The 56717-nt window shown below is 60.4% G+C and carries 52 protein-coding genes and 1 pseudogene (1 of these 53 running past the window's edge); 31 read left to right on the top strand and 22 right to left on the bottom strand.

All coding sequences use genetic code 11. The annotated features are described in order from the left end of the window. Positions 1-1566: the 3' portion of a Fic family protein gene (locus AB3347_RS24265; RefSeq protein ID WP_084416597.1), read on the top strand. The gene continues 12 nt to the left of window position 1, outside the view; 1566 of the gene's 1578 nt are visible here — the last part of the coding sequence; the start codon falls outside the window, past its left edge; its stop codon occupies positions 1564-1566. A 108-nt stretch (positions 1567-1674) separates the two neighbouring features. Continuing rightward, on the top strand, positions 1675-2109 hold the full coding sequence (locus AB3347_RS24260; protein WP_036216002.1) for a hypothetical protein: 435 nt from the start codon (positions 1675-1677) through the stop codon (positions 2107-2109). A 93-nt stretch (positions 2110-2202) separates the two neighbouring features. Here AB3347_RS24260 and AB3347_RS24255 read toward each other — a convergent pair whose 3' ends face one another. Then, positions 2203-3150, bottom strand: coding sequence for a tetratricopeptide repeat protein (locus tag AB3347_RS24255; RefSeq protein ID WP_027867838.1), 948 nt, complete (start codon positions 3148-3150; stop codon positions 2203-2205). Positions 3151-3224: 74 nt separating this feature from the next. Then, entirely contained in the window at positions 3225-4052 is an 828-nt protein-coding gene (locus tag AB3347_RS24250; protein WP_036216005.1) for a hypothetical protein, read from the bottom strand. A gap of 540 nt (positions 4053-4592) precedes the next feature. Here AB3347_RS24250 and AB3347_RS24245 point away from each other — a divergent pair. Next, positions 4593-5012: a hypothetical protein gene (locus AB3347_RS24245; RefSeq protein WP_027867841.1), complete on the top strand. Its 420-nt coding sequence runs from the start codon at positions 4593-4595 to the stop codon at positions 5010-5012. 9 nt (positions 5013-5021) lie between these two features. Here the strand turns inward: AB3347_RS24245 and AB3347_RS24240 are convergent, their stop codons facing one another. Further along, the gene (locus tag AB3347_RS24240; RefSeq protein WP_027867842.1) at positions 5022-5759 is read right to left on the bottom strand and encodes a hypothetical protein; all 738 of its coding nucleotides are present in this window, start codon (positions 5757-5759) and stop codon (positions 5022-5024) included. A 735-nt stretch (positions 5760-6494) separates the two neighbouring features. On the opposite strand from AB3347_RS24240, the gene AB3347_RS24235 reads away from it, so the two are divergent. Beyond that, on the top strand, positions 6495-7502 hold the full coding sequence (locus AB3347_RS24235; RefSeq protein ID WP_369094277.1) for a DUF6685 family protein: 1008 nt from the start codon (positions 6495-6497) through the stop codon (positions 7500-7502). Here AB3347_RS24235 and AB3347_RS24230 read toward each other — a convergent pair. Next, a complete protein-coding gene (locus AB3347_RS24230) occupies positions 7436-8287 on the bottom strand; it encodes a hypothetical protein (protein WP_369094276.1) in 852 nt (283 codons plus the stop codon). The genes AB3347_RS24235 and AB3347_RS24230 overlap by 67 nt on opposite strands. A 153-nt stretch (positions 8288-8440) precedes the next feature. On the opposite strand from AB3347_RS24230, the gene AB3347_RS24225 reads away from it, so the two are divergent. The 3 genes from AB3347_RS24225 to AB3347_RS24215 all read left to right on the top strand — a co-directional run bounded on the left by AB3347_RS24225 (position 8441) and on the right by AB3347_RS24215 (position 10111). Then, on the top strand, positions 8441-8866 hold the full coding sequence (locus AB3347_RS24225; RefSeq protein ID WP_369094275.1) for a hypothetical protein: 426 nt from the start codon (positions 8441-8443) through the stop codon (positions 8864-8866). Positions 8867-8913: 47 nt separating this feature from the next. Then, on the top strand, positions 8914-9321 hold the full coding sequence (locus AB3347_RS24220; RefSeq protein WP_369094274.1) for a hypothetical protein: 408 nt from the start codon (positions 8914-8916) through the stop codon (positions 9319-9321). A gap of 211 nt (positions 9322-9532) precedes the next feature. Beyond that, entirely contained in the window at positions 9533-10111 is a 579-nt protein-coding gene (locus tag AB3347_RS24215) for a hypothetical protein (RefSeq protein ID WP_369094273.1), read from the top strand. Between the two features lie 121 nt (positions 10112-10232). Here AB3347_RS24215 and AB3347_RS24210 read toward each other — a convergent pair whose 3' ends face one another. The 4 genes from AB3347_RS24210 to AB3347_RS24195 all read right to left on the bottom strand — a co-directional run bounded on the left by AB3347_RS24210 (position 10233) and on the right by AB3347_RS24195 (position 14276). Continuing rightward, complete coding sequence (locus AB3347_RS24210; protein WP_369094271.1) at positions 10233-10742, bottom strand: hypothetical protein; 510 nt, start codon at positions 10740-10742, stop codon at positions 10233-10235. Further along, the gene (locus AB3347_RS24205; protein ID WP_369094270.1) at positions 10739-11452 is read right to left on the bottom strand and encodes a hypothetical protein; all 714 of its coding nucleotides are present in this window, start codon (positions 11450-11452) and stop codon (positions 10739-10741) included. Before AB3347_RS24205 ends, AB3347_RS24210 begins: the two co-directional genes overlap by 4 nt. A 46-nt stretch (positions 11453-11498) precedes the next feature. Next, positions 11499-11627, bottom strand: a complete 129-nt coding sequence (locus tag AB3347_RS24200; protein ID WP_369094269.1) for a hypothetical protein — start codon at positions 11625-11627, stop codon at positions 11499-11501. Between the two features lie 114 nt (positions 11628-11741). Then, complete coding sequence (locus tag AB3347_RS24195; RefSeq protein ID WP_369094268.1) at positions 11742-14276, bottom strand: hypothetical protein; 2535 nt, start codon at positions 14274-14276, stop codon at positions 11742-11744. Between the two features lie 132 nt (positions 14277-14408). Here AB3347_RS24195 and AB3347_RS24190 point away from each other — a divergent pair, with 132 nt between their 5' ends. After that, the gene (locus AB3347_RS24190) at positions 14409-14819 is read left to right on the top strand and encodes a hypothetical protein (protein WP_369094267.1); all 411 of its coding nucleotides are present in this window, start codon (positions 14409-14411) and stop codon (positions 14817-14819) included. A 31-nt stretch (positions 14820-14850) separates the two neighbouring features. Here the strand turns inward: AB3347_RS24190 and AB3347_RS24185 are convergent, their stop codons facing one another. Continuing rightward, positions 14851-16089 (bottom strand): DNA methyltransferase, encoded by a 1239-nt coding sequence (locus tag AB3347_RS24185; RefSeq protein ID WP_369094266.1) that lies wholly within the window; start codon positions 16087-16089, stop codon positions 14851-14853. A gap of 128 nt (positions 16090-16217) precedes the next feature. Between AB3347_RS24185 and AB3347_RS24180 the strand changes: the two genes are divergently transcribed. Genes AB3347_RS24180 through AB3347_RS24165 form a run of 4 tightly spaced genes read left to right on the top strand, consistent with a single transcriptional unit; the run spans position 16218 to position 19223 of the window. Next, positions 16218-16502: a hypothetical protein gene (locus AB3347_RS24180; RefSeq protein ID WP_369094265.1), complete on the top strand. Its 285-nt coding sequence runs from the start codon at positions 16218-16220 to the stop codon at positions 16500-16502. Beyond that, positions 16499-17854, top strand: a complete 1356-nt coding sequence (locus AB3347_RS24175; protein WP_369094264.1) for a hypothetical protein — start codon at positions 16499-16501, stop codon at positions 17852-17854. Before AB3347_RS24180 ends, AB3347_RS24175 begins: the two co-directional genes overlap by 4 nt. A gap of 41 nt (positions 17855-17895) precedes the next feature. Then, positions 17896-18480, top strand: coding sequence for a hypothetical protein (locus AB3347_RS24170; RefSeq protein ID WP_369094263.1), 585 nt, complete (start codon positions 17896-17898; stop codon positions 18478-18480). Positions 18481-18500: 20 nt separating this feature from the next. Then, positions 18501-19223 (top strand): hypothetical protein, encoded by a 723-nt coding sequence (locus AB3347_RS24165; RefSeq protein ID WP_369094262.1) that lies wholly within the window; start codon positions 18501-18503, stop codon positions 19221-19223. Positions 19224-19259: 36 nt separating this feature from the next. On the opposite strand, the gene AB3347_RS24160 is transcribed toward AB3347_RS24165, so the two are convergent. Then, positions 19260-19985 (bottom strand): hypothetical protein, encoded by a 726-nt coding sequence (locus tag AB3347_RS24160; RefSeq protein ID WP_369094261.1) that lies wholly within the window; start codon positions 19983-19985, stop codon positions 19260-19262. A 156-nt stretch (positions 19986-20141) separates the two neighbouring features. Between AB3347_RS24160 and AB3347_RS24155 the strand changes: the two genes are divergently transcribed. After that, positions 20142-20618 (top strand): hypothetical protein, encoded by a 477-nt coding sequence (locus AB3347_RS24155; protein ID WP_369094260.1) that lies wholly within the window; start codon positions 20142-20144, stop codon positions 20616-20618. A 21-nt stretch (positions 20619-20639) separates the two neighbouring features. Here AB3347_RS24155 and AB3347_RS24150 read toward each other — a convergent pair whose 3' ends face one another. From AB3347_RS24150 to AB3347_RS24140, 3 genes are read right to left on the bottom strand one after another with little or no spacing between them, the layout of a single operon-like run. Beyond that, on the bottom strand, positions 20640-21482 hold the full coding sequence (locus AB3347_RS24150; protein ID WP_369094259.1) for a nucleotidyl transferase AbiEii/AbiGii toxin family protein: 843 nt from the start codon (positions 21480-21482) through the stop codon (positions 20640-20642). Next, on the bottom strand, positions 21475-21693 hold the full coding sequence (locus tag AB3347_RS24145) for a hypothetical protein (protein WP_027867855.1): 219 nt from the start codon (positions 21691-21693) through the stop codon (positions 21475-21477). Before AB3347_RS24145 ends, AB3347_RS24150 begins: the two co-directional genes overlap by 8 nt. A 53-nt stretch (positions 21694-21746) precedes the next feature. Further along, a complete protein-coding gene (locus AB3347_RS24140) occupies positions 21747-22175 on the bottom strand; it encodes a hypothetical protein (protein WP_369094258.1) in 429 nt (142 codons plus the stop codon). A 49-nt stretch (positions 22176-22224) separates the two neighbouring features. On the opposite strand from AB3347_RS24140, the gene AB3347_RS24135 reads away from it, so the two are divergent. From AB3347_RS24135 to AB3347_RS24115, 5 genes are all read left to right on the top strand, one after another. Then, entirely contained in the window at positions 22225-22563 is a 339-nt protein-coding gene (locus tag AB3347_RS24135; RefSeq protein WP_369094257.1) for a hypothetical protein, read from the top strand. 54 nt (positions 22564-22617) lie between these two features. Further along, on the top strand, positions 22618-22941 hold the full coding sequence (locus AB3347_RS24130) for a hypothetical protein (RefSeq protein WP_369094256.1): 324 nt from the start codon (positions 22618-22620) through the stop codon (positions 22939-22941). 846 nt (positions 22942-23787) lie between these two features. Beyond that, the gene (locus AB3347_RS24125; RefSeq protein WP_036217193.1) at positions 23788-24552 is read left to right on the top strand and encodes a glycosyltransferase family 2 protein; all 765 of its coding nucleotides are present in this window, start codon (positions 23788-23790) and stop codon (positions 24550-24552) included. Continuing rightward, positions 24549-25253 (top strand): TVP38/TMEM64 family protein, encoded by a 705-nt coding sequence (locus AB3347_RS24120; RefSeq protein WP_036217195.1) that lies wholly within the window; start codon positions 24549-24551, stop codon positions 25251-25253. The genes AB3347_RS24125 and AB3347_RS24120 overlap by 4 nt, the downstream gene beginning before the upstream one ends. After that, positions 25225-26958: a glycosyltransferase family 39 protein gene (locus AB3347_RS24115; protein WP_051997066.1), complete on the top strand. Its 1734-nt coding sequence runs from the start codon at positions 25225-25227 to the stop codon at positions 26956-26958. Before AB3347_RS24120 ends, AB3347_RS24115 begins: the two co-directional genes overlap by 29 nt. A gap of 353 nt (positions 26959-27311) precedes the next feature. On the opposite strand, the gene AB3347_RS24110 is transcribed toward AB3347_RS24115, so the two are convergent. Both AB3347_RS24110 and AB3347_RS24105 read right to left on the bottom strand, forming a co-directional pair. Further along, positions 27312-27635 (bottom strand): hypothetical protein, encoded by a 324-nt coding sequence (locus AB3347_RS24110; protein WP_369094255.1) that lies wholly within the window; start codon positions 27633-27635, stop codon positions 27312-27314. 115 nt (positions 27636-27750) lie between these two features. After that, the gene (locus AB3347_RS24105) at positions 27751-29424 is read right to left on the bottom strand and encodes a DNA cytosine methyltransferase (RefSeq protein ID WP_369094254.1); all 1674 of its coding nucleotides are present in this window, start codon (positions 29422-29424) and stop codon (positions 27751-27753) included. A 415-nt stretch (positions 29425-29839) separates the two neighbouring features. Here AB3347_RS24105 and AB3347_RS24100 point away from each other — a divergent pair, with 415 nt between their 5' ends. Continuing rightward, the gene (locus AB3347_RS24100) at positions 29840-30652 is read left to right on the top strand and encodes a hypothetical protein (protein ID WP_369094253.1); all 813 of its coding nucleotides are present in this window, start codon (positions 29840-29842) and stop codon (positions 30650-30652) included. Between the two features lie 207 nt (positions 30653-30859). On the opposite strand, the gene AB3347_RS24095 is transcribed toward AB3347_RS24100, so the two are convergent. The 3 genes from AB3347_RS24095 to AB3347_RS24085 form a co-directional block, all read right to left on the bottom strand. After that, positions 30860-31603: an SHOCT domain-containing protein gene (locus tag AB3347_RS24095; RefSeq protein WP_369094252.1), complete on the bottom strand. Its 744-nt coding sequence runs from the start codon at positions 31601-31603 to the stop codon at positions 30860-30862. Positions 31604-31730: 127 nt separating this feature from the next. After that, positions 31731-32903: a C2H2-type zinc finger protein gene (locus AB3347_RS24090; RefSeq protein ID WP_369094251.1), complete on the bottom strand. Its 1173-nt coding sequence runs from the start codon at positions 32901-32903 to the stop codon at positions 31731-31733. A 973-nt stretch (positions 32904-33876) separates the two neighbouring features. Then, entirely contained in the window at positions 33877-36870 is a 2994-nt protein-coding gene (locus tag AB3347_RS24085; protein ID WP_369094250.1) for a Tn3 family transposase, read from the bottom strand. Between the two features lie 180 nt (positions 36871-37050). On the opposite strand from AB3347_RS24085, the gene AB3347_RS24080 reads away from it, so the two are divergent. The 9 genes from AB3347_RS24080 (at position 37051) to AB3347_RS24040 (ending at position 46429) form a co-directional block, all read left to right on the top strand. After that, positions 37051-37437 (top strand): DUF2946 domain-containing protein, encoded by a 387-nt coding sequence (locus AB3347_RS24080; RefSeq protein ID WP_369094249.1) that lies wholly within the window; start codon positions 37051-37053, stop codon positions 37435-37437. A 332-nt stretch (positions 37438-37769) separates the two neighbouring features. After that, positions 37770-39878, top strand: coding sequence for a TonB-dependent receptor (locus tag AB3347_RS24075; RefSeq protein ID WP_369094248.1), 2109 nt, complete (start codon positions 37770-37772; stop codon positions 39876-39878). A gap of 219 nt (positions 39879-40097) precedes the next feature. After that, the gene (locus AB3347_RS24070) at positions 40098-40706 is read left to right on the top strand and encodes a TetR/AcrR family transcriptional regulator (RefSeq protein WP_369094247.1); all 609 of its coding nucleotides are present in this window, start codon (positions 40098-40100) and stop codon (positions 40704-40706) included. Next, a complete protein-coding gene (locus tag AB3347_RS24065) occupies positions 40703-41854 on the top strand; it encodes an efflux RND transporter periplasmic adaptor subunit (RefSeq protein ID WP_369094246.1) in 1152 nt (383 codons plus the stop codon). Before AB3347_RS24070 ends, AB3347_RS24065 begins: the two co-directional genes overlap by 4 nt. Continuing rightward, positions 41851-43056: an ABC transporter permease gene (locus AB3347_RS24060; protein ID WP_369094245.1), complete on the top strand. Its 1206-nt coding sequence runs from the start codon at positions 41851-41853 to the stop codon at positions 43054-43056. Before AB3347_RS24065 ends, AB3347_RS24060 begins: the two co-directional genes overlap by 4 nt. A 1-nt stretch (position 43057) precedes the next feature. Beyond that, entirely contained in the window at positions 43058-43768 is a 711-nt protein-coding gene (locus AB3347_RS24055) for an ABC transporter ATP-binding protein (RefSeq protein WP_369094244.1), read from the top strand. Positions 43769-43797: 29 nt separating this feature from the next. Then, the gene (locus AB3347_RS24050; protein ID WP_369094243.1) at positions 43798-44256 is read left to right on the top strand and encodes a cytochrome c; all 459 of its coding nucleotides are present in this window, start codon (positions 43798-43800) and stop codon (positions 44254-44256) included. Next, complete coding sequence (locus AB3347_RS24045; RefSeq protein ID WP_369094242.1) at positions 44243-45730, top strand: efflux transporter outer membrane subunit; 1488 nt, start codon at positions 44243-44245, stop codon at positions 45728-45730. Before AB3347_RS24050 ends, AB3347_RS24045 begins: the two co-directional genes overlap by 14 nt. Positions 45731-45862: 132 nt before the next feature. Then, entirely contained in the window at positions 45863-46429 is a 567-nt protein-coding gene (locus AB3347_RS24040; RefSeq protein WP_369094241.1) for a recombinase family protein, read from the top strand. Between the two features lie 431 nt (positions 46430-46860). Here AB3347_RS24040 and AB3347_RS24035 read toward each other — a convergent pair whose 3' ends face one another. From AB3347_RS24035 to AB3347_RS24020, 4 genes are all read right to left on the bottom strand, one after another. Next, positions 46861-48459, bottom strand: a complete 1599-nt coding sequence (locus AB3347_RS24035; RefSeq protein ID WP_369094240.1) for a diguanylate cyclase — start codon at positions 48457-48459, stop codon at positions 46861-46863. Between the two features lie 380 nt (positions 48460-48839). Continuing rightward, on the bottom strand, positions 48840-49865 hold the full coding sequence (locus AB3347_RS24030; RefSeq protein WP_369094239.1) for a chemotaxis protein CheB: 1026 nt from the start codon (positions 49863-49865) through the stop codon (positions 48840-48842). Positions 49866-50188: 323 nt separating this feature from the next. Further along, the gene (locus tag AB3347_RS24025; RefSeq protein ID WP_369094238.1) at positions 50189-52723 is read right to left on the bottom strand and encodes a S8 family peptidase; all 2535 of its coding nucleotides are present in this window, start codon (positions 52721-52723) and stop codon (positions 50189-50191) included. 53 nt (positions 52724-52776) lie between these two features. After that, the gene (locus AB3347_RS24020) at positions 52777-53754 is read right to left on the bottom strand and encodes an AAA family ATPase (RefSeq protein WP_369094237.1); all 978 of its coding nucleotides are present in this window, start codon (positions 53752-53754) and stop codon (positions 52777-52779) included. Positions 53755-54421: 667 nt separating this feature from the next. On the opposite strand from AB3347_RS24020, the gene AB3347_RS24015 reads away from it, so the two are divergent. The 3 genes and pseudogenes from AB3347_RS24015 to AB3347_RS24005 all read left to right on the top strand — a co-directional run. After that, complete coding sequence (locus AB3347_RS24015) at positions 54422-54718, top strand: hypothetical protein (protein ID WP_369094236.1); 297 nt, start codon at positions 54422-54424, stop codon at positions 54716-54718. A 1146-nt stretch (positions 54719-55864) separates the two neighbouring features. Then, complete coding sequence (locus AB3347_RS24010; protein ID WP_369094235.1) at positions 55865-56101, top strand: helix-turn-helix domain-containing protein; 237 nt, start codon at positions 55865-55867, stop codon at positions 56099-56101. Between the two features lie 31 nt (positions 56102-56132). Then, positions 56133-56638 (top strand): annotated as a pseudogene (locus tag AB3347_RS24005) (transposase); the annotation flags it as partial. Positions 56639-56717 lie beyond the last annotated feature (79 nt).

The following is a 56717-nucleotide window of genomic DNA, read 5'->3' as shown; positions in this document are numbered from 1 at the left end:
ATCGGATTTAAGTGGGTGGCGGAGCACCTCAACATCAAGCCCGTACAGCCATTTGCGGTAGAGAGCAAAGTAGGCACGTCGCGCCGTACGGTGGTCAATCCTACCAGAGAGGAGACCTATAGCGCCTCAGCTCGGCCGGACCCAACGATCGCTGATCACCTCACATTTGGCCTGAAGCACGAACTGGTCAATCTCGAGTTCCTGGCAAGGCTTTTTGCCGTGCTGGACCCGATGGTGCTCGAAGCCTGGATCCGCAGCGAGCCCACGGGCGCATATGCGAGGCGGGCTGGCTTCTTGTTTGAGTGGCTCACAGGCCAAACCCTCAACGTGCCCGATACGCCGTCCGGGAATTATGTCGACGCCCTGGACGCAGACGAATTCCTTGTCGCCGCCCGACCGAGAAACGTGCAGCGCTGGCGCGTCAGAGATAACCTGCCCGGCACCCGCGATTTCTGCCCGACCATCCGCCGGACTGACGCGGTGCGCGAGCTCGAGCACTACGACTGCGCGGCCGCGCTGGATTCTCTGGAGGTACAGTTCGGCGCCGACATTCTCATGCGCAGCGCAGCCTGGCTGTCGATCAAGGAGAGCCGTGCATCGTTCGCCATCGAGAACGAGGAAAAGCAGGTCGATCGAGTAAAGCGTTTCGCCGCGGTCATGGAGCGCCGCTGCGGCCAGAGCGGTCACCCGCTCGCGCTGGATGTGCTGACCGAGCTTCAAACCGAAATCTTGGGCACGGCCACGCGCTACGGCGTGCGCCAGTCGCCGGTTATCGTCGGGCACACGCACGGCTTCGACAACATCGTGGACTACATCGGGCCACCGTGGGAGCGCACGGCCGAGTTCCTGGAGGGGCTCCGGCAAAGTATGGCTCGGACCGTCGGCGCTTCGCCGGTGCTGCGCGCGTCGATTGCGTCGTTCGGCTTCGTCTATATTCACCCGATGAGCGATGGCAACGGCCGCATCTCCCGCTTCTTGGTCAACGACGTCCTGCGCCGAGACGGCGCTGTTCCGCCACCGTTCATCCTTCCGATCTCTGCGACCATCACCAACAAGACGCAGCATCGCGCTGGATACGACCGGGCGCTGGAGACGCTCTCACGGCCGTTGATGGCCAAGTACCAGGATCATTACCACTTCGGGGCCGCGTACACATGCCCCGATGGCGTCCAGACCAACTTCTACTTCGACGCTTACGAGGACGCATTACCGGCCTGGCGCTACCCAGACCTTACTCACCAGAGCGAATACATCGGCGACGTGATCCGGTTGACGATCGAGGTCGAGATGAGCAAGGAGGCAAGCTACCTGCGTGATATTGAGCACGCACGTGACAGCGTCAAGAACCACCTGGAGGGGCCGAACTCGGATATCGACCAGATCATTCGATCGGTTCGAGAGAATGGCTGGAAGGTGTCGAACAAGCTGGCCAAGGTGTTCCCTGCGCTCGCCGAACCAGAACTAGCCGCGGCAGTCGTGTCCGCGGTGCGCAACGTGTTCGAGCCGGTGTCTGATCCGGACGAAGAGGGCGGCGAAGACAACGTGGGCGAAGCGCCAGGGATGTGAGTTGGCCGCTGACTTCGGCCTGCCGCCTATGCAATTTTCACTCCGCACTTCGCCGTCGACGAAGCCGACGCAGTAAAATTGCCTTTTTGCACATTCACCGATCCAATCATGAATAGCAATCCATCGCGCCACCCGCCACTGCTGGCTCACCTGAACGGCTGGCGCCGCATCGGTGTGGTGCTCGTTGGCGTCTGGCTGATCGTGGCCGGCACGATCCTGTGGCGGGCGCCTGAGATTGTTACCGACCTCTGGCCAGGCTTGGCCGAGCCGGTGCACGGAACGCGTGCAGTGCATGCGCCTGAGCTTCAGGAGGAACTAGAGGCGGCAAAGGCCAAGAAGCTCGGCCGCGCGCTTGAGCCCTGGGAGAAGGTTTGGTATCCGACACGAGCGATCCCAGCCATCTTGCCGGCCGAGCTGCCGGTGCTCACGCGCTGGTTCCTGCTTCTATCGGTGCCGGTGCTGACCTGGCACATCGTCGAACTACTGGTCCGCTTGGTGTTGTGGATTCGAGCTGGCTTCACTGGAAGTCCAAGGCGTAAGTAGCGTCGGGGCCTCGCACTGCGCCCACCTGAAGGCAACTAAGCAGCTCTTCTATTTCAATCGACAAGGCCAGTAAATGTTGGCTTGGTGCTCAGATCATGGTTGATGCCCGACTCCCCAGCCGGCAAAAAATAGTGAGAACTCACGTTCTCCCACGGTATTCTTGACCTTCTCGTAGGCCGACTTCGCGTCCTTGTGACCCAGTTGTAAGGCAATGTGGAAGTAGCGTGCGGCTCGCTTGTAGTCGGGATCGACGACAGTGCAGAGCGCCATACCGTGCTCATACGCGGCTGTGCTGTCCATGTCGCCTACCTTTGCGCCTACGTCAATTATGGACTTGCCCGGTACTGGAAGTGGTTCTTTCGGTGCTGGTTTCGGTACCGGGGGCGGGGGTGGCGGCAGCTTCTTGAGGGCGGACTTCGCGGTCGACGAACCGTTCTCGGCGGCCCGTTTGAGCCAGTAGCGAGCAGACTCCATATCCTGTGAAATGTCGGCTGTGCCGTGGAGGTACAGCATGCCGAGCTCTTCCATAGCTTCAGTTTGAGCGCGCTCTTCGTAATCAAACACGGTGTCCAAGATAGTGCCATCACGGCCACTAGCATGACGGTCGAGATATGGGATTCTTTCAGACGCGGCACGCTCAAGCAGCTTGAGCCCCACATCTGGATCGCAGGTGATGCCGTCACCCTGGAGATACATTCTGCCGAGGGCGAGCATGGCCCTCAGCGAGCCCATGTCCGCCGCTTTTTGGTAGCGGCGTGCCGCAGTTTTACGGTACTTCCCGGTCCCATATCCCTCTGCATAGCAACGACCGGCAAGATACTCCGCATATCCAATTTCCTCACCGGCCTTGATCAGATCGCCCAGGAACACCTTCGGATCCGAGAATTTTCCTTCGTACTTGTGACGGATGAACGCCGCGACAAGCAAAGCATGCGCGTGGTCGGATGCCTCCAGTTCGCGCACTACCTTGATGGGTGGCCTGGTGTCGTTGCGCAGATGCCGCCTATATGCGTCGTATGCCAGATAGTAGCCATCGCTCATGGTCAAAGTTCTCCTTCCGATAATAGAGGCCGCGCCGGCGGACGATAGCCTGGCGGGGTGGGGCGTATAGTTGACTAGAATTGGTCGGGCTGGTGACAGAGATCCGTGTCTTCCTGCTCGATCTGCCCAGCGCCATTGGCCGCAGCCATTCCGACAGCATCAGCGGCCGCGAATGCGAACAGGTTCACATCAAGTTGCCCGATAGGCAGCGACTCGTCGCACCCCATGCTGAGATAGATGGCTGCAGTCGGACCGAGGGTATCGCGCAGGCGCGTGACCAGCGCCATCGCGTCCGTGACAGCCAGATCGGGCGCCCCGGTTATCAGGGCAAGACAAACGGCTTTGGCATCCTGCAGGCGCCCTTGCTGCCTCTCGATTTGCTCGATCGCGGTGACGTAGGCCGCCTCGGGTGCCTGGGTGGCCCTGAGGTGGCGGTTGGCCGAGCCGAGGCCGTAGATCGCGCGCCTGTTCTTGCTTTCTTTGACCACGCTGCGCAGTCCACCCCATTCGCAAGCGATCCAGTGGGTCGCGTGGGCCGGTATCAGAAGTGAGCGGGACAGCTGACGCGCGGCCGCGGCTGCGTCGGCAGAGCTCGCAGTAAAGACAGCGTCAAACGCTTCCAGCAGGGGCGCGTCCAGACTATCGTCCGGCTCGCGTTCGCAGAATGCGACGCAGAGACCCGCGTCAGCATGACGCGAAGAGAGCTCGACTGCTCGGGTTAGCGCAGCAGCATTGTCCAGCGCGCCCGACACGATCAACAGCTCGATCGCATCGGCCGGCTCGCCTTGCGCGAGCGCCTTCTTAATCGATTCGACTGCTGGTGGGCTGTGACGTCCGTCGGCTGCCAGCACATATTGCAGCACGGCCGGACATGATTTCGCTTCTCGCTCGGGGGGCAACATAGATGTGCCCGCTTAGCGCATTGGCGAGAAGTCGAAGTCCTTTACGAACGCGACGACAGCGTGTCCGCGCACCAGAAGGATGCTTTCGGATTTCAATTGTATGGACAGGGCCTCGACGAAGCTCTCTTTGATGCGGTCGCGCTCACAGAATTCGTAAAAGCTTGGCCAGCGCATAGTCATGACGTCGAGGGACGCCCGTCGCATGTGGTTTGAAATCCTGTCCGATATCGTCTTAACTGGAACTGTCATGGTGGCGTCTAAAACCTGCTGTATGAATTGTCTAAGAGGGAGAATAGCACGTTTTAAGGTTTTCTTATCACTTCCGTAAGGCTTGTGAATGGGCGGTCTAAGGTTCCCGAAGCGATCGCTCGAGGCAAGCGAAATGACGATACTGGATGCACAGAGTTGGGCCAGGCCAGGTCCCTGTAGCGCCTCACCTTGGCGGGGGGCGCACCGGCGCCGAACTGCAACCACGCCATCCAGATCCCGTCACCATGGTGCTCCCGCAGGCCTGGGCCTGCCGAACGAACGGAGCACCGCATGCACGAGCAGCACTTCACCCACGAACACGGCGCGCAGCTCGCGGCCGAGTCCCTGATCGCCACCCGCGTCGGCGGCACCGATGTGGTGCTGACCTACGACGAGCCGGCGGCGCCCGGCTACCGGGCCTATGTATCCGATCCTGATCACCGCGCCGTGCCGGCGAACCTCGAGACCGACGAAATGCGCATCGCCGTGTTCCCGGCTGGCGCCAGCGAGCCGACGGTGTACCTGGCCGTGCGCGGGCGGGAAGGGCTGCTGGCCTGGCACAAGGAGAATGTGGGATTCGACCTGGCGCGCCCGGAGCCGATGCCGATCGCCAAGCTGCTCGGACTGGTCACGTCCAATGCGGTTCTGCAGGCGCTGCAGGCCGACGTCGCGCAGGAGCAGGAGAGCATCATGGCGCCGCGCGCCGCCTGACTGGTTGGGTTACGCCGGCACCGGAGCCTTGGATTTTGCAGCGTACTGCTCGCGGTGCTTGCGATTGATGGCTTCCTTGTGATTCCAGTAATACTCGGAAGCCTTGATGTTGAGCTCGTCGCGGTGCCGGCTGTTATAGGTGCGGGAGTGCTCGAGCACCTTGTCCGGGTTGGCCTGCTTGTAGCGCAGAGCGTTGCTGATGATCCGCTCGCTGTTGGCGAGGTAGTACTGCTGCTTGCGCCGGCGATCTTTTTCCCGCTTCCACTCCTCGGCGGTGAGCAGCTGCATCGGCTCGGCCGCGGGCTTGCTGACCAGGGCGCGCTCGCGGCCCTGTGGCATCGGCGTCTTGAGCCGGGCCAGGGCCGCGACGTAGAAGATCAGCTCGTTCTGCGCTGTCGCCGGGGCGAACTCGCCACTGGCTTTCATCATCTGCACCATGAGGGCGACCAGGTCCCCGACGGACGTCAAGGCTGAGGCCCGGCCCGCCGGCGGGATGGGGAGGCAGACCCGGAGCGTGTGATTGAAGACCAGGGTGACGCTGGCGGCCGTGACGGTGGTGTCGGCGGCGACCTGGTGGAAGAACTGGTTCCAGTCCAGCTGCGCATCGTTCATTGCGGTGCCCCGCTGGCGAGGGACGTGCCAGCACGAGAACTCGGTCGTTGGCGCCGGCGCCGCGCGGGCGACCTCGAAGGCCACGCCGATGATCAGGGGAGCGGTTACCGGAGGGATGAAGGCGTTGCGAGGCATCGGGAGGGGCGAGGAAAGTTGCCCAAGTTTATCACGCGACCCCGTGCAGTGACCGCGCCAGGAATCGAAAAATGCAATTAACGGTCAGTCCAGGCAGCACCGCCGGCCACGCTGCCCTGATCTTGCCGAACCACCTGCCGGCTCTGCCCGGCCGCTCGCCTTGGTACCGGCGCCGCCGCTACAAAAATGCAATTAACGGTCGGTCCACTGACGCTGAGTAGTGGCCGCCTCACCGGCCGCTGTCGTGCTGGCCGCCCCTCGCCGGGGACCTGGTCTCCTGCCGAACCTTGTCCCGTCCGAACGGGGATTGGGGGAACGATGGATTGGGGGAGACATGGTTTTGGGGAGAACCATTTTTTTTACAAGCCATGATCCGGGCGAGCCCTGGCCTCGGCGCGCGGGGGCTTTTTGGATTGTCAGGAACAAGGGGTTGTACAGCGCCAGGGCCGGGCCGATACATGGCTTGGCAGGAACCCGAGGCCTCGGCAAGTCGATACTGCCTGTTGGTCAGAATTATCTGACCGTTAATTGCATTTTCACGATGCTGGGGCTGGCTGGAGTTAGCTAGAAGAGGGGACATGCTGCGCACGTCCAGGAAGAGAAGGCGCGCAGCCAGCGGTGCTATACGCAATGGTACGAAGCGCATGCCAGCGTGGTTGCAAATATTTCTTGCGAACATGTGACGTAACATGGCTATACTCTAAAACAACCCGCCACCCACCTACCCTACTACCTATGAGTCTCATTCAAACTATCACCGACCACGTTCGTGAAAGCCTCGGCCATCAAGTGCGCCTGCGGCGAGTTCTGGGCGAGCGCCCAGAACTGAAGGCCAGCGTGCTGGCGCCGGAGAACAACATCGACATGGACCGCGTTCCGCGCTGGCACCAGATGGGCACGAGCCCAGGCCTGCTGAGCCTGGCCGGCGGCCGCACCAGTGGCGCCGAGCTGCGCGGCTGGCGCCGCGAAGGCACCCAGTACCGCAGCTTTACCGAGAGCTGCCCGGCCCTGGCCGAGCTCACCACCAAGTCGACCCTGAACACCTGGTTCTGCGACCTGCAGGACCTGCACGGCTTCGGCAATTCGAAGTCCGACCTCAAGTCCCTGAGCTCGACCGATGAGATGGTCGAGAAGAACTCCCGCGAGATGATTGAAGACGTCTCCCTGGCCGGCCTGCACGCGAACCTGGCGCACCGCGACATCCGCGTCACCGGCGAGCGCGCCGGCACCGATTACTTCGTCATGCACCAGTGGGACGGCCGCATGTATCTGGCCAACGACGGCGGCTCGCACCACCTGGCCGCGGCCAAGTACATCGCGGCCCGAATCGACGCTAAGGTGCCCCTGTACGCCCGACTGCACTACTACGCGGTCGACCGGCACGCCGTGGGACTGCTGCGCAGCACCTATGACACCTACCTGGTCAAGATGGACCCGAACAACGCAGCGCCGTCCAACGAACTGTTCGAGGCCCTGCAGTCCGGCGGCGTGACCTGGCTCTCGCACGAGCTGCCGGCGCCATACGAAGGTACCCGCGCAGTCTTCCTGCCGCGCGACAACGAAGTCTCGATGCGGGCGTCCCAGCTGTTCCGCGAGGCTGGCTTCGTCGACTTGGGCCAGCACCTGCAGGAAGTCGCAAACCGTCCAATGCCGCCGCTGCTGCTGCGCCAGCTGGGCTACCAGAACGACATGGCCCCTGACGAAGAGGAAGGCGAGGGCGAAAGCTCCGCTCCGCGCGCGTAAAGGGCGGCCACGGCGCGCAGGCGGGTGCCTACGGGTACTCGCGGCGCCGGAGGTGGTACAGGAGCACCTGGTCGTCCGAGAACTGCGCCAGTGTGGTCCCGGTGAGGATGAAAACGCGCCGGAAGACGGCACGGCGCGATCCTGGCCAGCCGCCGCTGCAGGTCCGCCAGCGCTCGCTGGCGCTTTAAGCCTGGCGCTGGCCAGCTGTCGTAGATGGTCAGCCATAGTTCATCGTGGTCAGCGTAGTCCGGTTTGAGCGCGCTGGCCACCTTCTTTTCCACGGAAAGCGCCATCGCGTCGGTCCAGTGGCGCTCCACCGAATCCCCCTCCATCGGCGGCGGCATGCGATCCTCGTCGATCTCCCGCTGAATCTGCTTCCGGTCCTTCCTGGGCTCGCCAATAGTAGCGGTCCGGACGAAATGTACGGCAAGAGGCGGCGGCGTTTCGGTACCAGGGTGGCCAGCACGCTCGGCTATTCGCAGATCCTCCTCGCGCGCCAGCATCCTCGCGCGGGCGCGCCGCTCCTGCATCAGGTTCTGGGGCACCGCCTCGGTGTGCTCGACGCCGATCGACCGGGTCCCGAGCTGCAGCGCGAAGTCCGGGCGCTCGCTCTTCGCCAGCTGCAGGGGGAAGTCCGCCAGGCTGAGGGGCAGGGCGCCGAGCAGCCGCACAATCGAGTAGATCTCGCCGGCCGCGCCGCGGCGTGCTGGATCGGCGGGTTCGTCGACGACCAACTGCGGTAAGCGCTGGTGCAGTTCCTGAAAGGTGCGGGCCGTGAGCAGCATGAGGAAACTCCGTATTGGATGGGCACATGATAGAGCAGCTGCGTCGCCGGCCGCGAAATTTGCCTGCCTAGATCCAGCACACAGCGCCGTTTCCTTGTGAGACCGCACATGTGCTCTCTAGAATGGAGATAGGACGAAACAAGAAAGTAGAAAATGACCGAAACCCCGAATCCGCTCGCCATCACCGACACTGCTAGCGCCCGCGAATACCTGGTGCGCTGGATGACGGCGAACTTCCCGACCGATACCACCTTTTCGGCGTACATCAACACCGAGCTGGCCGGGGATTTTGCATGGCAGCTGGCCAGGGCACTCGCCAGCAAGGAGCAAGCCGCGATCGTCGAAGCGCAGCGCCATCCGGAAGCGGCGGCCAAGGCGCGTGAGGCCCTGGTGGAAGCTGTGGAAGCCGACGAGCTCATGAGCAAGATGCCGCACTGGGGTGGGGTCCACATGGATATGGAAACCGAGATGCGCCGCATTCGCGGATCGCTCGATGTCTTCGCGGAGCTCTTCCCGATGCTCTTGTCGGCAGCACCAGCACAAGCCGCTGACCAGCCGTCGCTGGCCGGCGCCAACTAACTTACGGCCGCGAGACCGCGCGCCACCTCAACCTTTAGGGGACAACAATGAACGCACGCTATATTGACGCTGAACGTAAGCTGGCCGTGGCGCTGAACTGGACCGAAACGGCCTATAACGGCCCGGCTGGCGACGCACACTGGCCTGCGGTGGGCATCGCACCGGGCGAGGCTTCGCGCCGCAGCATACCCGCCTGGACGCGCTCCAACGACGAGTGCGTGAACCTGATGCTCGAGCACAACTGCTTCGTGGCGAAGGAAGTGAGCGCCTCGGGTGCCATGGTGATGGTGGCGCGCTGGGCAGGTGCGCAAGGCCTGCCAGAGAGCCTTTCCGTGCCCGTCGCGCAGCACGGGTCCGAGGCTGAGGCATTCCGCTACGCGGTAGTGCTGGCCGTGACCGCGAAGGTCGAGGCGGAAGCGCCGGCGCGCGAGCTCGACGCCATGATCGCTGCCTGAGCCGACCACATACCGCCAGGTCCAATACTCTCCGGTTAGTGGGCTCTGAGCAGCTTCCAGCGTGGACCGATAGCGCCCAGGCACTGCGTTAAGAAGATTGGGGTGTGGCGGTGTGGCAACGTAACAACTTCAGCCACACCGGCCGCAGGTAAGACTGGACCGGCACCTGCAAGAAGGAGTTGACCAAAGAACATGTTGGCGAGAAAATGTCTTGTCATTCACTCATCCTTCCAGCATGGCGCTCGGCGACAACAGTTTTGTCTACAACTTCGAGATCGTCCATGACGGCAAGGTCATCGGCGCAGTCACTGCGAAGGGCCGCGAGCTCAACGTATGGATCTTCGGCGGCGCGCGTACCGCGTACCGGCTGGCCGATATCGCGTCGGTGGCGCTGATCCACGCCGAGGGCGCGAATCTGGCGCGCGGTGGTTCCGGCGCAGTCGTCGGCGCATTGGTCGCCGGTCCGCTCGGCGCGGTCGCCGGGGCAGCGCTTGGGCGCCTGCTGCGCGAGTGCCATTTCACGCTCGTGTTGAACAATGGCCGCAGTTTCCTGTGCAAAGGCCTAGTCAAGATCTACGAGGATTTCGAAGCGCACCGGGCGATTGTTGCGCTGCCCGTCCCCTCGGCGGCGAAGATCGACACAATCGCTGCCAGCAGCGCGCCGGCGCACCCGGCCGTTGCCCCAATGTCCACTGCCGACTCCAAACCGACCGCCATCACGGTGCCTGTTCGCATGGCGCAGCCAATGGGCGTGCTGGTCGTCCAGGCGTCACGCGCTACCAAACCTTGAAAGCAGTGACATAACGCGTTCCAACTTGCTACGCCTGACATGCGCCGCGCTATTGCGCGGCTTCGCTCTCTTGCTGCCCCCTTGCCTCTGCCCGCGCGGCGTGGCGCGAGCCGGGCAGCTATCAGGTCGACAAGGAGAAAGTGCCGCGCAGGGCACCGAGCTCGCGCTGCAGGCAGTTCGCTTCTTCGACAAGCCGCTCAAGCTCGGGGAGCGGGAATTCGACGGCTTCCAGCGTCACAGAGGTGGCGCGGCTCAGCACGGCGCTCAGCGTGCCGCGGCTGACATTGACGGCGAGCCGACCGTGGGCCAGCACATTACGACGTTCGCGCACCAGGTGCGCACGTGCGAGCCATGCTGCATACGCCGCGCGCGTATCAGCGCGAGCCTGACTGGCCGCATGCGACGCCAATAGCCCGAGCTTGGCCGCAAAGTTCATCCGCTCGATTCTACGGGTCCAGGCGTCGAGATCCCTGCCGTTGTCCACCCACACCAGACAAAGGTCGGTCGCCGATTCAAGATTTGAGTAGGAGAACAGCAGGCGGCCCAGAAGCAGCGCAGCATCGTGCTCGAGTTGGGTCCGTGCGGCGACAATCTGCGTGCCGGTCCAATTATTCGTGTCCAGCTCCTTCATTGCTCGCGGTTCGCGCCGTCGGCTTGCAGCGAAGCCGCCAGGCGCTTGCCAAGCGCCTCCAGTTCGTCGCCCATGCGTCCAACTGCGAACCCCTTGCGCACGCCAACCCCGGACAGATGCGGGTACGCGAATAGGTTGACCGGCGCCATGCCGGGAAAAACAGCGCGCGTGGACTGATCGAGCAGCGGGGCATAGGGATCGAGCGGTACGCCTGCCAGCCGCGAGACGGCTTGGATCCCTTCTTTGCCATGCGCCAGGATCGCGGCCGGGCGGCAGATCGCGACCAGGGCGCGCAGGATCAGTAGGCCGCTCTCCAAATGCGCGCGCCGTTCGGCTGGATGCAGCTCGCGCCAACGCTCTGAGGGCAGCGCGCAGGCGTTGGTGCGTAGCACTCCGGCGTCGCGCAGCGGTGCTGCAAAGCGAGCGATACGAGCGGTGGTCTTGCTGGTCTTGCCGCCGCGCTGCGCGCGATACACTGCGTCAAAGCTGGTCGGGTCGCACGTCAGTGCGTGCCAGTACGCATCGAAGGACGCGAACTCGTCTCGCAGAGGGGTGGCAGGGTTGGTACCGACGACCAGCACGCGCGCCCTGCGCCAGCCAACATCTGGCGTGAATGGACGCAGGTAGGGGCCGGAGGCGGTTTCGGCAACCTGGCGCAGAAAGGCCTCGGCGCCTGTAGCGTCCAGGGGCACGTTGTCAGTCGAGATCAATTAGCGGCTCCATCACGATGTCATATACGGTACGCAGAACGCCAGGTCAACTGGCCGCGTTTCCAGGCTCGCCGTCCACATCATCACGCGATAGGTACCGGACCGGCATGCCGCTGGCGAGATCATCAAGCAGCCGGTCATAGTCGTCCGGGCAGCCGGGGTAATAGTCCAGCACTGCAAAACTCCGCCCATTCGCTCATTGCATATCTGCTTGTTTGTCGCCAGCACCTGGAACTCTAGCTGCCGTGGTGCCGGCGCGCAAGCTGCGGCGCACCGCACCCAGGCGATCTCAACAGGTCGTCTTTGGGAAAAGCTGCGCCAGCGGCGCATGGAAAGCTCTATCGCCCAGCCTCAACATGGCGTCGAACAGCGCCACGCTCACGTGTGAGCGGCGGACCTGTGGCGGCCGCTTGAAGCCCGTCACCGCCCATTTATTCTCGCGCGCCTCCTCAATACGGCGCTGGCAGTTCCCGACGATGCTGTTGCCCGCATACAGGGCGGTGACGCCCTTGTCTTTCCGGAAGTCAGCCGCGGCCGCCGCGCCGTGCCAGATGAAGGAGTAAGCCTGGCTGACGGAGTAGGTGGCCAGCGCCTCGTCGATCATCTGCATGGTCTTCTCACCACTGGACACTGGAAGTCGCCGATCCTCCGCGCAGAAGCGCAGATACGCCAGGCATTCATGGCGCGCCACCTCGAAAGCCAGCTCGGGCGCTTGCCGGCGCCAGCTCGTGGGCCAGTCGCGGCTCTGGCGTGCTTGTTCGAGCTCCCGAAGCAGCACCAGGGTACTCTCGGGCAATTCCCAGTACAACTGATGCAAAGCGAAGGCAGTCACCCTGGCCGGGGCTTCCTCGATCGTGAATGCGCTGGCCGGGGTTTGGCGGGAAATGCGCACCAGGCCGGCGCGCAGAAGTGCGAACAGCGGCTGCAGGAGCTCCTGCGTCGGTGCGAATGGTCTCTCGCTCTGGCCGAATGGGGGAAGCACCAGGGAATCCTCAGTACCACCACCCGCCCGAAGCAGCGCCAACAGGTAGACCGCATCGATCAAGGGCAGATCCGCGATCATGGCGGGCGGCTTGGACTGGGCGAAGCTGTCGAGTGCATGACCAATGATCAGGCTTGCGCGCTCGTCGGGCGCCACGAGTAGCAGCTGGTTCGCACGCGCTGCCGAGTGGTGCGGCCGCAGGGCGAGACAGGCGTCGTAGGCCTCCAGCGCCAGGGCTTTCTTACCGACGTACTGACACGAGAGGCCATAGTCGAACCAGAGCACCGATGTCGGCTCCGCACCAGCAGCACGGAAAGCGCTCATGATGTCCGCCATCGTCGCGTGGAAGCGGGTGTACAGGCCGTGCTGCAGCAGGGCGCTGCGTAAGTATTCCATGGCGATCTCATGGAAGTGTTGGCATGTACGGCCGTCCCGATCCGCGGCGGCCGTGGCCAGGGCGCTGGTCATGCCCTCGGCAAAATGGTCGACCACCATTTCATCGTCGTACGGCGCCTCGTCGAACATCGAACCGTCATCCAGCCGGGCCGAGACGCGATCCTCACGGGCGCGGGCCACCTCGAACAGCGCGAATGCGCGCCCAGCCCCCTCGAAGTCACCCGCTTCCATCCGTGCCCACGCCACGTGGCGCTGGATCGCCGGGTGGGCACTATCGGTGCCGGCCGACAGGATCAAGGCAGTGCGCGCGTCTGGCTGAAGGCCGGTGCCGGCGCTGCCTTCGGTCGCGAAGAGTACTTTGAGGATCGCCAGCACATCCGGCTTTCTCACCGCGGCAAGAATTGGCTCGCGCAGCTGGATCACGTCCGCGCGCGGTCGGTAATGCACGAGCTCCGAGCCGATGTGCAGTTGAAGGGCGCCCTGGTCTAGAAACGGGCCAGATTCGACTAACGACATGGCCCCTCCGCGGCAAATGAGTTCCACCAGGTCGTCGGCTGCGGCGCGGATCGCGCGTTGGTCTCTGGCCTCGATCGCTATCGCCAACAGTCCCTTGGCGGCGCGCAACGCCAGTGGGCGGTCCTCTGGGGCGTCGACGCCGAGCGCCGCAGCCAGGCTTCGGCAGATTGATGCGGCGACGTCCAGCAGGCCGGCCGCCACGTGCAGGTCGGCCTCGACCAGGGCCAGCGGCACCTGCTCCTCGAATGGGCTGCCAGCTGCCAGGCGCTGGAACAGCGCCAGCGCCAGCTCGCGGCGTCCGATATCGCTGACGATCTCCACGCCCTGCCATAGATCCTCGGGGGCGGCATCAGGAGCATCCGTCATCTCAATCACCAGCCTCAGCAGCTGCTCGTCGCCAAGCCCGGCTGACCACACGGCCCGGACGTACCTGCGCCGCAGGCTGGATTCTAGCGGGTACCGATCTCGGCCAATGCGCAGCTGCTCGAGGCGGCGCTCCTGGTCGATCAGATGGGCCTCGGCAAGCTCGTACACGCGCGAAGCCGGGTCGGGCAGGGCCAGCAGGATGCCCACCAGGCCATCGAGCTCTTCGTCCCTCTCGCCGTTCCTGTCGTTGAGCGCGGCCACGCATTCGGTCAGCGCCAGGAGGGGCAGAGCGTCTCCACGCCGCGGGGCGTCGGCGAGATAGCGGGCGCCTGCAGCCCATTTCTCCAGCTTCCAGCAGCACCATCCCATCTTGCTTCGGATGCGCCAGGATGACGCCCTTGTCGCTTTGTATAGCGCCAGCGCATCCGCATGCCGTGCCTCGGCCAAGGCGACGTCGCCTTCGATCTCCAGCGCAACGCGCGAGGGAGTCCCAGGCTTCACGACTATGGGGGAATAGGCAGCGCTGAGGACTTCGGACAACGACAAGTGATCTTCTTGATTCATGTGTAGCGTGGTGCGTCGAAGCGGGCCAGATTAACGACACGCTGAAGGTCGGGGATCGTGCCCCCTTCGTTGTAGAATTGCAAGTTGAATGTTGCTAGAATTTTCATCTCAACCACCACTTAATTACCTGGTATGTCGAAATTCCTAAATGGATGGGTCCGCCTGTGGATCGTTGCTACGGTGGTCTGGATCAGTTCGATTGCCTATCTAATTTATCCCGCAATAGCAGAGGTTTCCGATCGCGTGAAATACGAAATCAAACGTGATGGCGTTGGGACATTCGAAGCCACCTTTTCTCGCGGCGAGCCGGAAAATCTGAGGCAGCGCGAGATCGCCGAGAAACTGATTCCAATGTTCGAAGCGAACCCAGCCAAATATCACGGAAAAGTATTCGACGATCCATACATCAATTTTGTAAAGCACGCGCGCCCCGATCGAATTTCTACAGCGCTCTCCTGGGCATTATTACCGCCGCTGGGAATTCTCCTCCTCGGATGGGCCTTTATGTGGGTACGTCAAGGATTTGCGCGCCAAGCTGTTTAAGGCCTAGTCGTGGCCTGGTCCAAATTCGCGATTAGGCGCCGCGCACCTGCTCAAGGCCTGGATTGATTTCAAACCCTGGGAAGCCGCGGAACAGCTCGGCGCTGGGGCGGATATAGTCTAGGACGTTTTCAGTCGTCATCCAGCGGCGCTCGAGGCGCTCGGCCACGAGTGCGCTCTTGTGGGTGCCGGCGAACATGTCGACCACCAGCTGGCCGATATCGGTCAGGAACCGGATAAAGAAGCTCGGGATCGAACTTGGAAACGGCGCGCCATGCGTCGTAAAGCCCAGCTCGCGAGCGTGCCGGCGATGCGCGGCCGAGTCGGCGCACTGGTGACCCAGGGACAGGACGTTGCGCGGGATGGCGCCGGCGGTAGGGCTGCCGAAGCTGCCGTGCTTGATGCGGTAGGCGCCGTCGCTAAAAACGCCTTCACGCTGCTCGCCGCCGCGCGCGATCAGGGCCGCGTGGCGCGCGGTGTGTGGCTGGAGCACGCGCTGGTTGTTTGCATTGACGCGGAGGGGGTCGACCGCGAACCAGTAGATCGGCTCGTACGCGACGTTGACCTGGACGCGCTCCTTGCTCGCCCACTGGATGGGCCCAGGTGGTTTCGAGGCGTTGTGCCAGACAAAGCGGTCCATCAGGTGCAGGCCCAGGCGGTCGCAGATCGCCAGCACCAGGCGCTCGTTGTACGTGGAGCGCGCCGGGCTCCGATTTTGGAAAATATCCTGGCTGACGTTGAGGACAACCGAGCCTTCGGGGGCCAGGTTCTTGACGACAGGTTCCAGCGAGCGCACCACGAAGTCGACGTACTCCTGCTCGTTGACATTCCCGTAGGCGCGGGTGCAGCGCAGCGGGTAGGGTGGAGACGAGATAGCCAGCATGATCGGCTCACTGGAGTGGGGAAAGACCGCTTCATTCGAGCCCCAGATCGCCACGCCCAGGTTCGTCGAGAACGCCACCATCTTCACGCTGGCCAGGCTCTTCGTGAGCTTGCGACCGGCAGCTTCGGTCAGCCGCCAGACGCCGCGGGCGTCGGGCACCTTCTCGATCACGCCGGCGGCGCGCAGATCCTGCTGGAACCAGCGCACAGCCCGCTTGATTGGGCTGCGCTGCGTTCCCGCCTTGCCCACCGGGATCGTCGCCTCCATGTCCTTGAGGTCGATGCCTGCGCGCTCGGCCACCGCCCGGTAGAGAGCGTCATTTGTAAGGACGCCGTCGCTGGCGCTGGTATAGGCGCTCGTGACGTGCTTGAAGAGGTCCATTTGTTTCATGTGATCTGTCGCTGCTTGATGTCGATCACCTCATTTTAGGGAGTTGGGCCCAAGTCTCACAAGGAAAGCTGTGACGTTTTATAGCCACGTTGTAGAATTTATAGCTCACCAACCCTTTTGTCCCACCAATGACAACGCCCACCCAGCCACCGATCTACGCGACTGCGGTATTCGCCCAGAACAAGCCGGGTGCGATGCTCAGTATTCCACCCCTGGCCGCGGCGACGACCTTCCATGCGCAGGAGGGACGCATTTACACCGCCGACGGCCGCGAGCTGCTTATTCTCAACAGTGAGGCGCGCGCCAGGGTAGCCGATGCGCTGGCGCGCGACCTGGCCAGCGTGTTCGTTGTCGAGACAGGGCCGCTGGGCTTCGTCCGCGACTACGCCATCGAGCCGGCGCGATCGCTATGAGCGGGCAGCTCAGCCGTCTCCAGGCGTTCCTGGCGGGCGCGGGCAACCTGGAGGTAGTAGCGCCGCCGGCGGATGTGCGCCCAGACTACTTCGCCCGCTTCGCCCGCCTGGCCGGCGCGACGCTCGTGGCCGCCCAGGTCGCTGCAGTTGCGGCACCAGCGTCAGCGCAAGCGGCACCACCACCGGCCCCGCCGACCGTGTTGACCGCCGAGGAGGTCATGGCCGCCGAGAAAACGCGCATCGCTGCCGCCATGCGGTCGGTGCAGGACCTCTCCGCTCGCTACCTGTCCGCCGGCCGCTCGCCGACGTCCTCGCGCATCGTGATGATCGATCCGGAGAAGCTGCCCGACGAAGGCCCACTCGCTTTCCTTGAGCCCGACGAGATGTGCAGGATCGAGGGCATCCGGACCGACTATTCCCGCACCAACCCGCGCCTGGCCACAATGGCGGATACGCCGGGTATGCGCGCCTTCGTCCTGATCCACGAAAGCATGCACTGCCGTCTGGGGCCTGCGTTGATGAACCATGTAGCCCAGTCGACCGCGCCGATGGCCTACGAGTTTGCCGTCAGGTTCAACGAGTCTTCCGCCGATGCCTATGCGGTGTTGACCCTGGCGCGTAAGGACGGCATTCCGGCAGCCCTGGAGGTGCTCGACCGGGTCACCAAGGTTCGTGAGGCCGAGATGGCGCTGCCCGAGTCTGAGGGGCACCACGACTCCCGTGACACGCTGCAGCGCGTTCGCGCCGTGCTCGAGCGCACGCCTGAACGACTGGATTCGGATGACGCAGCGTTTTCGCTGGCGATCACCGAGGCGCTCGCCGGCGCCAGCACGGCACTCAAGCGCGCGCAGCCGAAGGAGTATCGCGCCTACCTGCAAAGCGCGGACTATGCGGCCGACATGCAGCGCTTCCATGGAACAGTGGAGGAGATGGCACGCGGGTACCTGGAAGGTGCGCACGGACTCGGCGCGCCGAAGGTCATACTCAACAACCTCGTCATGGCGCCGGCGGCGCCGGCGCGGATGTCGCCCTGGGGCTTGCTGGCCAAGCTGCGGCCGGCAGAGCATGGCTTCACAGCTGCCACGCTGCGCAAGGACGTCGAAGAAATCACCCGAAGCCTTCGTCGCGACGTGGCCGCCAGCGCCCCGAGCAAGCGCGCGATCGCGGATAATGACGACCCGACGCCCGTGCACGCATCCCTTTCCGGATCGCCGCAGCGGCATGCTGTTTCGATCGGCCGACTGCGCTCGCGCCTTGACGGTGTCTACTCAGGCGTGTTGCACTCAACCGGCGCCAGCGAGCTGACTGATCCGACCGCGGACCATGAGGATCTTGAGCGCCCTGGCCTGTAGCCGTGCGTGCGGCCGCCCGAATATCAACCCTGGAATTCCCAATGACCGACAACCCGAACCCGCAATTCCGAGCCATCTCCGTTGGCGAGCCGTCGCCGTTTCCAGCCCTGCCGCCTGGCCAGCTGACGGTGGCGATGACGCTGGCGCACCCGATCCCCATCGTGATCGTCAGCCTGCCCGAAGTCACCGACGACGACATCGCCTGCATCAAGTCTCCGCCTGAGGCGGTGGCCCTGCGACGCTCGACCGCCATGCCTGCTGGTGCACTCCTGATCCAGCTGAAGGTGAACGAAACCCAGGTGTGGCCGATCTGCGTGCCGTTCCTCGACGCGGCGCCGATTATGCGCACCTGGGCCGCCCACGAGGCCGACACCAACGACCTGCTGATGGTCCTGGTCGACGCCGACACGCGCATTGTCCGCGCCCAACGGACGATCGGTCTGCCGCCGCGCCTGCTGGAGATGGCTCGCCAGGGCATTCAGCGCGCCGAGCGGATCGACGAGCGCGCGGCCGTGGAAGAACTTGGCCGACTGAGCGATCTCGAGGTCTGGAACCAGGCTACGCGCTGGAAAGACACGGGCGACGGCGTATTCACGATGGTTGCTGAAGCCCCGGTTCAGGCGTGACCAGGTGAGGAATTAGACTAATGCGCCTCTGGAACTTGATCCGCACTGCGTCGCCCACCGCAAATATTCTGGCGTTCGCTTCCCTGCTTCTGCTGGTCGTGAAGATATTCGGGCTCAACCGGATTCCGAGCACGATCGACGGGATCTACGAAATCGGTGTAATTTTCGAAGCCATACTGGCCTCGGTCATCGCCAGCTACGTGTTTTATTTGATCGTCGTGCACATCCAGGAACAATCCGATCGCGATGCGCTGCAGCCTTACGTCGAGATGCGCACGCAGCGAATCGTTGGCGACTGTGTTGCACAGTTGCGAGAGATTTCTGCAGCCGCACAGGTGCCTCTCGATCTCAACACGCTCTCGTTATCCGATGTGGAAGCTGCCTTCTCCAGGCTGGCTCCTCAGGCGCCCTCTCCGATAGTGCATTTATTGCATCAAGCATCAGGCGGCGTATTGCAACAACCAGTCCCGTGGATGAGCTATCTGGCACACTACATTGAGCGTAGCTCGACCAGCATTCAAAAGTTGTTCGCGCAACTGCGCTTCCTGGACGCCGACCACGTTCGGCTGCTCACGCAAATCGACGATTGCCCGCATTTCGTATCGACCGCGCAAGTAGCAGCGCATATTGGGAGAACGCAGACCCTTTCTTTCCACAGCGGCGTCTTCTACCAGTACTGCAAGCTATGCCGGGATCTAAACCGCTACTTGAGCGACGCCGGGATGAGGCCGGTCTCACCATAGCTCCATCGCATTCAGCCACGCTGGTCCGTCGCGTAATCAAGCCGCCGGGCCGCCTGGGCGCTCCTGACAATCCAGTTCGTCAATTTCTTCCGCAACAGCGCCCGGTCCTGCACCCAGGCCGGCTAGGCGCTCCTGGTGCTCCGAGCGCAGCATGAGGCGCGCCGCCTGCTCCGCCTCCGCCTTCGCCGCCTTTAAGGTGGTCGGGCAGGTGCCCATCAAGGTGCCGAACCGGCTTCCTGACTTCCACACCGACTGCAGCTTCCTGACGCCATCGAAGAGCTCCCACTTCCCACCTCGGTCGTGCGGGCAGGGACGCCACTCGAAGGCCGTGAAGGGCGCGGACGAGCACACCTCGGCGGCCAGCATGCGCACCGATGCCAGCAGGTCGTTCGGATCGACGCCGCGCTGCTCCATGACCCCGTCTTTACCGAACGCCCGATCGGTCTCCCAGTAGGTCGCGCTCTTCGCGCTACCGCACGCACGGATCCACTCCACCGTGGTGCGATAGACGACGCTGTCGTCCTTCATGGCCGAGCGATAGTTGATGCCGTGGATGAAGCTGATCATCTTCATGCCCTCGGGGACATACGGCGGCCGCACTGCCAGCAGCGCGTTGCCGGCCATGAGCGCGGGATCCGTGTTCAGCACGTACCCGTTGGGCAGGTGGTGCTGCAGCGCCTCGATCAGCAGCTCGCGCACCAGGTCAGCGCGCGCGGAGGAAATGGCCTTGTACTCGGCTGGGGAGAGATTACGGTCGAACATGGGGTGCTCCTGGATGACAATTCCAGAAGCCTACCGGAGCCGGATCGGCGTGGTTGCAGGCCTCTGTTCTCGGTACCCGGCGCGCCCGGATCGTTGCGAGACGCCTGGTCGACCACCGATAATGGCTGGACAACATACGACGTAGAAAGGAACACGATGGATGGCGACCACCAGCACGTCCTGCCCAGTGAGGTGCCGGAGAAGATCATGCAGCGCCTGGCAGAACCGCATTCGAAGGAGCGGCCGAGGATTCCGTTTGCTTGGATGATCAGCTATTCGGCCGAGGGCGCGCTCCAGAACATCCGATACTTCGAAAACGGAGTCCGTCACTGCCAGCTGGACTTCCCGATCCGGGTGTTCTTCAGCACGTGGACGGCCGCCATCGTCGTGACTTTCGTGCCGCTACATGCGATCAGGGAGCCTCATGTCTTGGAGTGGCTCACAACGTTTTACGAGGTGTCGGTGCCCGAGGCGAAAGAACGCCTGGCCAAGTTTCCGGACTTCCCCTACGATGGCCAGAATTCCGACACGTTCCGCGCCAGCGTGTTCGAGCGCGGCGGCCCGCAGATCCTCATCGACGAAGCTCGCGCTCTTCTGGCCAGCAAGGGCATCGACATCCCATCGAAGTGGTGATCGGCAGCCGAGCAGCGCCAGCTATGGTGGCGGACGTTCCCCGTCTGGCTCTTCGCGGTCCTCTTCTTCAAGCTGGGGCCGTGCCGGCGTTGCGAGTGCTCGCCCGTAGACGCCGCGCAGGCTTTGCGCAGCGCCGGCAATCGCAGCGCCACGTGGTGCAATGGCGGCCGGCGCCGCCGGCGTGAACGTCGCTTCGCCACGCAGCACCGCAGGGATCTGGTCCGCGAGCTCCGGCGCCATGTGCATCTTCGCCAGGCACTGCGCCAGATAGGCGCGGTCGCTGACCATCTCCACAGCGCCATGGTAGGCGCGCTCCGCAGACGCCCCGTAAGCCTTGCGCACCTTCTCCCACGCGGCCTCGGGTACCGCGCCCCAGTGGCCGACCATCATCGACAGGTCGATAATGTCGCGACTGGCCACGCCCTTGTCGCGGTACCGGTCAGCGTTGGCCAGCAGCTTTTCGGCGTACATGTCGACGCGGGAAAGGGTGGGCACTCCGGTGCGCGGGTCGAGCGCGCCCTCGATCTGGATCCGGCCTTCGCTCACGACCTCGAACTTCACCGGCACATCGTCGATGCGGATGTAGGTGCGGATCCCGTAGCGATCGGCGCGCACCTCGCGCACGAGCTCCACGGGCTGCGAGAACATGGCGCCGAGGGTGGCGTTGTCGACCGTGTTGCGCAGCTCGCGGTACCCGTCCTGGGACGCGCAGAGGAAGTCGATATCGACCGACTCCCTGTATTCGTCCAGCGCCAGGACGATGGCGGTGCCGCCGCCGAAGAAGCACCCGTTCTGCGCCAGAAAGTCGGCGTCGAGCGCAGACAGAATTCGCTGAATGCGATTGTGGTGGTCCCGCTTATACATTCATGACTCCGCCGCCGTACACCTGCGTCAAGCCTTCGATCAGCTCGAGCTCGGCCTCGCCAAGCTTCTCCTGGTCGACCATGCGCCAGTTGGCCTCGTAGAGGGCGAACGCTTCCTCGCCGGTGATCACGTCGGTCGGCTTGCGACTCCAGGCTAGCAGCGCCAGCTGAGGGTAATCCCCGATGATGAGGGTGGCAGGTGGGGTCTTCATGGTGCGATTATCGTTCTTCCCGGTGCGATGTCAATCATAGCCAGGTGCACCGCTCACATGCGGGGTGTCGAATCCGCATCGGTATCGTCGTCTTCGTCGGGCGCCGGCGCGGACTCTTCCAGCGGGCGCCCATACCGGCCGTATCCCATCTGCTCGTCGGTCAGCCAGAATTTGGTGCGCGTGATCTCTTCGAGCTGCATCTCGTTCGAGACCCCGCGAGTCATGTTGGAGAAGACCGAGAATTCGCCCCATTCACGCTCCAGGTGCCCAGGGATGTCGCTGTGGCCGATGACCAGGTTGCTGCTCTCCCGGAGCGGCGCCTTCTCCTGCAATTCGTTGAACGCATCCTTCCTGGCTCTCCACGAGGTTTCCGGGATCTCGCAGGCGGCGACGATGGCGGCGAGCAGTGCCTTAGTGGATGGGTAGTCGTTGCGCTGAACGAGGCGCGTCAGCAGGAAGGTCTGGAAGCGGTGTTTATCCATGTCGTGGCTCGCGTAGGAATGTGAACAATGCGAGCAGCATAGCGACGCCATGCATCCGTGGTTGCAACGTACGGCGATCGACTGCAACCACGCTCCGGTGCCGGCGCTACCCTCAAGCGTCCACGCCATCTGTTCACGCCCATGCCCCGACCTGGCCGCGGTCGAGGACGCACTGGCGAACTGGCTCGGGGACTGTTTCGACGAGGACGAGGCGCTGGCCCTTCTGCGGCTCAATGTGGGCAACGACGTGCGACTGGGTGCCGGCGCGGGATACGAAGTGATGGTGCTTGCACCGATTACTGCCTGTGCTATCGCAATTTTGTCCGAGGATATCGGGGACCTGGTGGAACTGGTAAGCGCCAGTAGCGCCTTCGCACCCGGCTGCTAGATCGATCCCGGATTCCTACAGGCGTCCTTGCGGTTGTGGCGCCAGGCCACGGACATGCAGCTGCCTTTACACGACGAGTTTAAGCTGCATTTCATGCAGAACCGACGACCGATCCTGGCGAACCATGCGAAAACGGCCAAGGCCTGGGCGATGGTACTGAGGGCGATGGCGCCGGCGACGGCAGCGGAAGAGGGCGCGCTAAATGCGCTGCTGACCGAGGTGGAGGAGTTCGGCACCTGGGTCAATTCCGAACTCGCGAAGCTCGATCACATGGCCCTGCAGGACGCATTGAGCGCGAGTATGGACGAAGCCCTCCTGAATCCTGACTTGCGCCACCTATTCAGGCAGGCTGGCCCGCCGCCGGCCGAGAACTTGTAAGCGCATGCGGCTGCCAGCTCAACGCTCACGATCACATGCGCGGTGAGTGGTCATCGTCCTCCCCGCTTTCTTCTATGCACTGACTGCAACATGCTCGTACACTGAGCCTCACTGATAGTCCGCTATCGGCCAAAAGCGGACTACTCTCGCATAGATCTTGTTAAGACGGAGAGGAAACTCACTTGATGCACGTTTAAACTATGTTCCGAAATCGGCTACAGCGCTGATCTATCAAGGCATCTGGATGTGCCGACAGTTTCGTTACCCTTATTCAACTAGCCTGCGTGACTTTGGCCCAGTGCGGAGCATGCTGCGATAGTGAGTTAACAGATTCTTAACGCTGCATTGTTTATAGTTCAGCTCTGGTGCGCCTGTAAAGAACCATGGACGCCCTGATTGCCAAGCGCTGTGCGTGCTGGTCGTCGCCTATGCACTTAGTCGCATCCATTTAATCCCGGACTTCATCCCCGGTATTGAGCTACCTCGACGATGTAATCTGCTACCATGCCTGATATGGGTAGCTGTCAGACTTATTCCCTCATATGTCCTTGCTGAGTGCAGGGGGACGGGTCAATGAGTAGACGGCAAAGCAAAGACGCACGCCAAAAAGCAACTATGGCATTGCTTAAGTCGTACTGGCATGGATCCTAGTGTCCTGGGCGATCTGGGTCTACCTGATATCGCCTTTCTACTAAGGGCGGCAGGCCAGAAAATACAAATCTTTGGATCGTTAAGAATTATTGAGTTGGCGTTTACCAACCTACTCGTCAGCAACTGCATGGTGGCCCCTGCAGGAAGTAGCGCACAAGATGTATACCTGTGATTTCTTTAAGACGATTGAACAACATGGATGACGAAAAGAAGGGTAAGCAAGCATTCCTAGTCTCGGTGCTGATTCCGGCGAAAGACGAGGCCGATAATATAGGGCATCTGGTCAACGAGATTCATCGCGCCCTCGCTGGCCATCATTCTCACGAGGTAGTGCTGGTCGACGATGGCAGCGACGACGATACTAGCGCTGTGTTCCTGCAGCAATGCCAGCAGTTGGGCATGCCGGGGCGACTCATCCGCCATGCTCGCAGTGCCGGACAGAGCACCGCTCTCTGGACCGCTGCGCGCCACGCTAGCGGGCGTTTTCTCGTCACGATAGACGGCGACGGTCAGAATGACCCCGCCGACATTCCGGCACTAGTGGCGCAGGGGCTGACGATGGAAGATAAGCACCCACATTTCTGCATTGCGGGCTTCCGCAAGAATCGGCGCGACACGCGTTGGAAAAAAATCCAGTCACGCATCGCTAATGCCGTGCGCCGCAGCATACTCGACGATGGCGTACCCGATACCGGCTGCGGTCTCAAGCTACTGCCGCGCGAAACCTGGCTTTGCTTGCCGTACTTTGACCACATGCATCGCTTCGTGCCGGCACTGGTCAAGCGCCTTGGCGGCGTGATCACAGTCGTTCCGGTGCACCATCGACACCGTACCGCCGGCGTATCGAAATACACCGCCTGGAATCGGCTATGGGTGGGCATCGTCGACATGTGGGGGGTCAGCTGGCTAATCCGGCGCAGCAAGCTGCCGCTGATCGAGCGCATGGAAGTGCAGCATTGAAAACTGAATTGAGGCTGCTCTTCAAGCCGCTGCTGCTGACCTGCCTGCTCGCGCTAGGCTTTGCCTCCCTCCATTTCCAATGGTGGGGATCATTCACTGAGCTGGACCTGCTGAACCGGTTGTTCGAACGACATTGGGCGATTGCCTGGCCCGTTTTCGTGCTTACCGGCGTGCTATATACCGCGCTCGGCGGCCCGCGCCAACTGCTCGCATTCAGTTGCGGTTACCTGATGGGTGGCTTGACAGGGGCTTTGCTGAGCACTGCGCTGACCGGACTTGGCGCCCTGTTGGTGATCTATTACGTGCGCAATATCGGCAGGGATTGGCTGCTTCGGCGGCATGGCGAACGCGTCGCCTTCATCCGCCTACTGCTCGGCGAGAATACCTGGCTGTGGATCTGCACACTGCGTCTAATGCCGGTCGGCAGCAATTTGGCGACGAATATCGCGGTTGCCCTGGCTGGACTGAGCATACCGGCGGTTTTCTGGGGCAGCCTCCTGGGCTATCTGCCGCAAATGCTGCTGTTCAGCTTTGCCGGCGCGGGCCTAGCCTTGCATGACGAGCAGCAGATCTGGATCAGCCTTTTGATGCTGGTGCTGTCCACGGCGATGGTGCTCTATCTCTACCATCATGGCTTCAAGCAGAGGCTACAGGACATCCGAGGACAAACGCATGCAACTCCCGCACAATCCGAGCGCTAGGCAAGACGCACACTGGTGGCCGTGGATCGCTGCCCTCTTGATCGCTGCCCTGTTCGCCGGCATCGGGTTGCGGGACCCCTGGCCTGCCGACGAGCCGCGCTTTGCCCAAGTCGCACGAGAAATGGTGGAATCGGGCCAGTGGCTATTCCCAACTCGCGGCGGCGAGTTCTATCCGGACAAGCCGCCAGTCTTCATGTGGCTGATCGCCCTTTTCTACCAGCTCACCGGACAACTGAAGATCGCTTTCCTGCTGCCCAGTGCGCTGGCGGGCTTGGGCACGCTGTGGCTGGTATTCGACCTAGGTCGCCGCTTGTGGGGAGAGAACGTCGCCCGTTCGGCAGTGCTTGTCCTCGCGTTCACGCCGCAGTTCCTGCTGCAGGCCAAGGCCGCACAAATCGATGCGGTGGCCTGCTTCTGGATCACACTCGGCTGCTACGGGCTGGTCCGCCACTTCCTGCTCGGTCCAGCCTGGGGCTGGTATGCCGCCAGCTGGGTGGCGATGGCACTGGGCATCGTGACCAAGGGCGTCGGTTTTCTTCCCGCGCTGATGCTGATACCGCTGGCGATCTGGCGCCGCCCCGTCACCGCATCCGGGCAGCAGGTCTGGTGCATGCGCACGTGGTGGGGACCAACCCTGATGCTGGGCACGCTGGCGCTATGGCTGGTGCCGATGTGGGTGGCGGTCGAACGCATCCAAAGTCCGGAGCTATTGGCCTATCGCGACAACATTCTGCTCAGGCAAACCGCTGAACGCTATGCCAATGCATGGCATCACATAAAGCCATGGCACTACTACCTGTCGACTGCACTGCCCAGCATGTGGTTTCCGCTGGTCGTGCTGTTCCTGCTGCAGATCCGCAGCATCAGGAAGCTGTGGCCGTCCAGCGTGGCACTGCGCGTACTGCTGAGTTGGGTTGCGCTAGTGTTGCTCTTCTTTTCCATCAGTCCTGGCAAGCGCGAGGTCTACATCCTGCCGGCGCTACCAATGTCTGCCCTGGCACTCGCCTACGTCTGGGAACAAGCGCCGGAGAAAGGGCGCCGCACCGCGTCTCTTCTGTTACGGGGAGCGCTCGCGGTGGTTGGCCTGCTGCTGATGTTGCTGGCAGCGATGGCGCTGTTTGCTCCGGATCGCCTGCATCACCGAGCGGACGACTACGCCGACGCCATCGCCGCTCTGGCTCCAGGTCTGCTGATACTGGGATTGGCGCTGTCCAGCATCGTCTGGCTGTTGCGCAAACGCGCCTTGTTCGAACAGCTCGCCCTAGCCAGCTTGCTGACCTGGCTGTTCATTTCTTTCTGGCTGTGGCCCTCCCTCAACACACACCGGACGCCGCGCGCAGTCATGCAAGAACTCGAACAGAGCCTTGCACCTGAAGCGGAAGTCGGCATGCTCGAGTTCAAGGAACAGTTCCTGTTGTTTGCAAGCCGACCCCTGGTCCATTTCAGCTACCTGGCACCGCTACCCCAGCAGGAATGGAATGCCTGGCGCTGGATTCGCTCAGCTCCGAATCGCGTGCTGCTGCTCCCCGATAATCTAGCGCTACAGTGCTTCGATCTGACGAAGAAACGCGTTCTTGGCGAAGCCCATCGCCGCAACTGGGTCTTGCTCGATGCCTCGGCCGCACGTGAAAGCTGCGGCAGGGCTGTTGACCGCGTACCCTACCGCTACGTACCCGTGAAGAAAGACATCCTATTATCAAACTAGTCAGAACTGCGAGCACTACGCACTCGTAACCGACGCTGCCAGCTTCATCGGCGTCCATTTGACGTGGTTGTATCGACAGCTATTTGCTTGTATTTGACTTTGTAAGTAGATCGTACGTTACGATCACCTTGTTCACTGTCGCTGTATCAAATGTCTGCTTCGGGTCGATAGCGGACGTTCAAGGTTGCAGTGCAAGCACTAAATGGCGGCCATGTTCATAGCCGGACTAATTCCATTGGCTGAGCACTTCTGCAGGGAGACCTCTGGTCGTTTCCGGGCCGGGGGATCTGGCTGTGGAAGTTCCTGGCGCGAGCTGCGCTGGGGCTGCAGAATTGCGGCTTGAGATAGTCGTTTCAGCAGCTGGGAGCATCGCCCTCGTCAAAGAAATCGTCCACGAAGTCGGCTTCCGCCGCTTCAGCTTCCGCGCGAAGACGCGCCGCCTCGGCGCTGGTTTCGACAAACGAGGACGGGGTGGAAGGTGCAGGGCGTGCATAGGGCGCCGGCCGCGGGGGCAGCGTCGTGCCAGGACGAACGGGGCGGGGCGCGGACGCGGCCGAGACCTTCCCGCCAAAGCTCGAGAAAAATGACTGGGCCTGCTCACCGAGAACCGACATCGGCTTCGTGGGCTGGGGTTCGGCCGGCTCTGGATTCGCCGGCGGCTGGGTGTTACCGAACATGGATCTCTCCTCAACGGTTGGTGAGCGCCCCAGGAGGGGCGCATCTAGGCGTGAGGAGTGTGGACGATCTACCGGGTCGTGGTTGCAAACGTGACGGTTATCGGCCGCCTTCCGCTCACACCCCACCTTCACCTGGCATGGTCAGGGCCAGCGCCACGTTGCGCACCCAGATCGGTGTGGCGCTCAGGACGAACGTCTCGCCGGAATCGGCCAGGAGTAGGGTAGTGCCCATGACTTCCGCGATCGCGGTGGCCGCATGTGGAGGGACGAGATTGCCCACGTGCTCGCGCCAGACCGAATCGTTGCACCCGTCGAGCAGCAGATACTCCTCTGGCTCGATGAGGCTTTGCAGCGCGGCCAGCTCAAGTGTCGAGAAGGGTCGATGGAAGGTTCCGTCCAGGGCACGGATGATCGCAACCGTCTTCTGGTCCGGCGCCGGCAGCGGGCGAGGATCAGCGACCGACCAGCGTCCGTTGTCGTGGCCAGCCGCGGCGCTCACGGCACCACTCGGCGAGTCCCAGGACACGACTCCGTAATGACCACCCGTGAGATATGCGTCGCCATGGTGGCGCCGCATGTTCAAGCCGCTGCGGGGGTCAGCAATCGCGCGGCCGGTGTCGGGTTCCCCGCGTCGAACGATCCTGTACACGTTGCCCTGCAGGTCCGCGCTGCTTGGGCGTGGATCAGCCACGGCGAAGCATCCCTGTCCGGGTGACTGCTGGCTCGTGATCGTACCGCTGGTCTCATCCCATCCGCGCACTCCGTATGCCTGGCCATCGCGCCACTTCGCCGACTGTTCGAACCGGGGGTCCGCAACCGAGAAATTCCCGTTCATGGGCAGGCCGCGAGTAGTCACGGTGCCGGTCGACTGACCCCAGCCATTCACTCCCAGCGTCCCTCGACGCATCTCGGGCACCAGCAGGTAATCGCGCAGATGCCCGTTCTCGACCGCCAGGCGGTTCAGGCTGCGCCAATCGCTGCCGGCCTCGACGAACGCCAGCCTGACCCAGGTCTTGAACTGCAATCGGGGAAGGCGATGCATCGGCCCTGCCGCTGGATCTCCGGGTAACGGCATCCGGCCCAGGATGTCGCCGACGGCGCGCAGGCGCTTTTTTTCGGGCTCATACAGGAAGGGCGGGACTTTCTCGGTATGGCGGGCGACCAGGAGAAAGCGCTTGCGGGACTGGGCAAGGCCGCCCAGCTCGCCACAATCATGTGTTGTTTCCGCAACGGCATAGCCGTAGCTCTGCAGAACCTGGTTGATCTGGTCGAGCAGGTGCCGGCCACGGCTGGCCAGGCGGGGGACATTTTCAAACACGATTAGGTCGACCGGGTCGTCCGCCCAGGCTTCAGCCATCAACCAGATGCAGCGCAGCGTCAGCTCGTTGAGCGCCTGGTATTTCGGCGTGCGGCTTCGCGCCTCGGACAGAAGGCCGGATGCTCCTTTGCACGGACTGCTAATAAAGACGATGTTCGGCCGCTCATTGCCTGCAGCGCGACGAATATCGGCCGGGGTCATTTCGCGCCAGCCTGGAGGAGGTTCACTGCCATGAAAAGCCGTGTATTGATCGCGAGTGAAAAGATCCATCACGGTGCCCGGCACGCCGACCAGGCGCGTGAAGTCGCGCACTGCAGACGGCGACACGTCGACGCCACCAAGACAGCGGAACCGAGCCTTGAGCCCACCGACCCGAGGGTTAGCTGCGTTGAAGCCTTTCGCGGCGCCACCGATCCCGCAGCAGAAGTGGAAGTGGGTGAATTCCGTTGTGATCGAACCGTCTCGGGGCATGTGGGACTCCTTATTCAAGTAAATGCGACCGCCTCAGGGCTGTCGACGGCCATTAAATGCACTCACGTGCTTTCCCGGCCCTCAAGACCGGGCGTTCCGGTCGAGCGGATCATCTCCGACATATTTTTAGGTCCAAAAATATGACCACGATCATTTCAACCGAGGAACCGATGTTTATGTTTGATAATGTATCTTATCAAACGGAAACAGCAGGATATCATTCGATTACACACGGTTACGGTTCGTAACCGAACTATCAAAAGCCGAGACCCGGAAGACGTCAGATTTTTGATGCTTCCACGCATGCTGACATGCCGTCATATTTGTGCTCCAGCCGATCTGGAGCGTCAGTAGAGGGTCGGTGACGAGCCAGAAGGAGCCGTCAGCCCGGTTTGCGCGATTTAAGGAGAACTCAATGGAACAAACGATGTGGAAATGGACGATTACGACCCCGAGCGGCCACATGAGCGATGGGGCTGCACCTGCAGTGGACGCTGTCAGCGCGCTGGCCAGCGCTTTGGCGTCTCCCGCCGGCGTAGGGCTGGCGCTGGCCCATGGCCTGACGGACGACGACCTGGTTGAAGCACCGGGCGGGTCGGATTTCCGCCGCATCCTGACCGGCAAGGGCTGCGAGATCCTGGTCGAATGCGTTGAGCTCGCCAAGGTAGCAGCGGCCCGCCTGTGGCACTACACCGCCGGCCACAAGCTGCCCCTGATCCGCGAGGCCGGGACCCTGCGCCCAAATGGTGCCAAGATTGCCCCGAAAGAGCGCCCAGTGCTCTGGTTCTCTGCTGAGCCCGTGTACGAGCCCACGGCTATCAAACTGGTCCAGATGCCGGGCAATACACGACCACGCCGCCCCAGCATGGCCGAGCTGCACGAGATGATCGGTGTGTTCCGCTTCGCGATCGATCGGGACGATCCGCGCCTGCTCCCATGGCCGGCCGTGCACCGCCTCGCGCGCATTAGCCCTGCAGGTGTGGCGAACATGCTCAGGGCCGGCGTCGAGATCGGGGCCAAGCCGACGAACTGGTTCGGCGCCTTCGAAGAGATCCAGCTCGCAGACCTGCGCTTCGAAGCCTGGACAGGTGAGAAGTGGATCTCAGCGTCGCTCGATGCGTCGCTCGAGCAGATCGAGGAGAAACTCGGCCTGGTCCGATCGATCTCGGCGGCCGCGTATGGACCAGCCGGTATTCGCCAGGCCTGGCAGGCTGGCACCAGGGCCTGACCCCACAGCGGGAAGTGGAACGGCTCCGCTTCCCTCCCGCGATGCTGCCATGTTGTCAAATCGACATTACATTCCCTAATGTCGAGTTGGTAACGTATACGTGTGACTACAGCCGTTGGGCCAGCTCAGCCGCCTAAGAGAGAATGGGACAGTGTTTGACGCCGCGATCGGCGGCATTGATGTTGTCAGGCGTTCTAGCAGCTATGCTCACGCACGCGCGAGTAGCTTGCTTTTTTGTGTGTTGAATTCGTCGTCGGTCAGGATTCCGGCCGTGCGAAGACTCGCGAGCTTCTCCAGCTCGTCCGCAACCGAACCGTCCAATGCAGCCGCCGGCGTAGCCTGCGGAATGGCCGCTGCCGGCTGGCTACTCTTCATTTCGGTGTCAGCGCGCTTGATCAGAATCTCAAGGATCCCGTGCCAGTGACGCGCGTTCTGCATCGCTGCCCTGTACACGAATCCATCTTTCTTCTGATCCGTGTTCATGAACGTGATGTCGTGCAGCGGCGAGGAAGGATCGTTCGCGACGATGCGCAAGGCGATCTGCTTGATCTTCGTTGCGGTCCTGGTTTTGCCGGAGAGGCCTCCAACAAGCGCGCCAACGCCACCGAACGCAAGGCCGCCAATCAGGGCGCCACCCAGCTGCGATGACCGCATCGTCTTCGTCACCGAATCACCGTCCTCGAACAACTCGGCACTGACGATGTCGCGCATCTCGATCATACGCAACGTGAACTGATCGCCGCTGCGAGTCATCAGGCACAATTTGCCGCGCGATTCATCCAGCGCAATCCCAGTCTTGAGATCACAGCCAACAACATGTTGGGAGAGAGTGAAATCTGTGCGGGACTGTAAGCTTGCTTTAAGTGCTTCGAGCGTTTTCTCGTTATTGAGACCAACGACGATACCAGCAATAATTATTAAGACAAACAAAACACCGAGAATCCACTCCATCTTAGTACTCCTTGAATGGTAGCCTGCCGGCACAATAGTGGCCATGAGCAAATATTGCAATTTTCTCATGGAGATTGTGTCGTGACAACATATTATGTGGCAAGGCTACAGGTGCTCACGGCGCTCTTCACTCTAGATTGCTGATCGGCGACCCTTCCGGGTAGCGCACGCGAATCAGGCGCTTCTGCTCACTGGTCGCGTGCCGATCAATGAAGCCACGCATGTCGTCCGAAATCGGGTGTTCGATCCAGAAGTCGCCGAATTCGCCCAGGAAGTGTGGCCAGCGTGCGGCCAGCAGGCCGTGCCGACGCCGTTCTGGCCGGATCCAGGCCCAATCCAGACGCCACTCGCCCTTGTCGCAATAGAAGGCACAGGCACCGTCGATTGCGCCGTCCGCATCGGCGAATAAGTAGCCGACATAGTTCGGGTTCAGCCGAGCTCGCGTACTCACGCTGGGCCACTGGAGGAAGTCGTAACCGAAGTCCCTTTTGAAACGCAGCGCACGCTTTCCTACTTCACGGTGCATCCAGAGAGGAGCGTTCACATCGACGCGCTCGCCCCGGGGGCCGCGGGCAGCCCGCTCGCGCATCGACTCGGACGGGTAGGGTTTCAACAGGCGCTGCACTTCGGCGTGTCTGCGGCGGTGATTGTGCGTCGACTCTGGATCACCCTTGGTGTATCGGGTGCCGCATACCTTGCAATGTATCTCGACGAAGTTTTTCTGGCGCCAGTGCGGTCCCTTGACCGTCAACGACGTTACCTGACCGTCGCGCACAAGGGCGTGAAAACGGTGGCCGGCGGCGCCACGCCAATCCTTCTGGACTGGCTCTGCGTCAACCGATTCTTTGCTTTGCAGCGTAAGCTCGGTTTTATGGCGGAGCTCGCTGTAGCAGTAAATCTCTCCCTCCGCAATCGTGAGGCGGTCCTTGCCGGCGACCTGGTCGTACAAGGCGTCGACCATGAGCTGCGAATCGACGCTCACGCCCAGCGTCTCCAGGAAGATGCACAAGCCGGCGACATCGGCGGCCTCGATCATGTCCATCGAAAACCAGCTTGAAGTCTTGAAGCGCGGCCGATCGCGCATCGGGCGGATCACGCAGCCCGCCGCTTGCGCAAATTCCTGCAGGCGTACTTGGGCCATCCGATAATCCATGATCTCGACCAGGTCCTCGAGCTGGTGCATGTACGCCCAGCCTTGCGCGTGGATGTCGGACCAGAGCGACGATGGAAACTGGCCTGGGCGTGCTGGACGTTGCAGCACCACGGTCAGCTGCGTAAGAAGGCGGCTAGAAAGCTGCATGGGGTATCGGTTGCCTGGTCGTATCGAACTGCAGACATCATAGCGGCGAGTTACGCTGGACTCCAGCGCCAGGCGAAAGCCACGAGCGCGGGCCTGCCGCCGGCAGCGCGACAGGTTTCACGAAATTTTTCTCTTATCAAATCAGACCCTTACGGTGTTCCACGGCGAGATCGCCGGGGGTGTTCTGAATTCTTACTTAATATGTGCTAAGTAAATAACATTGCTACGGAGTGCAGTTAGCATGACCGTAAAATTGTGTTGCAGCTGAGAGAGGTTAGGCCGGCGACAGAGATGCAGTACGGGGTCGCCTCAGAAAACGGAAAATAAAGCACGCTAAGGATGGGGTGTCAGGATGAAGTCTGAGACGCCGAGACGCGGGCGTCAGGAAAAGTCAGCAATAACCCTAACCTGACGGAAGAAAGGTGCCGGCCTGACGTCAGGTTAAGGCCTACTTCAACCTGACAGTACGTGGCGGTTACGTCCCTGTCCAGCTTTCCAAGACGGCAACATCCGTCGTACACTGACTGCCTGAGCGAAGGGCCGAGTTCGGCCAAAAGCAGACGTTGAACCGATCAGATTGGCCTACCACAATGCCCGAACAGCCTATGTGCAACAGGCGTGATCATGCGTATGCAGCTTATGTCAGTGCTGCGATAAGAATTAAAGAAGAATTAAGTCTGAGGAGAGCTGAGGAGTTCTTGATGCGCGAGGGTATGCCGCGAAGCGCTACTGCGAGGGTGTTGCTTACCGGCGGACCTCGTAGAGCGGGTTCAAATTAGGTCTGCCATGGGCCGACGGCGCGTCACTATCGTAACGCTCGCGCAATCCACCTGTACGCCTGTTGCAGGCAGAGTACAGGGCTGCTAAGGGACCTTTGCCGTCGTCGGTTTGCGGCCTTGTGACGCTCTGTGCAGTCTTAGGGGTTTGAGGTGCAGTGGAACGGAAAACCGGGTTAAGGACCAGGTCCACCAGCCTATTCATCGCTCGCGGGGTTGCGCAGCGGCCGCAGCTCTCCTTTAGCTACCGAGTCCGGCACGGAGAACGAATACCGGCCCAGCATGTTGATGTGCTCATGCACCAACGGCGACAGCCTGGCCACATCCTCATCCCGCACCTCGAAGCCGTCCGCCCGCAGCTGGTTCAATGCGGCCTCCATGTAACTCGTGTTCCACAGCACGATCATGTTGAGCACCAAACCGAGCGCGCCGAGCTGGTCTTCCTGGCCCTCGCGGTAATGCTGCCGCAGCTCGCCGCGCTTGCCGTGGAATACGGCGCGGGCGACGCTATGCCGCCCCTCGCCACGGTTGAGTTGGGTCAGCGTGCCCCGACGCTTGGCTTCGTCATCGATGTAGGTTAGCGTGTGCAAGGTTTTGTCGATCCGGCCAAACTCGGCGATGGCTTGGGCTAGCCGGGTCGGGCGCTCGCCCACCTGAAGCGTGCGCATGATGCCGGCAGCCGGGACCCGGCCAAGCTTGAGCGAGCCGGCCAGTCGCAGCATGTCATCCCAATGCGGCTCGATCTTTTGCAGGCTGATATTGTGTCCGGATACAGAATTGAGCAACCCGTAGTCGGCTTTCGCATCGATCCGCCAGAAACGAGTTCCGCCGACGTCGGCCAGGCGCGGACTGAATCGGTATCCAAGCAGGCGGAACAACCCGAAAACCACATCGCTGTAGGCACCCGTGTCCGTCATGATCTGCGTCGGCTGTAGGTCGGTTTGCTGCTCCAGGACGACGGCCAGCAGAACCAGGCTGTCGCGCAGCGTACCCGGCACCGTGATATCGTTCAGCCCGGAAAACTGGTTTGATATCAGGTTGTACCAGGTGACACCGCGCCCGACGCCGAAGTATTTCGGGTTCGGCCCGGAATGCACTGACCGCACCGGCACCACGAACCGCATGCCGTCGGCCGACGCGACCTCGCCGCCGCCCCAAACGCTGGCCAGCGCCGAACGGCCTTGCGTGGCGACCAGCATGGTGTTCGCCGCCGTGATGGTGTCGTCGCGCAGATAGTTCTGGTCCACCCAGGACAATCTGTCGCGCTTGAGCGCCGGTACGTCGCCGCGAATTAAAGGCTCCGGTCCCGTGTTGCACGCCTCGGCCATCAGCACCGCGCAGATGCTCACATGCAGATCGGAAGCGCGCGCGGTGCGCTCCGATATGTGGGTGAAAGCATCCGTAAAGCGGGTGCGGGCGGCAATCTCCAGGATCAGTTCCGGCAAATCGACGCGCGGTAGCATACCTGTGACCTTCGCGCGCAGCGCGATCAAGGACGCCGGCTCATCCATTTTGTCCAGCGGACTTAGCACCAGTTCTTGTTTGTCGCCAACCTTCTCAAACCGCACGGCCGGATTGTCGGGCAACCTGGCGGCGACAGCCTGGTAGGTGCGGTCCAGTTCATCGGCGAGGGCCGTCAATGTCGGCCCCGGTGCCGGCGACAGGCCCAATGTGCGGCAAATGATCGGGCGCGTGGATTCCCATTCAGCGCTATCGAGCAGTCCGGCGCGCGGATCGGCGTACCGCCAGCTCGGGGCCACGAACACGTCGCGCCGGCGCAGCGCAATACGCAGTTCGGACAAAACACAGAAGGTGTAGGCGTGGAAATCGATGGCATCGCCCTCGCGCAGCACATGCCGTTGCCATGGCCTGGTGATGATTTCGCGTGGCGCATCGTTGTCGGGTCTCTTCACCGTCATGTTGGCGCGGAGCCAGGCAAAGGCGGCGATGAACGGCTCTCCAGCGGCATTCGCGCTAAAGTGGATATGTTCGGCCAGTGCGGGCAGGAAGCGGCGCACGGTCTTGTACTTGGCATCCAGTTCCTGGTAGTACACATTGTCGATCGGCCGAATAAGCTTGTTGACGCTGGCAAGGGCCAGTGCGAGCGCGTCCGGCGAAATCCGCGCGAACAACTGGTTGCGCAGCTCGGAATCGGGCACGGTATCGTCCAGCAGCATTTGGCAAGCCCTGGCGAGGGTGGCCGCCGCTTCGTCAAGGTCCTTGAGCGAGCGAAGGCGCGACTTTTTGTCGGCCTTTACCGCGTCACCGAAAAGCTCCCGCAGGATGACTTCGAGCACTTCCAGTGCATCATCTTGTGCCGATGCTTCGAGGCAGTGCACGAACGCAACCAGGGTCGCCAAGCGGCGCAGCACTGGCAGACGCAGGATCGCGCTGGCCTTGGCTGCACCGGCGAACCGGGCCAGGGCCGCTATCCGTGTGGCCGGGATGCGCGTGGCGGCTGGCAATCGGATGCCAAGCTCACGGACTGCGTGGAGTCGCATCAGCGCCAGGCTCATTGATCGGCTGCTGGCCACCACCGGCCTGGTACGCAGGCGATCAAGCGGCGAGTTCCGAGTGCCGCCAGAAGAGACCAGCAAACCTTCCAGGCGCGCTTGCTGTTCCAGGCTGATCCCACTTCCAAGCGAGCGCCATAAGCGCTCCTCGACGCGGCTGCGCAGGCGCGCAACGTACCGTTCGAGCGTCGTACAACCCGGCAGCAGCACCTTGTGCGTCACCAGCCATGTTGTGGCGCGCTCGAACAGCACGCTCGGGCGATCGGTGCCAGTCCAGCAGAGGGCATAGAGCCACCGGGTCAGGCGGAAGGCAATCAGGGGTTCCGTGAAGTCGACGTAGCCATAGGACGCGCGAATTTCCGTCGCATGTTGCCAGCGCTGCTCGCCGGCACTGTAGGCGCTCGCTTTGTCCAGTGCATCGATGTGCAGCTGCTTGGCCAGCGTCCACAGCACGGGCTGGGGGACTGCCAGCGGGTCCTCCAGGAATGTGCCCAGGTAGCGCACCGTCCCGAGCTGTACGGCAAAGCCCAGCCGATTGTGCGCACCGCGCTTTTGCGCGATCAGCGCATGGTCAGTGTCGTCCAGGTGGAAATACCGGGTAAGGTCGTGAGCCGATGGCGTGCCGGCGTAGCGGCCGTAGTTTTCGCGCTGATCGTTCGAGAGAAAGCTGACTGGCATGAGTTCTCCTGCTGAGCTGGGACCGGCCATTATGACTTCAATAACAGCCCATGACCAAAGCGCTGAGCCGCAACTCTTACTCAAGGCCGAGAAATCGAGGCGAAATCCGGGCAGCGCAAGTAGCCTTGGTTCTCTCAACTTACGGAATACCGTTCCCGCTGATATAATTTCGGTATGGGAATGAAAAGAATCACGCGCCGCTTCGCCGCCTGGATCGCATGTTTTGCGATGCTGGTCGCCGCGCTTGCGCCGTCGGTTTCCCATGCCTTTTCGGTGTCGCCGGGCGGAACTTGGTCCGAGATTTGCAGCGTTGGCGGCACGAAGTTCGTCAAGGTAAGCCCTGACCAGGGCGGAATTGCCGATCCGGCCACGCAGGATTCAATTCACCTTGAACATTGTCCGTTCTGTGCCACGCACGCCGGGTCGTTTGTCTTGCCGCCCAATGCAGGCTTCATCCTCCCGTTGATCGAAACGCAAGACACTCATCCCTTCCTTTTCTTCCAGGCGCCGCATCCCCTCGCCATCTGGACTGTCGCGCAATCGCGCGCTCCGCCCGCATCCGTCTGATCCCGTCGCCGTTGGCTTGACCTCAATCGCACTGCCAGGCGAGGCGATCAGCCATGCTCTTTCGAGACCCACGTCGCCCATCTTGTTCCTGCAGTCGACAGTCGCCCGCATAGCGGGCCGTCTGAGCGTTGGTCGTTCCCCCGGCCACAGAACGGGGCGTTCGGGCAGGCACGCGCGCGCTTTTTCATCTCGCTCGCCCAGGCTGCCGGTCGGCGCAGGAGCACTGGTCCATTTCCATTAGTTGATCTACATCATTGAATCATGCATGTTCGGTGCACGACAATTGATTAAGAACTAACAAACAATAGCATTCGATGTCCTCAAAGGTAATTATGAAACGCTCCCGCATCTCCCTCGCTATCCTCCTGGCATTTGGCAGTGCAGCCCCCGTGCTCGCCGAGCAAAATACGCCCGCAGCCCCGATTCCCACCGTCGTCATCTCCGCGAAATTGCTGGAGAGCTACCCCTACCGCATGGAAGCGAGCAGCGACAGCGCGGGCCTGCTGTCGTCGACGCCCGGATTTGCCGTCGCCGCAAGCGGCGGCGTGTCGGGACTGCCGATGGTCAACGGCCTCGGCGATGACCGGCTCAAGATTCGTATCGGCGCGATGGAAGTAACCTCCGCCTGCGCCAACCACATGAACCCGCCGATGTCCTACATTGACCCGAAGCAAGTTCAGTCGATCGAACTGACCGCAGGGATCACACCGGTCAGCAATGGCGGCGACAACATCGGCGGCACCATCAATATATCGACGGCGGCCCCGATATTTGCCAAGCCGGGCACCGGCTTGCGCACCGATGGCAGCGTTTCGCTCACCACCCGCAGCGTCAACCACACGGTATCGTGGGGGGCGAGCGGATCGGTCGCAAGCGAGAATTTCAGCGTTTCCTTCGATGCGGCAAAAGCGAAAGCGGACAGCTACCGTGATGGCAACGGCAAGACCGTGTTGGCCAGCATGTACAGCAGCACCAACTTCGGCGCCACGCTGGGGTACCGCTTGAAAGAGCATCGGGTGACCCTACGCGCCGGAACCCAGCGTATTCCCTACCAGGCCTTTCCGAATCAGTACATGGACATGACCGACAACTCGGCCGAACATGCAACACTGGCCTACCTTGGGCAGCTCGGTTGGGGCGAGCTCGACCTGTCGGCCTACTGGCAGCGAACCGACCACGAGATGGGATTCTTCACGCCGGAGCGCACGGGCAAGATGCCGATGATTACCGAAGGCGAGAACGTTGGTTACACGGCGCGCGCCACGATTGCTCTGGACGACGACGCGCTGGTGCGAATCGGGCATGAATACCATGGTTTCGAGCTGCAGGATTATTGGCCTGCCGTCGCCGGCTCGATGATGATGGGGCCACAGACCTACGTCAATATCAAGGACGGCCACCGCACCAGGCTGGCGTTCTACGGCGAGATTGTCAACCATCATGGCGCCGAATGGATTACCCAGTTGGGCGCGCGCCATGAGCACGTGCGTTCCGATGTGGGACTGGTGCAGGCTTATTCGACCGGAATGATGAATTCCGCCGATGCTGCGGCGGCCGCCGCTTTCAACGCGCGCGCAAGGCAGAAAAGCGATTCGAACCTCGACCTGACGGCGACCGCTCGCTATCAGCCTGACGCCGGTTTCGACGCTGAATTTGGATTTGGACGCAAGACCCGTTCGCCCAACTTGTACGAACGATTCGCTTGGGGCCGTGGTGTCATGGCGATGAGGATGACGAACTGGTTTGGCGATGGCAATGGGTATGTTGGCAACGTGGATTTGAAGCCGGAAATTGCGGACAGTCTCAGTGCGACCTTCCACTGGCACGGCATCGAACGCGACAACTGGTTCGTCAAGATCGCTCCTTACTACAACCGCGTGCATGACTACATCGACGTTGACGTGCTGGGCAGCTTTAATCCATACATGGCAATGAAAGCTAAAGGTGCGCTGCTGCAATTCGCCAACCACGATGCGCGTTTGTACGGCGTCAACCTGTCGTGGAAAGCGCCGCTTGCCAAACGGACGGCGGTGGGCGATCTGAACTTTATCGGCAACACCTCGCTTACTCGTGGCAAGCGCGCCGACGGTGGATACCTTTACCGGATGATGCCGCCGAATATGACGCTCGCCATCGAACAGCGCAGCGCGCAATGGAACAGTCAGGTAGAGCTCAAAGTCGTGGCACGCAAGGATCGGGTCGATACTCAGCGGCTTGAGCCCGTGACCGCAGGCTATGCACTCCTGAACGCACGCGCCGCATATCAGGTGAAGAATGGTCTGCTGTTCACTGCCGGGGTGAGCAACCTGCTGGACAGGCAGTACAGCGATCCGCTTGGCGGCGTCTACCTGAGCGGTCTCGCAGCGAACAAAGCCGGCACGCTAGAGACCTTGCCCGCGCCAGGACGTTCGCTCGACGTTGGCGTTTCCCTTCGCTTCTAGCCAGGGCGACATGGATAACGGAGTCGACCAGCGGCGTCAGGGCTGGCGCCACTGACTGAGCGACGCATGTTGTCAAGAAAGTCGAGGACGGGCGCATCTAAACACGGATAGTTTAGGTGCGCCGAGGCAATGATGTGGATGAGTGCGTCCGGCTTTCCCTTGCATGATGTGCTCCTTGTGCTAAGATAGTAATCAATTACTAGCTTATAAGGAGTGCTCGTGGACACCCGTCCAAAGAATCTGCCGGCCGATGCACGCCGTGCCGTAACTGTCGAGTCCGTCGTGGCGCTTGCCGGTTCACAAAACCCTAGCGAAATAACCACTGCGGCTATCGCTAAACACATGAACTTGACCCAGGGTGCGCTGTTTCGGCACTTCCCGAACAAGGAAGCCATTTGGCAGGCGGTCATGGAGTGGGTAGCAGAGCGCCTATTAGCCAGAATCGATCGATCCGCACAAGGAATCGAGTCGCCCTTGGCAGCCATGGAGGCGATGTTCATGAGTCATATCGAATTCGTTGCTGAGCACCCAGGCGTGCCAAGAATGATGTTTGGTGAGCTTCAGCGTGCCGAATCGACACCGGCCAAGCGCATGGTGCAAACCTTGATTCGGCGATACGGCGAACGTTTGCATCTTCTCATCGAGAAAGGCAAGGCCAGCGGCGAGCTGTCTCCCTCGCTTGACAACGAGGCGGCGGCAACGCTGTTCATTGGCACGATCCAGGGCTTGGTCATGCAGTCGCTGTTGGCCGGTGATGTGGGACGTATGCACCAGGATGCGCCGCGCATCTTTGCAATTTATCGGCGTGGCATAAGGAGTGCACAATGAAAAAGTTACCCTTGCAAGGCCGCACTTTGGCGCTGCTTGCAGTCATCATTCCTTTGCTGGTGCTTTTTATTTATGTCGGCCTACGATCAGGGCCGCTTGCCCCGGTCGCTGTGACGGTGGCAAGCGTGGAATCACGGGCTATCACACCGGCGCTGTTCGGCATCGGCACGGTGGAGGCGCGCTACACCTACAAGATCGGGCCGACGTTTGCCGGGCGCGTCAAACGCCTGGAGGTGCATGTAGGCGACCAGGTCAAGGCCGGACAGGTGCTCGGCGAGATGGAGCCGGTCGACCTCGATGATCGGGTGCGCTCACAGGAGTCGGCATTCAAGCGTGCGCAAGCGGCTTTGCGCGAGGCAGAAGCCCGGCAAGCCTACGCGCAAACGCAGGCGCGCCGCTACGAACAATTGTTTGCGGTGCGCTCGACCAGCGAGGAAATCGTCACCACCAAGCGGCAGGAACTGCAGATCGCCGATGCCGCCTTATCTGCCGCTCGCGAAGACATTGTCCGGGCACGCTCCGACCGCGAAGGACTCGTCGCGCAGCGGAGCAATCTGCGGCTGATTGCGCCGGTCGATGGTGTAGTCACCGAGCGCGATGCCGATCCCGGCACGACCATAGTCGCGGGCCAGGCCGCAGTGGAGGTAATCGACTCCAAGAGTTTGTGGATCAATGTACGCTTCGATCAGAGCAGCGCATCGGGACTTGCTGCAGGTCTGCCCGCGCGCATCGCGCTGCGTTCACGCAGCGGACAAGTATTGAATGGCCGCGTGCTGCGGATGGAACCCAAGGCCGATGCGGTGACCGAGGAGACGCGGGCCAAGGTGATCTTTGATAACCACCCTGTCCCCTTGCCGCCAGTGGGTGAACTGGCCGAAGTCACGCTCGACATGCCGGCGCTCTCCGTCGCTCTGGTGATACCAAACGCCGCCGTACAGCGTGAAGGCGACAAAATCGGCGTATGGCAAATTGTGAATGGCGATCTGCACTTCACGCCTGTCAGGCTCGGCGCTTCCGACCTTGATGGCCGTGTGCAGGTACGTGACGGACTCAAGAACGGCGACCAGTTCGTGGTTTATAGCGAAAAGGCGCTCACTTTGCGCAGCCGAGTCAAGGTGGTCGCGCACATCCCCGGAGTATCACGATGATCAGCCTGGCTGGCCGTGACATTCTCCATTCCTGGGGAAAATTTGTATTCACGGGCATCGGTCTGGGACTGCTGATCGGCGTCACCCTGGTCATGGCCGGGGTGTATCGGGGCATGGTGGATGATGGCAAGGCGCTGCTCGACAACAGTGGCGCAGACCTTTGGGTTGTGCAAAAGGACACGCTTGGCCCTTATGCGGAGCCGTCCAGCCTTAACGATGACGTGTATCGCACCCTCCGTGCCATACCCGGAGTTGCCCAGGCAGCGAACGTGACCTACCTGACTATGCAGGTAAGTAAGGGAGAGAGCGATGTACGTACATTGGTGGTCGGCATCGCGCCCGGCAAGTTGGGGGCTACGCCCGGATGGCCTCCGTATCTCGTCGCAGGACGCCAGATCACGCGAGGACACTATGAGGCGGTAGCCGATATCGCCGGCGGCTTCGAGTTGGGGGATCGTCTTGTCATTCGCCGCAATCAGTACACCGTCGTGGGGCTGACACGGCGCATGGTGTCATCCAGTGGCGACCCGATGGTATTCATTCCGCTCAAGGATGCTCAGGGAGCTCAGTTCCTCAAGGATAACGACGCCATTTTACAAAGCCGGCGTCGCTCCGCAGCCAACCCGGCCTTCGATCGACCCGCCGTTCCAGATTTGCTCGATGCCGTCATTGCTTCACAGAGTACCAATGCGTTCGTCAATGCAGTATTGGTTACGCTGAAACCAGGTCACGCGCCAGACGAAGTGGCTCAATCCATCCGCCGCTGGAATCGTTTGACGGTCCATACGCGAGCACAGATGGAAGCCATCCTCGTCGGCAAGCTGATCGCCACCTCGTCCAAGCAAATCGGCATGTTCCTGGTGATTTTGGCCATCGTTAGCGCGGCTATCGTTGCCTTCATCATCTATTCCCTGACGATGGACAAAATCCGCGAGATCGCTGTGTTGAAGCTCATCGGCACACGCAACCGAACCATCGCCGCGATGATCATGCAGCAGGCGATCGCTCTGGGCGTGATCGGTTTTGTGGTGGGTAAAATCACAGCCACTTTCTCAGCGCCCTTGTTTCCCAAGTACGTGCTGCTGATCCCGTTCGACTCGATCGTCGGCTTCTTCGCCGTGCTTGTGATCTGCGTCCTAGCCAGCATCGTCGCCATTCGAATGGCACTCAAGGTCGATCCGGCCGAAGCGATTGGAGGGTGAGATGAGTGGAAAAGGCATTCGAATCGAGGGTTTGAGAAAACGTTATGGCGAGGGAGACACCGCAGTCGATGCTTTGAAGGGTGTGGATATGCATGTGGCACCTGGCGAGGTGGTGGGCCTGATTGGCCCTTCGGGCTCGGGCAAGAGCACGCTGCTCAAATGCTTGGGCGCGGTGATTGATCCGAGCGCCGGTCGCATGACACTTGGTGACGAGATCATTTACGACAATGGTTGGAAAGTACGCGACCTACGCGCTCTGAGACGGGACAAGATTGGTTTCGTATTCCAGGCACCGTACCTTATTCCGTTTCTCGATGTCACCGACAACGTGGCGCTGCTGCCGATGCTCGCAGGCGTCGCAAATGGGGAGTCGCGCGCGAAGGCATTGGAACTGCTCACGGCGCTTGATGTGCAACACCGGGCGCGCGCCATGCCCTCGCAACTCTCCGGTGGCGAACAGCAACGAGTCGCCATTGCGCGAGGCTTGGTCAATCGCCCTCCGGTGATCCTGGCCGATGAGCCCACAGCTCCCCTCGACAGTGAGCGTGCCATGGCCGTGATCCGCATTCTCAACGACATGGCCCGAAAGTTCGAGACCGCCATCATCGTCGTCACCCATGACGAAAAGATCATCCCCACTTTCAAGCGCATCTACCACATCCGCGACGGCGTGACCCATGAGGAAGCCGGCGAAGGGCGCCAGTTCGAATGACACAACCGCTTCAATCACAGGAGAGTTTCATGACCAACAGCAAATCAGCTATCACCCTCACCGTTGCAGCTTGCCTGTTCTCAGGGGCTTTCTCGGGGCCTGCCCAGGCTGGCGACGCCACCGGGGCGCAGCCGCTGGCGCTGCGCAAGATCATGCAGGAACTCGGGACCAACATGCAGGCCACCACCGGTGCGATTTCGCGGGAGGATTGGGCCCAGGTAGTTCAGCTCGCCCCAAGGATTGCGGCACACCCGGCGCCACCGCTGACCGAAAAAATGCGCATCTTTGCTTATCTCGGCGCTGACGCGGGCAGGTTCAAAAGCTTCGATGCGCAGACCCACGAGGCGGCGCTTGCCATGAAACAGGCTGCTGCGCGCAGCGACGGCAAGGCGGTGATCCAGTCCTTCGCGCGCGTGCAGGAAAGCTGCATGGGCTGCCACCAAGCTTTCCGTAAGCCTTTCGTGGAGCATTTTTATGGAGCACGTTAAAATATGCCAGCGCCTCATCAGCCTCGAAGGACGGCTTGCGGCAACTTTCTTGGTAGCTGGTCTGATCACCGTCAGTCTGGCCGGCTGCGCCGCCGGCCCTGATTTTCAGCGTCCCACCGTACCCGACGTGGCTCGCTACACAGCAACACCGGTGGCTGATAGAACTGCGGTCGCTCCCACCCAGTTCGGCGAAACACAACGTCTAGTCGAAGCGCTTCCGATCGGAACGCAATGGTGGCAAAGCTTGGGTTCATCCGCACTCGACGGACTGATCAACGAAGCTTTCCATGTCAGCCCGACGCTGGCGAGCATCAGCGCCAATTTGCGACAGGCCCAGGAGCTTCTTGCCGCACAGGCGGGCTCGACGCAATATCCACAGGTCGATGTCGCACTGGGTTCTCAGCGCCAGCAAATGAGTCCAAGTAGCCAAGGGTTGAGCGGAGACGCACGTCAATTCAGCCTCTACAACGCCAGCGTTGGCGTGCATTACAAGCTCGATCTGGCTGGCGGCAATCGACGCGCACTCGAAGCCCTGGCTGCTCGCGCCGACTACCGTCGCTTCGAACTGAATGCGGCGCGCCTGACTCTTGCCGGCAACATGGCAACCGCTGCCATTACCCGAGCACGCCTCGCCGCGCAACTCGAAGCCACTACTGCCATTTTGCGCGGGCAGGATGAGCAACTGCGCCTAGCCCATGAACGCGTGCGTATCGGTCAGGCCTCACCTGATGAAGCGTTAAGCCTACAAGCTCAGGCGGAGCAAACACGGGCAGAACTGCCTGCGCTGCGTAAGCAACTACAACAAACCGAACATCTACTGGCGGTGCTAGCCGGTCGCGCCCCTGGCAAGGGTGGCATCCCGGCCTTCACTCTGGCCGATTTCACTCTGCCCGCCGAGATACCGCTCATCGTGCCCTCAGAACTGGTGCGCCGCCGACCGGATATCCAGGCGTCAGAGGCGCTGTTGCACGTGGCCAATGCAGACTATGGTGTGGCAGTCGCCAAGCTCTACCCACAAATCAACCTGAGCGCCAACCTTGGCTCTCAAGCGCTGACCACCGGTGCCCTGTTCGGTGGTGGCTCGGCAGTGTGGGGCCTGGTTGCGCAGCTCACCCAGCCTCTTTTTAATCGAGGACTACCCGCTGAGAAAAGAGCGGCGCTCGCCGCTTTTGATGCCGCCGCAGCCAATTACCAGAGCGTCGTATTGGAGTCTTTGCGTAACGTCGCCGACACCCTGCGCGCGGTGGAAAGCGATGCACAAACTTTGACTGCCCTCGCTGCCGCTGATACGGCTGCACAGGCCTCCTTGCAGTCGGTCGAGCGGCAATACCGGCTGGGCGCGGCCAGCTACCTGCAACTGCTCATCGCGCAGCAACAGGAACAGTCAATCCGGGTCAAGATAGTTGCGGCCCAGGCTCAACGCCTAGTCGATAGTGTTGCTTTGTATCAGGCCATGGGAGGTGGTGTCAGTTAAGGCTATACCCTAACCTGATGTCAGACACCCCCAACGCAAGCCGTCAGGATAGGGTATGTACCGCAATTACTTGACATATGCCTTGAACGGTCATAGAGTCTTTCCTGACACATCTTGTTAAGGAGGCACGTTTTGCGAGGTCAGCGCATCGGTTATGTCCGGGTCAGCAGTTTCGACCAGAATCCAGAGCGTCAGCTCGATCAAGTCCAGGTGGACAAGCTGTTCACCGACAAAGCATCGGGCAAAGACACACAGCGGCCGCAGCTCGACGCGTTGCTGTCCTTCGCCCGCGAAGGCGACACGGTAGTCGTGCACAGCATGGACCGTCTAGCGCGCAACTTGGACGATCTGCGCCGGCTGGTACAGACGTTGACCAAGCGCGGGATACGAATCGAATTCGTCAAAGAGTGCCTGAGCTTCACCGGCGAAGACTCGCCAATGGCCAACCTGCTGCTGTCGGTCATGGGGGCGTTCGCGGAGTTCGAGCGGGCCTTGATCGGCGAACGGCAGCGCGAAGGGATCGCATTGGCCAAGCAGCGAGGTGCCTACCGAGGTCGCAAGAAAGCGCTCTTGGACAACCAGGTTGTCGAGCTGCGCCGCCGCGCTGGTGCCGGCGAGCAGAAATCAACGCTTGCGCGTGAATTTGGCATCAGTCGGGAGACCCTGTATCAATACTTGAAGGTGCCGCCAACCCCTTAACCCGGTTTTCCGTTCCACTGCACCTCAAACCCCTCTTAACCCTGCTTCCCTGCGCTTTTATCCACTCTTTGTTGAGAGTCTGATGTACCGTGCTCAACCCTGCGGCTGCGCGCTTCCGCCAGCAGTTTCTTTGTATGAATACGATGGCGCCGAATAGCCTCTTCAAGCTCAGCTGACGTCATGTACTTAGGTGGCTTTTCATCAGAGATCATTTTTGAATGATACCTCATTGACAAGTTTGCCCGTACTGCCTCGAACTAGCGGCTAATGAACGTTTGCCATGGGCCGGATCAGGCCCCTTGTGACAGTCTGCAATTTTCGGCCTTGGCGACCTGCTATGCTGAGCCACGGGCCGAGATCGGCCAAAAGCAGTCGTTCATCACGCGTCGGTGTACAAGTCTGATTTTAGTAATGTTAGTAATAAGGACGGTTTAAGCTCTAGACTCTAAGGCAAAACCGCTCGGATAAGGCACAACGGCCTCACCGCTGCACACTTGATTTCGACCTGAGTTTTTAGCCTTGTATAGTAGAGTATCGACGTGCGATACAAGGGCTATCGCTGCGTCCTCACCTGGTCCTGTTGGCACTGCGGCATACGCGCCTGCACTGATCGTAACAACACCGAGGGGGTTGCCACTATGTTCAATGCTCAAAGCCTGCACGCTTGCGCGAATACGTTCGGCAACTTGGCGCGCGCCTTCAATATCCGTTTCTGGCAGTAGTGCGACAAACTCCTCCCCACCAAAACGAGCTGCCAAGTCGGCCGGCCTGGCTAACGCGCTTTGAAGCGTGGCAGCCACCTTTCGCAAGCAGGCGTCGCCGGCCACGTGACCATAGGTGTCGTTATAGCGCTTGAAGAAGTCTACATCCAGCATTACCAATGCAAGGGGCAGGTTGCGCCTTGCAGCGCGCGCCGCCTCCTGTGCAAGTGCCTGATCGAATCGACGTCGATTAGCAATCTGCGTTAGTCCATCACAATCTGCTAACAGTGAGAGCTGACGGTTCTGATGCTGCAGTTTGCCCCTGGCTTCTAGCAATTCACTCTCTAGTCGATCACGGATCACGATCTGGCGTATGAGGCGGCTGCCAATAACGATCAGCAACAGAATGGCTGAAAGGACGACCGCACTCTGGAACAGAGTAGTTTCCCACCATTCCGCAAGGATGTCCTCTTTGGAGCGTGCAGTGGCGATTATCAGGGGATAGGTCGAAAAATGCCGGTAGCTGTACAGGCGCTCAATGTTGTCTATCCGAGCCCGCAACAGGGCTGTGCCAACAGCACCAGACGCGCGGTACATTCGGAACACTGGCCCTTCACTGACGTCGGCACCGACGTGTTCTTCCTGATAAGGTAGTCGGTGAATTAATGTTCCATCGTCGAGCATCAGCAGGATCGTACCTGCACCTCCGACATCGAAGCCCTTGTAGAGTGCAGTGAAGTAATCGATGCGGATCGTAGCCAACACAATACCAGCAAAGTCACCGTTTGGATAATTGAGACGACGAGAAACCGGCAGTACCCAAACGCCAGTAGTGCGACTGCGCACTGGCTTGTCAATGTGTGTAGCGCGACTGGGATGGTTCAGGTGGTACTGAAAATACCCGCGGTCGTTGTATCTGTGCAATATTGGCTGGTCAACAGAAGATATGATCGAGCGCCCATCAGCGTCCATCACGAAGAACCCGTACATACCTTCGATCTGGGACATCACGCTCTTAACGTGTGTTCGCAGCCGCCTTGCATCTTGCTCACCTAGTCCATCGGCTTCTACGGACTCGACCAAGCTTGCTAGTACGATATCAACAGCCTGCAGCGCACTCTCGCCTTGTACTGCCAGGGCCTGTGACATGTTTGCCATCGCAACACCAGTGTCAGCAAGACGCTGCGAGCGTGCGTGCCAGATGCTGGCTATATGGATGACCAGCAGCGATATGCAGAATGCTGACATAAATATTATGGCAAATCGAACTGCAGAACGTTTCTTAGCGGTCAGACGGGAAATTTTTGGCGAATTGCTGGAATCAGGCATGGCGTGTTAGGAAGCACAACGATCATTGACCCAAGTCACGTAGTCGAGCTTGTCACTGCAAAAACCACCGATTCTCTCACATGAAGTTTCAGATATCTCAACTTTGTTGTAATTTACACCTGTCTCATTGCTCAGTGAAATTTTTAACTAATTGTGTTGATCGCCGTATACGCGTTAGGTCGGGCTGCAGTTCTGGTTAAGGCCCCAACAAGGCTTGAGGAACGACGCCAAAAAACGAAACACCTGCTGCTAAGATCGTATTCGGAGCGCGCCCGCACAGGGACACGCTGAACACCATGCGCTTTCTGCATGCAGCAACGACCGCTTTGGGTCGGATGCGGTCCTTCGAGACAGTCTGCGATTTTCGGGCTTGGCGATGCTCAGACATCATCCCGGCTAACAAGTGTGCGTGCAGATATTACGTCTCGTAGTACCTGCGAGTGCGCTCTTGCTTGAGTTGCCATCGCTTGGTACTCGGCGGCCTCCAGTTGGCGGCTTGCTTGAAGTTCCTTCTCGGCCAGTTTGCTGCAAAGACGTTCTTGCTCATGGAGCGCTCGAATAGCGCTCCAGATAGCATCTTCAACAGCTCCGCTTTGTAGTGCCTTGAGCACGTTGGAGGTGAACGCATGCCCAGTATGGCAGCGGTAGCGTATAGGCCCCTTGGCTTGGATTTCCCACAAAGAGCCGCTACAATCGGGGCACGTAAGCGATGACAGCTTGCCAATTCGCTCAAGATCATCCATATCGCTGTCCTTTGCGCTGATACGGTTCTCGATATCGATCCAGCTCGGCCTGCTCGGCATTGCGCTCTGCTTATCCTTGGTTCTTTCTTGCCCGTCTGTTCGTGTTAGTTCGAGAAGTGCTGGGCCAATCTCATCTATGCCGAGCACCCGGTCGACATCTACATATTTAACTGCGCTGGCGGGCATATCCGACGCTTCGGATTCGAGAGGATTCTGAACGAGGGCACTGCCGCCGCACGCCTTAACAGCCTGCAGACCTACGGTCCCGTCATCCAGATACCCGCTCAAGATGACTCCGATAGCGTCTGGGCCAAAGACAGAGGCAGCTGTACGAAATAGCGGATCAACCGCAGGTCGACTGTGGTTTTCCTTAGGGCCATGTACCAGGCGCGCAAAAGCTCGACCGTCATTCCTAGCCACCATAAGATGTACATCTGGTGGTGCTAACAGAACACGCCCTGGGATGATCGGCTCACCGTCGGTTGCATGACGCACAGGCAACTTTGAATGACGTCCCAAGATTTCAGGAAGCATGCTTCTATGTGACCCGATGTGCGTGACGATCAATATTGCCGCTGGAAGGTCATGTGGCAATATAGGCAAGATGAGCTTGAGGGCATTGTTCGCGCCAGAAGATCCTCCGATAACAACAATCTTAGACATTAGTCCTCCGGTACTAGTACCAGGCAGGCTACCGGAGAGTCGAGGAACGAGGCGCAAGCCAGATTTCTTGACTGCTTCGCACCAAGAAGTCTGGCTATGTCTGCTTTGGGTCGAACCCGGTCGTTCGCCTCCAGCCTTAGCGTGCTTTATTTTCCGTTTTCTGAGGCGACCCCAGTACGATCTCGGCCAGTCCGGACTTGAATCAGGGCTAGCGTATGGTTCACCTTTCAGAACTAACTTCCCAACCAGCAAAGTCATGCTTTCTGTTACAGGTAGCCATGGTTCTAGTTTTAGAAGTTTAGTACTTCCATCCTGACAAGGGTTTAAGAAGCGATATCAATTGTCGCAGCCAGCGCCGGTACCGTGATCGCCGCTTTCGCCGCGATCGGTGCGTATAGGTCGACGGACGTCGTGACGCTTTCGGAGACTTCTAGCGAAACGATAAGCGAGTAGCGAGCGGTTGTCTTGAATTGACCAGCCTCCTTCCAGTCCTTCCACCAGCCACCTACGGGGATAACTGCGATTTGTGATTTCGTGGCTAGTTGCGCGGCGGTACCAACCCAGACATCTGAGTGGACTGAACCCTTCCCACGGAGTTGCGCGCCCATAGTCCAGTTATCACTGTCGGGGTCACCGTGCGAATCGGTGTCATCCTCTTCCCGTTCGAGCTTGTTGACTCGTTTGAGGAACATCTCTTCGGATTCGGTCGAGCCGCGCACGGCAAAGCGCAAGGCGAACGATTGATAGCGGAATTTGCTTTGCCAGCCCCGCCGCGCGGGATTAGGTTCCACGAAATACGACAACGTGACACGCATTGTGACTTCACCGTCGAGTGCCAACAGCTCATCCCTTGGCCAAGGCAGGTCATGCAGTTGCATCTGTCCGAGCTTGACCGCGGAACCATCGAGGCGATAAGGAAAGAACTCCCTCTCGACAACCATGGTCGCGCGACGCTGTGTCGATGATTGCGAATTGTCGGCGCTAACTAACCCGTAGCCGAAAGTGCGTAGAAGATTAATCTTGTCCCGCTTGCGCACATTGACTGGTAGCAGTCCCCTCATGGCGGGCGTATAACGCGCTCCGTGGACGACAAGTGCCCGGATCGTTTCGGGCCAATATGCCGGATAGACGGCGCTGAGGTGAGCACACAGGCGAGCCACCTCCGCTGCCGCCGCGCTCGTATCCCCCGATTCCGTCAGTGGCTCATTGACCGGATCGGGCGACGTTGTAAGCAGGCGCAGGGATTCAGGCCCGACCGACACGTGCAACCCGTGTTCCAGACAGCCATTTCCTCCTTCGGCAACAACGTCCGGCTTGTAGGGCCAGGCTTGGCTCCACGCAGTGGATGTCCTTGATGAGGGACTCAATGCCCCAGCCTGCGCAATCGCCACATAGTTGGGGTAGGTCGACATATCTACATGGGTCAAGTCTGTCATGGCGCCGACGGTAAGCGCGTTCCATGATTGCGCAGGATTCTCGACGGTGCGCACCGCGTTCACATGCGGATACTTACTCCATTCGTGCCATGGCACATTCCCGGCAGACAGCACGAATAACCGCTGCTTCCGAACCTCGGGCTCATCGTCGGCTTCCTGGCTAGCTATCTCAGGGGCTGTCCTGCCAAACGCGAGCTGGTCGATCGTTGCCGACCATTCGGATGGGGCGCCAACGATATCGCCCGACGAAGTGGTCATCATGGCGAAGGTTCGCCTTCTGCCTGGCGCCTGGATCTCGACCCGGTTGGTTGCGATTCGCGTCACCGCTCCGTACAGGTGGACGGGATTTTCGCCGTCTGGCGGGAGGATTTTCACCGACTCGAGACCGTGGGGAATCGCAACCGGTTGGCTGGAGGCAAGCGGTTCCGTCAGGTTACCATAGAGGGCAAGACCTGCCATGCCGGTGCCATGGCCGTGGTGATCGGATACGCCCCAGGCAGGTTCGACGGCGTGACAATCGGCCGGAAGCAGTGCCGGATGCAAAAGGGGATGGCCATTATTCACCCCTGTGTCCAAGAGTGTCACGAACGGTCCGTCTTCTTTTCTCGTATGCGTGGTGCGTCCCGCCAAATCCCTAATCCAGCCGGCTTGCTCTTCCGGACTCAAGTCGGCCAAGAAGAACTCCGAGGTCGGCAGCACGGCGCGTATCTCGGCCACCAGATCCAAAAGCTGCAGGGCGTTTTCGAACATCGCCCGGTTGCCTTTCGCCGCCACGACGACCCGACCCGGAAAGGTGACGAAGCCCGGATCGACTTCAATCTCCAGGCGCCCCGCCAGCTCCGTGAATCTGTCCCTGACGGCGCTGGACGGCAGCGTCGACTTTCTCAGCCATACCTGGCACCAGGTTGGATCGTCGCCAGGCATGGGGGAAGTGTCAGTCCAGAGCTGGGTAAACGCCGCGCGGCGGATGTCGTGGATGGCGTTGACCAGGTTTGCGTTGGCTGGCTTGTCCGTGTCGCGATAGTTCTTCGATTGGTAGTCTTGAATGCGGCTGGCAAGCGCGGTCAGTTTTCCGTCCGGGATAAAGAGTGTTACCGTATCCGCAGCGCTGCCCTCGATGACTGAGAGCAGTTCGACACCGTCTTTTTTCCATTCGAACGTTTTGTAATCGATCGAATTCTTCGGAACAATGTCCACGGCAATCGTAAGACCACTTTGCGGCGGGAGATTGAGCTCCTTGCGCCGGACATTTAGTTGCTGTTCATGGACCTCGAGCGCGGCGACCTTGGCAAGCAGGCGGCGCCCGTGCACTTCGCGGTCACGCTGGGGCGCGGTTTGTCGTTGAACAGAAAGCGGAGACCTGAAATCTTGTGATTCGACAAATCCGTTGATTACGATATGCGGAAGATTCTGTGCTGCCATACAAGGCCTTTCGAATTATCTCTTCGATAATTCTACATGTTTCCTTGTAGATATTACAATGGTTTGCTGGCAGCTCTTTCCTGTAGATGTAGAACGACGTTATCAAATCTTATTTGCTCTTCGCCAGCGATGACAGCGTCCTTTACGGCGTCCTGACATGCGCGAACGATGTCCGCATGCGATTCACCCTGGCCGTGCTGGGCCAGTTCGCTGTAGTCGAATTTGTCGGACGCGTACAAGGCGAGCTTATTTCGTAACAACGCCTCGATCTGACGTTCGTCAGGCGCATCGTAGCGGATGATGTCATCGAAGCGCCGAAACAGCGCGACATCCAGATCCTTTGCATGGTTGGTGGCGGCAACAATTAGGCTGTCAGACCCATCTTGTTCGATCAACTGAAGAAACATGTTGAGCGTCCGGCGCATCTCAGCGACGTCGTGCTGGCTTCCTCGCTGCAGACCAAGCGAATCAAACTCATCGAAAAAATACACACCCCTGGTGGATTTGAGGGCTTCAAATACTAATCGGAGCTTGGCGGCGCTCTCGCCCATGAACTTTGTAATCAGGCTGTCGAACCGCGCAGTAAACAATGGAAGTCGCAGTTCTCCAGCCAATACCGCCGCCGTCATTGTCTTACCGGTGCCGGGTGGGCCGACCAAGAGAAGTTTACGTCGAGGGCTCAGGCCATGCGCCTTCAGTTGCGTGCCATGCCTCTGTTCTTTTAAGACTCGTTGCAGTTTTCCAGAGACACTCTCCGACAAGACCATTTGGTTGAAGTGCTCATGGGGATATTGAACCGTCAGCAACTCCGAAAGTTCGCCTTTCGGTTGAGCCAACGGTATTGGCTTGCCCCCCACCGACGTCGCCTCGACCTTGGCGCGGTCAATTAGGTCACGCAACTCAGCCGCTAGTTTAACATGTCCCCGCAGAGCTTCGTCCGCAGCCATTTGCATCGCAACAGCATAAAAATGGTCGTTATCGTTGCTTGCGTGCGCCTTCAAAAGCGCTTTCATCTGGTCAGCACGGGCCATGGTGAAACTCCGGTAATTCTGGTGTGTATACGACGCGAACACCAAAGTGTGGCGTTGAGGAGCGAACCAACGTTTCTCAGTGGCAGAAAGACGTCCAACCTCCGTTGAGGTTACCAAAATGGCATGATTCAATCAAGCAATTAAAGTCTAACTGCTTCAATTTCTGCGACGTCCCAAACGGGGCAGACTCTCGTAAAAAAACCTGTGATTCTATCATGTCATGGTTCCGGCGTGCATGTCGCCATGGATCGTCAGCTTCGGGGGCGCGCATGTGTTTTGACCTGTCGCGAGATGAAAGAAAAGTGTGACTGTTCAGAAAGGATAGAAGCACGGCGACTTCAACCTTAGGAACACCATAGTTCCTCCCGGCCCGCAGCGCCGACACGTTCTGAATGGTCGATCTTCTTTGATAGGCGGGCATGACAAAGCTGGCCGCCTATTGAAGCACACCGTCATTACCTATAGGCCGGGGTCGCAAACATTGCCGACGTAAGCTGCTGCCTTCCTTGCTTGCTCTCAAGCTTGCGAGCCCCTGAAAATCCGCGCGTGAAACACCGATACGGCTTGTGCAATCTACTCAACATAATGCAGGCTATGTTGAGTACGAGACTTTGACAGGTTTTTATAGACCGGTTAAAGTACCATCATATTTTTCGATCAGAAACCAATGGGCCGTCCCGCATTCCACCTCCCTGATGACCAGGCCCGCCGCATCGCGCAGCGCGTCGCCGACATCGAGATCGCCATTCCGCTCGACACCGGCAACCATCGCCCCTTCGTCGGCGCGTTCATCCGGGCCGTGTACGACGCCACTGCCAAGTTCTACAGCCCGGCGATCTATCAGCGGCTGCTGCGTGCTTACGCGCCAGAGCGGCGCCCCTCGACCGCGACCATCGCCACTGAACGTGCACGGATCATGGATGACACGGCGCAGCCTTCCGGCGAACTAAAAGTGTACATTTAAACGAACTAAATTTGAGACTCGCCGGAAGTTGCGAACTAATTTTGAGACATTCATAGGGCTTAGGCCTCTTCGGCTCCACGAAGATCTTCGTAACGATTCTGTGAGGGCTGCAGCCTTCTTTCTTGAGGGCTTGTATGCGTTTGGGAATGCCTTCTTCCAGGACTCGGCAATGTACGCGGTTTTGGATCGAGCCACAATGCAGCCAAACTCCTCGTGCCGTCCAGGAATCTTTTACGCCGAGTGGACCCCGGCCAATCATGGGGGCGTGGCATGACATACTATTTTGTCGCCAACGGAGCGCTAGCATTATGCTGTTGGGTGCCGGGCGGCGCATCCTCGCTGGCAACAGCGGCGTTCTGAGGCCTGTACGGTGGCAACTACTTGCCTACATCGTAGGTTTTAAACGGAATAGAAACCTTCTCGGTGCGACGACAGCGTATTCGTTCGGCTACAGGAAACTGCAATAGTTCCTGGGCTAGCCGTCGTTCGCACTCCGCCGGCGCGGACCGACTTCCTTATAGGACTACGGGAGGAATGATGCACAAGAGTCCAGCGGTAACTAGCGGGCCTTGGAGGTCGAGCTTTGGGTAGATAATTCCTAATAGTCGTACGGACATTGCATTTGATTTGGAATACGAGAACCGGAGCCAGAGCCAGGCAAAGTGCTCATCTGACCTTTGTGTTGTCGAATTAGCCAGTGGGTGGCAGGTGCGCTCGATCCCTGTTGGTCGACTTCCGACGTGGGTAGCTATTGCTATGTACAGGTTGGTTTAAGGAGTGATACCGGAATGCCGGATTAAAATAAACTCGACATTACAGGAAATAATGTCGATTTAAAGAAAGAAGCGCGAAGTAGCGTGATGAGGCGTCAACTTCTCAGTGCTCGTACCTAAAACTCCCTACTCGGCGTACCTAAATATGGTAACTCGGCGTCAAAACACGCTTTCTGATGCTGCGTGTATAGGTTTAGGTAAACCTTACGAGGCCATTCGCAAAGTTAGCATATTTAGGTTCAGTCGAGTCCTTCGCGCGGCCTGAGCATCGGCGACAAATAAAGTTCGATAGCAACTAAAAGAGTTTGATAGTAACTAATAGAATCGGCAGCCTCTAAAACCAAGTGCAACACCTTTGCTGTAAGGTGCTGCCATGCCGAAAATCTATACTCATCTGACGACACAGGAACGAGCTGTCTTGATGACCATGCGCGACGACCAGTGCAGTGTTCGAGCCATTGCTAAACGCCTTGGTCGTGCCCCCAGTTCGATCAGCCGCGAACTGCGCCGTGCGCCCGGTGACGGGGTGTACGATGCCAATCTTGCTCACCTGCAGAGCGGTGCCCGTCGCATGGTAATCCCCCCACAAAAAGAGCGCGATCAGAAGTAGAATTTTCTACTTAAGACATTGAAAGCTCTACATGAAGACGTCCCGTTTTACCGACAGCCAGATCATCGCCATTCTCAAGCAAGCCGAAGCCGGTAGCCCTGTGCCGGAGCTGTGCCGCGAGCACGGCATCAGCAACGCCACGTTCTACAAGTGGCGGTCCAAGTTCGGCGGCATGGATGCATCGTTGATGGCACGCATGAAGGAGCTGGAGGAGGAAAACCGGCGCCTCAAGAAGATGTATGTCGAGGAGCGCCTCAAGGCCGAGATCGTCGCGGAGGCGCTCACAAAAAAATGGTAGCGCCATCTCAGCGGCGGGAGATGGCGCAATGGGCCGTGACGGAGCGGTCAGCCACTATTACCCTGGCGTGCCAGGCATTTGGCATCAGCCAGACCTGCTTCCGGTACAAGGCCAAGCTGGACGCGGAAAACGTTCTCATTGCTGACTGGCTGGTGCGACTGACGAACAACCAGCGCAACTGGGGCTTTGGGCTGTGCTTCCTGTACCTGCGCAACGTGAAGGGCTTCAAATGGAACCACATACTATGATCTGACCCGCTTATATTCTGGAGGCAGCCATGGATATGCACGTTGGTTTGGATGTATCACAGCGGACGAC

The sequence above is a fragment of the Massilia sp. X63 genome (assembly GCF_041023745.1).
Taxonomy (GTDB): Bacteria; Pseudomonadota; Gammaproteobacteria; order Burkholderiales; family Burkholderiaceae_D; genus Telluria.
The sequence above is the reverse complement of the archived record's forward strand: the minus strand, read 5'-3'. Positions and strand labels throughout refer to the sequence as shown.

Excerpts from the sequence above, each read along its gene's own strand:
- AB3347_RS24260 (WP_036216002.1), top strand. The coding sequence starts at position 1,675 with ATGAATAGCAATCCATCGCGCCACCCGCCACTGCTGGCTCACCTGAAC.
- AB3347_RS24255 (WP_027867838.1), bottom strand. The coding sequence starts at position 3,150 with ATGAGCGATGGCTACTATCTGGCATACGACGCATATAGGCGGCATCTG.
- AB3347_RS24250 (WP_036216005.1), bottom strand. The coding sequence starts at position 4,052 with ATGTTGCCCCCCGAGCGAGAAGCGAAATCATGTCCGGCCGTGCTGCAA.
- AB3347_RS24245 (WP_027867841.1), top strand. The coding sequence starts at position 4,593 with ATGCACGAGCAGCACTTCACCCACGAACACGGCGCGCAGCTCGCGGCC.
- AB3347_RS24240 (WP_027867842.1), bottom strand. The coding sequence starts at position 5,759 with ATGCCTCGCAACGCCTTCATCCCTCCGGTAACCGCTCCCCTGATCATC.
- AB3347_RS24235 (WP_369094277.1), top strand. The coding sequence starts at position 6,495 with ATGAGTCTCATTCAAACTATCACCGACCACGTTCGTGAAAGCCTCGGC.
- AB3347_RS24230 (WP_369094276.1), bottom strand. The coding sequence starts at position 8,287 with ATGCTGCTCACGGCCCGCACCTTTCAGGAACTGCACCAGCGCTTACCG.
- AB3347_RS24225 (WP_369094275.1), top strand. The coding sequence starts at position 8,441 with ATGACCGAAACCCCGAATCCGCTCGCCATCACCGACACTGCTAGCGCC.
- AB3347_RS24220 (WP_369094274.1), top strand. The coding sequence starts at position 8,914 with ATGAACGCACGCTATATTGACGCTGAACGTAAGCTGGCCGTGGCGCTG.
- AB3347_RS24210 (WP_369094271.1), bottom strand. The coding sequence starts at position 10,742 with ATGAAGGAGCTGGACACGAATAATTGGACCGGCACGCAGATTGTCGCC.
- AB3347_RS24195 (WP_369094268.1), bottom strand. The coding sequence starts at position 14,276 with ATGAATCAAGAAGATCACTTGTCGTTGTCCGAAGTCCTCAGCGCTGCC.
- AB3347_RS24190 (WP_369094267.1), top strand. The coding sequence starts at position 14,409 with ATGTCGAAATTCCTAAATGGATGGGTCCGCCTGTGGATCGTTGCTACG.
- AB3347_RS24185 (WP_369094266.1), bottom strand. The coding sequence starts at position 16,089 with ATGAAACAAATGGACCTCTTCAAGCACGTCACGAGCGCCTATACCAGC.
- AB3347_RS24180 (WP_369094265.1), top strand. The coding sequence starts at position 16,218 with ATGACAACGCCCACCCAGCCACCGATCTACGCGACTGCGGTATTCGCC.
- AB3347_RS24175 (WP_369094264.1), top strand. The coding sequence starts at position 16,499 with ATGAGCGGGCAGCTCAGCCGTCTCCAGGCGTTCCTGGCGGGCGCGGGC.
- AB3347_RS24170 (WP_369094263.1), top strand. The coding sequence starts at position 17,896 with ATGACCGACAACCCGAACCCGCAATTCCGAGCCATCTCCGTTGGCGAG.
- AB3347_RS24165 (WP_369094262.1), top strand. The coding sequence starts at position 18,501 with ATGCGCCTCTGGAACTTGATCCGCACTGCGTCGCCCACCGCAAATATT.
- AB3347_RS24160 (WP_369094261.1), bottom strand. The coding sequence starts at position 19,985 with ATGTTCGACCGTAATCTCTCCCCAGCCGAGTACAAGGCCATTTCCTCC.
- AB3347_RS24155 (WP_369094260.1), top strand. The coding sequence starts at position 20,142 with ATGGATGGCGACCACCAGCACGTCCTGCCCAGTGAGGTGCCGGAGAAG.
- AB3347_RS24150 (WP_369094259.1), bottom strand. The coding sequence starts at position 21,482 with ATGTATAAGCGGGACCACCACAATCGCATTCAGCGAATTCTGTCTGCG.
- AB3347_RS24145 (WP_027867855.1), bottom strand. The coding sequence starts at position 21,693 with ATGAAGACCCCACCTGCCACCCTCATCATCGGGGATTACCCTCAGCTG.
- AB3347_RS24140 (WP_369094258.1), bottom strand. The coding sequence starts at position 22,175 with ATGGATAAACACCGCTTCCAGACCTTCCTGCTGACGCGCCTCGTTCAG.
- AB3347_RS24135 (WP_369094257.1), top strand. The coding sequence starts at position 22,225 with ATGCATCCGTGGTTGCAACGTACGGCGATCGACTGCAACCACGCTCCG.
- AB3347_RS24130 (WP_369094256.1), top strand. The coding sequence starts at position 22,618 with ATGCAGCTGCCTTTACACGACGAGTTTAAGCTGCATTTCATGCAGAAC.
- AB3347_RS24125 (WP_036217193.1), top strand. The coding sequence starts at position 23,788 with ATGGATGACGAAAAGAAGGGTAAGCAAGCATTCCTAGTCTCGGTGCTG.
- AB3347_RS24115 (WP_051997066.1), top strand. The coding sequence starts at position 25,225 with ATGCAACTCCCGCACAATCCGAGCGCTAGGCAAGACGCACACTGGTGG.
- AB3347_RS24110 (WP_369094255.1), bottom strand. The coding sequence starts at position 27,635 with ATGTTCGGTAACACCCAGCCGCCGGCGAATCCAGAGCCGGCCGAACCC.
- AB3347_RS24105 (WP_369094254.1), bottom strand. The coding sequence starts at position 29,424 with ATGCCCCGAGACGGTTCGATCACAACGGAATTCACCCACTTCCACTTC.
- AB3347_RS24100 (WP_369094253.1), top strand. The coding sequence starts at position 29,840 with ATGGAACAAACGATGTGGAAATGGACGATTACGACCCCGAGCGGCCAC.
- AB3347_RS24095 (WP_369094252.1), bottom strand. The coding sequence starts at position 31,603 with ATGGAGTGGATTCTCGGTGTTTTGTTTGTCTTAATAATTATTGCTGGT.
- AB3347_RS24090 (WP_369094251.1), bottom strand. The coding sequence starts at position 32,903 with ATGCAGCTTTCTAGCCGCCTTCTTACGCAGCTGACCGTGGTGCTGCAA.
- AB3347_RS24085 (WP_369094250.1), bottom strand. The coding sequence starts at position 36,870 with ATGCCAGTCAGCTTTCTCTCGAACGATCAGCGCGAAAACTACGGCCGC.
- AB3347_RS24080 (WP_369094249.1), top strand. The coding sequence starts at position 37,051 with ATGAAAAGAATCACGCGCCGCTTCGCCGCCTGGATCGCATGTTTTGCG.
- AB3347_RS24075 (WP_369094248.1), top strand. The coding sequence starts at position 37,770 with ATGAAACGCTCCCGCATCTCCCTCGCTATCCTCCTGGCATTTGGCAGT.
- AB3347_RS24065 (WP_369094246.1), top strand. The coding sequence starts at position 40,703 with ATGAAAAAGTTACCCTTGCAAGGCCGCACTTTGGCGCTGCTTGCAGTC.
- AB3347_RS24060 (WP_369094245.1), top strand. The coding sequence starts at position 41,851 with ATGATCAGCCTGGCTGGCCGTGACATTCTCCATTCCTGGGGAAAATTT.
- AB3347_RS24055 (WP_369094244.1), top strand. The coding sequence starts at position 43,058 with ATGAGTGGAAAAGGCATTCGAATCGAGGGTTTGAGAAAACGTTATGGC.
- AB3347_RS24050 (WP_369094243.1), top strand. The coding sequence starts at position 43,798 with ATGACCAACAGCAAATCAGCTATCACCCTCACCGTTGCAGCTTGCCTG.
- AB3347_RS24045 (WP_369094242.1), top strand. The coding sequence starts at position 44,243 with ATGGAGCACGTTAAAATATGCCAGCGCCTCATCAGCCTCGAAGGACGG.
- AB3347_RS24035 (WP_369094240.1), bottom strand. The coding sequence starts at position 48,459 with ATGCCTGATTCCAGCAATTCGCCAAAAATTTCCCGTCTGACCGCTAAG.
- AB3347_RS24030 (WP_369094239.1), bottom strand. The coding sequence starts at position 49,865 with ATGTCTAAGATTGTTGTTATCGGAGGATCTTCTGGCGCGAACAATGCC.
- AB3347_RS24025 (WP_369094238.1), bottom strand. The coding sequence starts at position 52,723 with ATGGCAGCACAGAATCTTCCGCATATCGTAATCAACGGATTTGTCGAA.
- AB3347_RS24020 (WP_369094237.1), bottom strand. The coding sequence starts at position 53,754 with ATGGCCCGTGCTGACCAGATGAAAGCGCTTTTGAAGGCGCACGCAAGC.
- AB3347_RS24015 (WP_369094236.1), top strand. The coding sequence starts at position 54,422 with ATGGGCCGTCCCGCATTCCACCTCCCTGATGACCAGGCCCGCCGCATC.
- AB3347_RS24010 (WP_369094235.1), top strand. The coding sequence starts at position 55,865 with ATGCCGAAAATCTATACTCATCTGACGACACAGGAACGAGCTGTCTTG.